The following is a 54,752-nucleotide window of genomic DNA, read 5'->3' as shown; positions in this document are numbered from 1 at the left end:
AGGTGCTCGGGTTCGGCGACTGCAAGGTGGACGATCCGCGCTGCCAGCCCGGTCCATGACACTGCGGCGACGTGGGCCGCGGCGGCGTTGCGGCGTCGCTGCGGCAAACGAAAACCGGCGCATTTCGTAGACACCGATTCGCGCCCGAGAAAATCATCGAGTTAATCGTTATTTTCCGGTCAATTCATCATGTCAGCGCGATAACAAGCGGGATATTTCAGACTGCGCATCACAGGTAAAGAAACGTTCCGACGAATGTCGCCGCATTATCATCTGCCCAGCGCAACCTTTCTCTGCGCCAGTCGATGGCGCCAGCACGCTACAGGTAAAGAATTCCCCCGGATCCATTCCGTCGTTTTCTCACCAAGGAGAGAGGCAAGTGCTCAATCTTCATTTCCCCCGTATCAGCGCGATCGCCGTTGCGATCGCGACCCTGTCCACCGGTTCGGCCATGGCGGCCGAGAACCTGTACGGCGGCGGCGCCACCTTCCCGGCGCAGCCGTATGTCGGCAACACCTACACCGGCGTGACCCCGAACGCGCGCCTGTCGACCAATGCCGGCAACACCGCGGGCAGCGGCTTCACCACCGCGACCCTGGGCACCGGCTCGGTGTTCCTGACCTACAGCAACGGCAGCACCAACAAGGTGTCGTATTGCCAGACCGGCAGCGGCTTCGGCAAGAACACCGTGGCCGGCAGCACCGCCGCCAACCAGGCCTGCCAGGACTTCAGCGTCTCGCCGCTGGGCCTGAGCGGCGCCGCTGCCGCTCCGGACTTCATCGGCACCGACGCGCCGTACAGCACCGCCGACTACAACGCGTTCCTGAGTGGCGGCAACGCCGCCAGCCGCGTCGGCATCGTCCAGGTCCCGACCCTGGCCGGCGCGATCGCGCTGCCGCAGAGCACCCCGACCACCAGCTTCAACCTGAGCGCCGCCCAGGTCTGCCAGATCTACTCGGGCCTGGTCAGCGACTGGAGCAGCGTGTCCGGCAGCGGCACCACCGGTCCGATCAAGATCGTCTACCGCACCGACGGCAGCGGCACCACCTTCGCCTTCACCAGCTACCTGGCGCGCACCTGCAACGGCACCAGCAACGTGCCGTCGGGCTTCGTGTTCAGCCCGAACCAGACCTTCAACTCGGCCCTGCCGGGCGGCACCAGCGGCGTGTACGGCTCGCGCGCGATCGGCGCCAGCGGCAACAACGGCGTGGTGACCTCGGTGCGCGTCACCAACAGCAACGCGCTGGGCTATGCCGACGTCGGCGAAGTGCTGCTGCAGTCGGCCCGCTACGTGACCGTGGCCGGCTTCGATCCGAAGAACTTCGGCAAGGATTCCAGCGGCAATCCGGCGCCGGTGACCCTGGCGGCGTCGGCGCTGCTGAGCGGCCGCGTGCTCGACGGCGCGACCGTCAACACCGTGCCGGGCAGCGGCACCACGGCGGTGAAGAACTGCGTGCGCCTGGTGAACCCGACCACCGCCATCACCAACGCCTACCCGATCGCGGCGATCACCTACCTGGCCGGCTTCACCAGCGGCAACGGCAGCGCCGCGCACATCCAGGCGGTCAAGGATCTGTTCAACATCTTCTACAACACCAGCACCCGCCCGGCGCTGCCGGATGGCTTCGCCTACCTGGGCGGCGTCACCGCCTCGGCGCAGAACACGGTCAACACCTGCGTGCAGTAACCGCAACGCTTCACGCCAGGATGGCGTTCGACCGGCGGGCAGCGATGCCCGCCGGTTTTCTGTTGCCTGGGCGTTGCATGCGACGCAGCGATCGCGATGGCGCGATGCGCTCCGCATCGCCGGATCCCATGGCGGACGCAGGCACGCGACCGTCGCCGCAGGCCTCGCCGGGCGAGATCGGCGGCGCCGGGAAGCAACGCGACCGCGCCGAGGGTCGCTACGCCGAAGCCTGCGGTTCCTGCCGATCGCCTAGAAGCTCCTCCAGCACCTGGATCGCGCCATCGATCCGCATCAGCGTCTGCTGCAGCTCGCTCCTGCGCGCATCCAGCTGCTGCAGCTGCGCATCGCCGGCGCGGCGACTGTCCTTCAACTCTTGCAATCGTTGCGCGACCGAATCGCGATCCATGGCGTGGCACCTGCGTGGAGTGGATGGCTACAGTAAAACAGGGTGCCCGGCCGCTGCGCAGCAGCCGCGACGGCGCAGGATCGCATCACGTGATCCGGATCGCCCCGGCGTGGGTCCCGGCCGCTGGCGCGCGACGGTATCGCTCAGGCTCAGGCATACAGCACGCCCGGCCGCCCCGCCTCGACGATCGCATGCGGCACGAAGCGCGCGCTGTCGCGGGTGATCGGGCCGTCGTCCTCGCGGATGCCGATGCCGCACGCGGCATCGCCGACGATCCAGCTGCCGACCATCGGATAGCGGCCGTCGAACGCCGGCAGCGGATGCGCCTGCTGCAGGATGCATGGCCCCTGGTAGGGACCGTCGCTCTGCAGCATGCGGCCGTCGGCCAGGTGCAGCGCGATGTTGGCGCCTTCGCGCGAATGCAGCGGCTTGCGCACCCAGCCCGGCGGCAGGGCGGCGCCGTCGTCGAACGCGGCCGGCAACAGGTTGGGATGGCCGCGGTGGCGCTCCCACAGCAGCGGCAGGATGCCCTTGTTGCTCAGCACCGCCTTCCACGGCGGCTCCAGCAGGCGCAGGCCCGAGCCCGGCAAGGCCTGGCCGAAGCGCTCGGCGAACAGGTCTTCCAGCGGATACAGCTTGAACAGCGCGCCGATCACCCCGTCGTCCAGGTCGGTGTAGCGGCCGTCCTCGGACAGGCCGATGTCCTCGATCGCGATCGCCTCGCCGTACAGCCCGGCCTGCGCCGCGCAGTCGCGCAGGTAGGCGACCGTGCCCTGGTCCTCTTCCGACTCGCGCACCGCGGCGAAATACAGCGGCGGCGGCAGCTGCGCCGCCAGCTCGGCGAAGCGCTCCACCAGCGTCTCGTGGATCGAGTTGAACTGGTCGGCATCCTGCGCCAGGCGGCCCTGCGCACGCTGGTCTTCCAGCCACTGCCATTGGAAGAACGCCGACTCGAACAGCGAGGTCGGCGTGTCGTAGTTCAGCTCGTACAGCTTGGCCGGGCCGTTGCCGTCGTAGGCCAGGTCCAGCCGCCCGTACAGATGCGGATCGCGGCGGCGCCAACTCTCGGCGATCCAGTCGCGGAACGCCGGCGGAATCGCCAGCCGCTGCATCAACGCCTCGCTGGCGACGATCTCCCCGACCAACCCCATCGCCATCTGGTGCAGCTCGGCGCTGGGATCCTCCAGGTCGCGCTCGATCTGGCGCAGGCTGAACGCGTAATAGGCGCGTTCGTCCCAATAGCGTTCGCCGCCGATGGTGTGGAAGCGGAAGCCGCACTCGGCGGCCTGCGCGCGCCAGTCGCCGCGTTCGACGATCGCGATGCGTTGCATGTGCTTGCCTTGGTTGCCGAGGCGCGGGACGCGGCGGTCAGCCGCCGACGCTGCCGCGCGCGCCGCTGGAGCTGCCGAAGCCGCCGCGGCTGACGGTGACCGCGCGGTTGGGCGTGGCGCCGATGTGGGTCATGGTCTGGTTGCCGCGCAGGCCCGTCGCCGCGCCCGCGCCGGCACCGGTGGCCGGACGCTGCCACTGGCTCTGCCGGTCCTGGTAGGCGGGCGCGGCGTTGAAGCCGGCCATGCGGTTGCCGTTGAGCATCTGCGACAGGAAGAACCCGGTCATCAGCGGGCCGATGAACGAATGCCCCTGGCTGTCGCGCTGCTCCACGCAGCGCTCGGCGGAATACTCCTGCGCGCACTGTTCGCGGCTGACGTACTTGGGCCCCTGGTCGGCCGACCGCTGCTGCGCCTGCTTGAACGCCTCGCGGCAGGTGGTGATGTCGTGGGTCTGCGCCGCGCAGGCTTCCACCGAGGTGTACAGCCCTTCCTGGGTCTTGGCCTCGCGCTCGCAGGCGGTGAACAGCAGCGGCGCGGTGCCCATCAGCAACAGCGCAGCCTTCTTGGATCGCTTCATCGGTTCCCTCCCGGACGACAGAACGGGATGATGCCTGGTTCCGGCCGGGGACGGAAATCGCCGGCAGCGCGCAGGCCCATTCATCCGCGACGCCACGGCGCCAGCCAGGCGTCGCAGCGACATGCGGCAAGCGCCGGTTCATCGCCGGCCAGGGCAGCCGAACGGGCCGCGTGATAACGTGGCGGATGGCCACGTGCGCGGCGCAAACGGTTGCGGATGCAACCCTTCGCGGCCGGCCGGGCCGACCGCTTCCGCCAGCACTCCGCCCGCCTTCCGACCGTACGACGCCCCCCCATGCCCGACTATCGCTCCAAGACCTCCACCCACGGCCGCAACATGGCCGGCGCGCGCGCGCTGTGGCGCGCCACCGGCATGCAGGACGCCGACTTCCACAAGCCGATCATCGCCATCGCCAACTCCTTCACCCAGTTCGTGCCCGGCCACGTGCACCTGAAGGACCTCGGCCAGCTGGTGGCGCGCGAGATCGAGCGGGTCGGCGGCGTGGCCAAGGAATTCGACACCATCGCCGTAGACGACGGCATCGCCATGGGCCACGACGGCATGCTGTACTCGCTGCCCAGCCGCGAGATCATCGCCGACTCGGTGGAGTACATGGTCAACGCGCACTGCGCCGACGCGCTGGTGTGCATCTCCAACTGCGACAAGATCACCCCCGGCATGCTGATGGCCGCATTGCGCCTCAACATCCCGACCGTGTTCGTGTCCGGCGGGCCGATGGAAGCGGGCAAGACCAAGCTCGCCGAGCACAACCTGGACCTGATCGACGCGATGGTGATCGCCGCCGACCCGACCGTCTCCGACGAAAAGGTCGCCGCGTTCGAACGCAGCGCCTGCCCCACCTGCGGCTCGTGCTCGGGCATGTTCACCGCCAACTCGATGAACTGCCTGACCGAGGCGCTGGGCCTGGCCCTGCCCGGCAACGGCACCGTGGTCGCCACCCACGCCGACCGCGAGCAACTGTTCCTCAAGGCCGGGCGTACCGCGGTGGAACTGTGCCACCGCTGGTACGGCGCCGAAGATCCGACCGCGCTGCCGCGCGGCATCGCCACCTTCGCAGCGTTCGAGAACGCGATGACCCTGGACATCGCGATGGGCGGCTCCACCAACACCATCCTGCACCTGCTCGCCGCCGCGCAGGAAGGCGAAGTGCCGTTCACCCTGCGCGACATCGACCGCCTGTCGCGGCATGTGCCGCAGCTGTGCAAGGTCGCGCCGAACATCCAGAAGTACCACATCGAGGACGTGCACCGTGCCGGCGGCATCGTCGCCATCCTCGGCGAACTGGCGCGCGGCGGCCTGCTGCACACCGACCAGGCCACCGTGCACGGCCGCACCCTCGCCGACGCCATCGCGCAATGGGACATCACCCAGACCGACGACGAGGCCGTGCACACGTTCTACAAGGCCGGCCCGGCCGGCATCCCGACCCAGATCGCCTTCAGCCAGGCCACGCGCTGGCCGACGCTGGACGCCGACCGCGAAGCCGGCTGCATCCGCGACGTCGCCCACGCCTACTCGCAGGAAGGCGGACTGGCGGTGCTGTACGGCAACATCGCCCTCGATGGCTGCGTGGTCAAGACCGCCGGCGTGGACGAATCGATCCACGTGTTCGAAGGCAACGCCAAGGTGTTCGAGAGCCAGGATTCGGCGGTCAAGGGCATCCTCGCCGACGAAGTGAAGGCCGGCGACGTGGTGGTGATCCGCTACGAAGGCCCCAAGGGCGGCCCCGGCATGCAGGAGATGCTGTACCCCACCTCGTACCTGAAGTCCAAGGGCCTGGGCAAGCAATGCGCGCTGCTCACCGACGGCCGCTTCTCCGGCGGCACCTCCGGCCTGTCGATCGGCCACGCTTCCCCGGAAGCGGCGGCCGGCGGCGCCATCGGCCTGGTCCGCGACGGCGACCGGATCCTGATCGACATCCCCAATCGCAGCATCAACCTGCTGGTCGACGACGCCGAACTGGCCGCCCGCCGCGCCGCGCAGGACGCGCAAGGCTGGAAGCCGGTCGAAGTACGCCCACGCAAGGTGACCACCGCGCTGAAGGCGTACGCACTGCTGGCGACCAGCGCGGACAAGGGCGCGGTGCGCGACAAGGCGATGTTGGACGGTTGAGACGTTGCCATGAAGACCGCAGATTTCCGCGCTCTCCATGGCGTCCCGGCACTGCACTGGGGGAGGAACTCTGGGTGGCCTCGGGCCAGCAATCCCGCCGCGTGACCACAAACGCCCACAGCCGGGTTGCTTTTCCTGACGCTAGCGTCGCTCGCCGCCGACGCCCAGCCCATCCAACGGACTGCGCACCGCAGACGCCCCCCGCCCCAGCACATGCGTATAGATCTGCCTGGTGGCCACATCCTTGTGGCCCAGCAGCTCCTGCACGGTGCGGATATCGTGGCCGGCCTCCAGCAGGTGGGTGGCGAAGGAATGGCGCAGCGTGTGACAGGTCGCAGGCTTGACGATGCCAGCCCGGCGCCGTGCCGCCCGCACTGCGCGCTGCAGGACTTCCTCGGACACGTGATGCCGGCCGACCCGACCACTGCGTGGATCCACCGACCGATGCGCGGCCGGGAACAGGTATTGCCAGCCCGACTCGACCTCGGCATTGGGGTACTTGCGTGCCAGCGCGTGCGGCAGATACGCCCGCCCCGCACCTTCGGCCAGATCCGCCGCGTGCAGCAGCAGCGCCCTGTCGCGTTGCCGCAGCAGCGCCTCGCGCAGGCGCGTTGGCAACGGCACACGTCGATCCTTGCCGCCCTTGCCGTCACGCACCACGATCTCACCGCGCCCCGGATCCATATCCTTGATCCGCAACCGCAGGCATTCCAGCAGCCGCATGCCGCTGCCGTAAAGCAGCCCGGCCATCATCCAGCAAGGCCCCTCCAGCGCGACCAACAAGCGCGCGACCTCCTCGGCCGAGAGCACCACCGGAATTCGCCGCGGCCGCTTGGCGCGCACCAGATTCTCCATCCAGGGCAACTCCACGCTCAGAACGTCGCGATAGAGAAACAGCAGCGCCGCCAGCGCCTGATTCTGCGTTCCGGCCGAGACCTGCCCCCGGGTCGCCAGATTGGTCAGGAACGCTTCGACCTCGGCCTGCCCCATCCGCACTGGATGCTGCTTGCCGTTGGCCAGGATGAAGCGCCGTATCCAGCCGACATACGTCTGCTCGGTGCGCAGGCTGTAGTGGCGAAGCCGCAGCCGACCACGGACCTGATCCAGCAGCTTGGGCGCCAGGCACGTCGTTACGCCTGCATCGTCACGGGTGTAACTCATACGCCTGCTCAACCGTCGGATAACGCAACCAGCATCGACGCCAAGACCATCGGTTGCCATCCGGCAAGTCATTGTTACGAAGTAGGAATTCCCCCTTCCCAGACTTCTGGCGTTAGCCGATACTTGGCGCAACACCGCTTTTAGGCGGTCCAATAGTAGTTAGGGCTCATGAAGATTGTACTCGTGGTTTTCTTCCTTACAGTACAAAGCAGCTACCTCAATGACTCTGAGGCAGAGGGGACTAAGGATGTTTTTGACACGGTTCAGTTCCTGGCCACTGACAAGGGCGCATGGCGCATCAAGACCTACGCCACGGACCAAGACGTACATGTTTGGTCTATCGGCGCTTCCACCAACGATCTCGTTAGCCTCGCCCATCAAAACACAGAGAAGCATTACGGTGAGGTGCTCTCCGAGGGATACATCATCCAAACATCCGAGGGCATTGATGGACTGTGCCGAGAACTGCGAGAGCGTGGGTTATCGGACACGTTGGAGATTTCCAATTCGGGCTTCCTGTTCTGGGTTCCTGCTGACACCGACTATCGGTCACTGTCAACTCCCCGGCATGAGCCCTAACAGTTCATTCAAGCCGACCCCGCTTCGCGGGTCGGCTTAATTCAGGCGTTAGGTGTCCGTGGAAGCATCTCTACTATTCGGAAAAGCTGTCCGTAACATCTGGATCTTCCGATCAGATGGAGTCCATCCGGCCTGGGTGGGCGAGCTCACGCTGCCCATCGTTGGATTCGATGCCTTCTTAGAGTTAGCCGACGGCGATCTCATCCAGATCAGCCCATGCGAGGTGGACCTGGGACCGGATCGATATCCTGGCCTTGGCCTCACCCTCCAGCCCTGTGCGTCCGAGGCACTGCATTTCGTTGCACCTAGTGGCCACACTGTGGAGGCAGTACCACTGGTCGAGGCAACTCCCTTCTTGCCTTTCTCCATTGTCGAGATTGAGGAGTCCGATCCGCTAGGAGAAGACACTGTCAGTCAGTATTCTCTGGCTACTGACAATGGCTGGCAGGTAACCTTTCGCCACATGTTTCCGCCAATGACGTTGGGGATGCACGTAGAGATCATGGGCGGCACACCTAACAATTCATTCAAACCGAACCCGCTTCGCGGGTCGGCTTAATTCAGGCGTTAGGCCTCATGCCAACCATCGCACAACCCTCCGTCCAGTCGCTTCTCATACAGATGCAGTTCAATGGACAGCCACTGTCCACCGGAACTGCCTTTGTCGTTCAAGCTGCGAATGGTCCTTATCTTGTAACTAATCGGCACAACGTCACTGGCAGGCACCAGGACACTGGTGCGCCGCTTTCCAATACTGGCGGCATACCCAATGAGATTGCGGTTGTCCACAATCGCAACGGTCATCTAGGCCAGTGGGTGCCAAGAGTTGAGCCTCTTTATGCCGATGACACTCCCAGGTGGCGTGAACACCCCGTACTTGGCGCAAAGGCTGATTTCGTCGCCCTCCCTTTGACTCAGCTCGATGATGTCGTTCTTTACCCTTACGACACCGCAAACGTTGGTCCAGCCATATCAGTCGGTCCGGCCGATACAGTGAGTGTCATTGGTTTCCCGTTCGGCATTACCGCCGGTGGTGCCTTCGGTGTATGGGCCACGGGATTCATGGCATCGGAGGCAGACATTGACTTCAATGATCTGCCCGTATTGCTAATTGATTGCCGTAGTCGTCAAGGCCAGTCTGGCTCACCGGTCATTGCATATCGGAGTGCAGGTGGCGTACCCATGGCTGACGGGAGCCAAGCAATGTTTGGCGGCCCCGTCTGGAAGTTCATTGGCATATACAGCGGCCGCATAAATGCGGAGTCGGATTTGGGCATTGTATGGAAAGCATCAGCGCTTAATGAGCTGGTGCAGTCCCTATGAGGCCTAACAATTCATTCAAGCCGAAGCCGCTTCGCGGCTCGGCTTAATTCAGGTGTTAGGCCCCATGACAAGCAATGAAGCTGCCGCGCGTAAGGCTTTCCTTGTCAGCTTGCTGGCGGCACGCTCGCGGTCCGGCACTTTCTTCGGCTCGCTCTGGGCAAGTCGCTGGCCGCTGCTCCAATGGATCGCCGTTCTTGTAGTCTTCGCAGCGCTCTTCGCCTACACGTTCGGCGCCACATACGTGCCTAATGTCGTAGCGGCTGGCATCGGGCTTGTTCTTGGGCTCCTCGTCAGCGCACGCCAGGGTCACCGCATCTGGCCATGGCTCTCGAGCGTCATAGACTGGGGAAAGGTCGAAAGCGACGTCGCGCGGGCTCCAGAAGATGGGGCCTAACAATTCGTCCAAGCCGACGCCGCTTCGCGGCGCGGCTTAACTCAAGCGTTAGGTGGCATGGAGCAGACTCCGCGACAACTGATTGAGAGCAGGGCCGCCGGATGTGTCTTGTTCGGTATTGACACTCCCTGCGAGATCACCTACGGCGACCCGACGGATAATTCCGCCGTGCGCTTCGACTTCGACTTCCCCCACGCCATTGCCAGATTTACTTGGTGGAGTGACACTTCATACTTTAGTGAGTCGCTCGCCATGGATGGCCGGCAGATTGTGAGCTGTCATGGCTTTTCTGCTAACGCGTCCTTGGCAGCAAAAGCGGTCAACAAACTTTTGGTGGCTACTATGCAGGCGCATGCCACCTAACAATTCATTCAAGTCGACGCCGCTTCGCGGCGCGGCTTAACTCAGGCGTTAGGCCGCTATGGAAGCTCATCGTGTAACTCTCAGAGACGGCACCGATGCAACTTTGTACCGTTCGGAGTCTGGGAGTTGGGCTTGCCCAGTGTGCGGCAGCGTCGAGCTCGCCGAGCAGCCCTACTACAGCGACGGTAGCGCCTCATTTGCTATGTGTAGCTGCGGTTTCGAGTTCGGCTTTGACGACGACCCTGGTGCTTCCGCAAAGGCAGATCCTTCAGTCGCTGCAAACTGGACTAAGTGGCGCACTCGTTTTCTGCGTAAGCTCCAACCTCACCCGCAGGCGTTGACGCAGGTTGCTGACCGGTTGAGGGCAATTGGGGTGGTCGCGTGATCAGTCGGGCGCGGCCTAACAAATCATTCAAGCCGAGCCCGCTTGGCGGGTCGGCTTAATTCTGGTGTTAGGTGCCAATGGTTACCCCCAGCGATCTTCAAGGAGTTGATGCTGCGTGGCTCGCCATTGATGCCATTGGACAAGTGGCAATCTTTACAACCGGCGGCGAGGGGCCGATTCCGACCACAGCGCTCGTCTCCGCAGATGCCGCCGAGGAGCTTGTCCTATCACTGCCGGAAACATCCAGCATGGATCTGCTCGTGACTCTTTCTCGGCCAGACGACTTTGTTGCCTTTTCCAAGCGGGGTCTCTTTGCCTATGATTGGTCGGACGTCCATCGCACAACCCGGCAGGGCTTGGGTGGGTATGAGCTGCAGAGTCGCCCGAAGACCCCACTAGGCCTGTCCGATCTTCCCGGTCCGCTGCAGGCCCTGGCTGCAGCAACCCAGGTCTCCTGGTGTAATGTTTGGCGCGTCCATCGTGGTGCCGGGCAATCTGGTTGGCACCTAACAATTCATTCAAGCCGAACCCGCTTCGCGGGTCGGCTTAATTCAGGCGTTAGGCCCCATGCCAAAGATCATCATCGGTGTCTGGATTTACCTCTGCGGGCTTTTCGGCGCTGCCATCACGGGCGGCTTCCTATTTCAAGTTATGTCGGTCTTTCCTGAGACCCAGTTGGAGGCGTACGGGCTGCGCGTACCAATGGTCGCGCGGGCCTGGTCCGCTTGGCTTCCCAGCACTCCAGCCATCCTTTGGATTGGCGCGGTGACTTCTGCAGTGGCCGGTCTGTACCTGTGGCGTTCGAGCCGTCCTGTTGAGGTGCGGCTGTTTGCGGCCGCCGTTATCGCCGCGCTCAACCTATTCCTGGCTATGTTCTTCGCTACTGCCCTACTAGGGGCGTACTTCTACCTGCCAAAGGTCGCAAATGGGCCCTAACAATTCATTCAAGCCGAAGCCGCTTCGCGGCTCGGCTTAATTCAGGTGTTAGGTGGAAATGCTAGATATGGGCGAGCGGATAAAAGGACGATCATTCTTGTGGTTGTTCGCGCTATGCGGCGGCTTGGCTTTGCTTCCCGTTGCTAGCAGTGGCCTATTCGCGCTCGACAAGAGTGTTGGCCGCCTGATGTTCGCCTCAAGCATGGCCATACCATTCATTTTGCAATTATTTTCTGGATATGCGCTCGATCAGTGGTGGATCGCACGCTATAGTCGTATTGAGCACCCGCGCCAGTATTGGTCATGGCTCGCGGTATGGGGGATCGGAGCGCTAATCTTTGTGACGTATGCGCTCCTTAATCCGCATGGTGGCCTGGTTGCGGCCTAACAATTCATTCAAGCCGAACCCGCTTGGCGGGTCGGCTTAATTCTGGTGTTAGGCCTCATGAAGAAGATCCTCGCAAACCTAGTAATAGTGCTCGGCGCGCTAGTTGCGCTGACCGGGCTACTCGGCACGCCGCTACTCCTGGATCAGCTTCCGATCTCCTTGATGCTACCAAGCGATGGACAGGCTTCCCAACGGTTCTTTCGGATGGTCCCTACTGAGCTACCCTGGCCGGGCTATCTGCCTTACCTTTTTCTCCTTTTGGGGGTCGCCATGCTTATCGCTGGCATAATTTCGCGCCGAAAACTCCGTGGCACTGCGGCGTAACCATTCATTCAAGCAGACGCCGCTCCGCAGCTCGGCTTAACTCAAGTGTTAGGCGGCAAGTTAGAATGCACTTCCACGTTCGGCTGATGCGACGACGCTCCGAAGGGACCCACATAGATACGGATGTCCGCGATTTGCGTGAGCTCATCGGAACTGCGCCCGGGGTGCAACGTATCCAATCTATCGAACGGCATCCTAAGGGCGGGCACTCAATTACACTCGACTTTTCCTACGAGGCGTTCGACTCGTTCTTCAAGCACGTAGAGGCGCAGGACTGGATGGCTGTTCTATGAGCCACATCGCCGCTGCGCCTAACCACTCGTTCAAGGCGGACGTGCTAACGCGTGCCGCTTAACTCCAGCGTTAGACCTGCCATGAGAGAAATCTACAACTTGATAGTTTTTTCTCTCGGCATCGCGCTGTGCGCGTGCGCTGCAGCTGCGCCGCCCCCGCGCTGCTCGTTCGGGCTTGCCCCTACAGCTACAGTTGCACCAAGGCTGCCACCCCGGCTACACAATGAGTTTTCTGGCAAAGCCCAAGTCGCTTTTGTCATTGGGCCTACCGGGCATGTGCAGTCCCCGGTCATTGTCTCGGCGGAGTGGCACCCCATCGGCCGCAGTCGCGGCCAACCAGTTGGCTACAACGACGCCATCCTTTCCGCTGTAGCACAGTGGCGCTATCCGTCGCGAGAGCAAGCCTGCCACCACCAGATTCCGGTAGAGTTTCACTTTGAGGGCTCCAGCCCCGCGGTTGGCAGGTCTAACAATTCATTCAAGCCGAACCCGCTTCGTGGGTCGGCTTAATTCAGGCGTTAGACCACTTTCAATCCATGTCGCATCTTGAACAGCTAATCGTCGAATACCTAGACTGGCAAGGCTATCTGGTACGCAGAAATGTCAAAGTCGGTCTGCTAAAACATGGAGGATGGGAAATGGAGCTTGACGTCCTCGCATACAACCCCAAGACGCAGGACCTTGTCCACTACGAGCCCTCTCTTGACGCACACACTTGGGACATGCGCGAGGCAAGATTTGCCAAGAAGTTCTCCGCCGCAAAGAAGTATGTCTTCTCAGAAGTGTTTGGCTGGCTTCCGCCAGAAACCCCAGTACGCCATATCGCAGTGCTACCGTCTCACCCGAAAGGCCGCGACACGCTAGGTGAAGCAGCACTTCTTTCAATTGACGAGCTTTTAGCTGAGATTCGCTCTGCTGTTGCAAAGTGCGGCCCGGCTCGCAGTAATGCAATTTCTGAGATATACCCTCTCCTGCGCACAATACAACTCGCATTCAATGGCTATTACAAAGTGACCTAACAATTCATCCAAGCCGACGCCGCTTCGCGGCGCGGCTTAATTCAGGCGTTATACGGTGCAAGCATGCTGGCAATGATACTCACATGGCTCTCCGTCATTACTAGCCTCATGTCCGCTGGAGCCTGGCTCTATGCTAGCAACGTAAAGGTGACTAGGGAGGCCGCACTTAAGAAGCGTCGCAAACGTGCCGAGAAGACTGGTGAAAAGCCAAACCTTGGCGGCATTGAACTCTTCGGTGCTGAGTTGAAGGAAACCATGGAGGCGCAGGTGCGCTGGAACTCAGCAGGTGCCGTCCTAGCAGCCATTGCCGTTGCGTCGCAGGCATTTGCTCAGTTGCTGCGCGAGGTATAACAATTCATTCAAGCCGATGCCACTTCGCGCGGCTCAATTCAGGCGTTGGGCCGCAGGGAAGTTCGTCGCCACATCTGGCGTTTCATCCGACGCTCTGGCTGGTTCGTCGCACGCCAGTCGTCGCATCGCCCTATGATCTGCAATCCTTCCGGTTCCGTTCACGAGCCAAAAGAGTCGTGTCATGAAAGCGCTAATTGCGATCGTTGCCTGGTGCCTTCTCTTCGTTCTGTGCTGGCCGCTAGCCTTGCTGGCCTTGGTCCTGTGGCCAATCGCCTGGTTGTTCACCCTGCCGTTCCGCCTTGTCGGGATCACGTTCTCTGCCATGTTCGCGCTTCTGCGGGCGATCCTGTTCCTGCCTGCCCGCCTCCTTGGTTGGCGGCCGGGACACGCCGTGGCTACCTGATGCTTCATCCAGCGGACGCCGTTTTGCGGCCCTGCCTGATCCAGGCATAGCCACTCGAAGATACTTCCAAAGGCATCGCATATGACCCGACTCTTGTTGCTCGCATCGCTGGTCGTATCCTTCAGTGCAAGCGCAATCGTCATTCGGGATGACGTCGATGACTCGAAGTATCGGGTTCCGGCCTCCGAGTTTCCTGCCCTGGTCGACATGCCTGGCGAGGGACACGGCGTGCTGATCGCACCGCAATGGGTCGTGACCGCCGCCCATGCGGTCACGTGGCAATCGGAAATCAAGCAGGTCACCATCAATGGGATATCCAGGGACGTTGAACGCCTCGTGGTACACCCCGGATACAAGAAGCCGCCACAAGCGCTGCTTGACCAGGCGCTAGCCACTTGGGATTGGACGCTTTTCCGGGTGGTGCTCTCCTCCTCGGACGACATCGCGCTTCTCAAACTGGCACAACCCGTTACCGATGTCTCTCCAGCCGCACTCAACAAGCGCGATGACGAGTTCGGCAAGACCATCAAGATCATGGGAAAAGGCGCTACGGGTAACGGAGTCACCGGCTACGAATTCAGCAGCTCCCACCGCACGGAGCTTCGCCGTGCGTACAACAAGGTGACCAGCGCCGATGGCCGCTGGCTCTGCTATATGTTCGACAAGCCGTCGGACGCCCTCCCCCTTGAGGGCGGCTCAGGAAGTGGCGACAGTGGCGGGCCCGTCCTTATCCAGGCTGACAAGGGTTGGCTGGTGGCCGGCCTGACGTCATGGTCGGATCCTCAAAGCGCTGCCAGGACGCCCGGGAAGTATGGTCAAATCACCTGCAATGTCCGCTTGAGCCATTACACCGATTGGATTGAGAGCGTTGTATCTACTCAGCCATAGGCGGACGCTAACAATCATTCAAGCTGAAGCCCTCCTCGCGGCTCGGTTCAATTCAGGTATTAGGTCGCACCCATGCCGCGCTACGACTTCGAACTGTACGCCGATTACAACCAGTTCTACCTGCAGGACGAGCCCGTTGACGGCAGCCTCGGCGACGCCTGGACCGAAGACGCCTCGAATCGCCTTCTCGCGGTTGCTCCTGGCGTCATCGGCATAGGCACCGTCCGTAACATGGACGTGCCGGTGACCATAGAGATCCTGGACAGAGAGCCTCCGTTGGATCAGGACGGATTCGACCAGATAGTTGAATGCTCCCTTTCAATTCAGAGCGGACGTATCGTTGTTGCTGGATGCACCGACTACTTCCCTGATGCAGCGCGTATTGATGTCCCGGCCGGCACTTATCGTGTTCGTGTCAGCTATGCGAATCTGAGCTCGCTTTCTGCTGATGGATTGGCCGGCAATGACAGCTACCACCTCGAACTTTGGCTAGCGCCATCGGCGGAAGTTTCAGTTCTCAAGCGCTATGCTGTATAGCAATTCATTAAAGCTGAGTCCGCTTCGCGAATCGGGTTAGATTCAGGCGCCAGGTACCAATGACAGCTCCATCGCATCCAGTTGTAGATCCAGCGCTCGTTGGCACGTATCCAGCGAGCGCAAAGGCTGGTGGCGGCTACGTATGGGACGCCGTTCTAGAGTATCGGGTCTGGTGTCACCCGGAGCGCGGCGCACCGGACCTCGCTGATGGGAGTGACTACTACTATCCCTTCGAAACGTATGAGGAGGCGCTGGCGTTCTCGCAAGACACGCAGGGCTCGGAAGAGCCTCTGGCCCTGATCCTGCAGGACGAGTACATAGACGAGCCTGAGCCTGGGCGGTACGTACATGTCAAGCAACGTCGGGTGGCAGAGTGGCCGGTGCAATTCCTCTCCCGCCCCAGGCGAACGCCACGCACCATCCCGGACTTCATGGCAACGGATGCCCCGCCCAACAAGCTGGATATACTGCGCGGCCTGTCGTAGTCCATTGATCGTGCCAATAGGGTTGGCGCCCAAAAATTCCTGGCGGTCAGCCTGACCGGCAATGACTGAGCCGATCGCCGTACGGAGATGCAGAAGCAGCCTCAGCGTCTGCGATGATTGACGTCGGCCAACGACTCGACGAGGATCGTGCCAGGCCGCGCATCCACGGTCCAATGGGATTTTCCGCGCATCAGGGGGCTGTGTGCGATCTTTCATTTCAACGCTTATGGCACTCGTTTCCTTGGCCATCACCGGAAACGCGTGGGCGCATGGCGGCGGCCTCAACAAGGACGGCTGCCACACCAATCGCAAAACGGGTGACTATCACTGCCACCGGGGCGGAAGCACTCCACTCCCTCCACGCAGCTCCTATGCGCCTGCCAGTAGCTTCTCCCCCTCAGGATCTACGTCGGGCAGTCGCGCATTTGCCAACTGTACGGAGGCCCGTGCCGCGGGGGCGGCTCCGGTCCATCGCGGCGATCCAGGCTACGGGCCTCACCTGGACCGTGACAACGACGGTGTGGGGTGCGAGCCTTCCCGTGGGCGTCGATAGACTATGCGCTGGCAATTCATTCAGACCGAGCCCACTTCCGGGTCGGCCCAATTCGGACGTCAGGCTGCGTAGGAGCTGCCATGGGGTGGTACGCGATAAGGACGGTGTATGCCTTCGGAACCAAAGACGATGGAACCAACGTCTTTGAGGAGCGCATCGTCGCCTTCGAGGCAAACGACCAGGATGAGGCCTTCGCCAAAGCCGACAAGGAATCCGTTGCCTATGCGGCCGACCTGAACCTTGAGGCGCATCCCGATCAAGTCGGCTACGAACAGGATGGCAACGCTCTCACCGACGGCTATGAACTTTGGTCCGAGCTCTTTGAGTCACGTCTCGAACTCAATGAATTCTATGAAAGCCGTTACGTCTCCTACGAGTACCATCCCGATCCTCGGCCTAGCGGTTAGCCCAAGCAGGACACACCCACCATGCACTCCGAATAGACTTAACTTAGACGTTGTTCCGCATAACTGGTCCTTGCATGGAAATGAAAATTCCCAATGCTTCATCTGCTCGCTTTGTTGCATTCGTTGCAGCGGCATTCATTTCTTCCGCAGTCCTAGCGTACATCGCCCTTTGCCTGATTGTGCTTTACAGGCACGACTGGCTACCAGAAAATTCCATCCTTTATGCATCCCTCATTGGCCCGCCACACTGGCTCGCTTGGAGTTCTGGCACAAGGCCCATGTTTTGGGGCTGCACATTGGCAATGATGGTCGTTGCCATCGTTGGTGCAAGCATTCGTCCGCTGTTGTTGCCTAGCGTTGGGCTTTTGTTTCTCATCTGGATTGGCTCGGGATTTCTGTCCGTCGTTATGTCCGTCTAGGCAGGCAGGACCCAACGACGCTACCCGGCAACTCGGCCTGATCCATGCACAAGGCAGTGCAAATGGCATCTCAGCGAGTCGTCCATGGAGATCGGGAGTACTCGACACTCGCGCGGGGCGGAGATGATCGTGTCATCGTGCACGGTTGCTGGAGGGAAGCACCACACAGCAGCCTACTCAAGCAGAGTTCCACTTGGCGGCTCGGCATAGTTCACGTTCGGAGATCAAATGAAGTTACGTCCACTCAACAAGCGCCAGGAGAAACACGCGCTAGCATGGATGCTGGCAAGTCTGAACGAGCCGATAGACAACAGCTGGCGATCGATGCTCAAGCGAGAAGTTGTCGGACTATTGGTTCCATTCCTCGTTGTCGCGATCGTCCTTGGCGTCCTGCGCTCTCAGTCGTTACTGGCGTTGCTCACGACGGTTGGCGCACTTATCGTCGGCCTGGCTACCGGCATTGGCATACGGCATATTGCCGCGGCACGGCATTGGCCCGTGGTTGCTCGCTGCTTGGACCGGGACAAGATCGAGCAGAGGCTTCGCGAGCTCGACACCTAACGATCCACTCAAACCGATGCCACCTCGCGCGTCAGCTCAGTTCAAACGTTGGAGCCCACATGACCCCTCTCGATCGCATCACCGAACGCGTCAGCCGTCTTGGGCATCCCGACGAGCCCGGTACACCGTGCCCACTGCTGAGCATCGAGGAGTTCTTCGAGGGGAACATCGAGGTCGGGAGCATCGGCTGCAACCTCGACGGCGCTCCGGCACCCGACGCGTTCTACAATCTCTTCCGCAGTATCGCGCAGCGTCCGGATGTCGAAGACATCCGTGTTCAGATCACCGCGTTCGACGTTCCAGAGTGGCCGTTTTCGGATACCGTCTACATCATGACCTCTGCCACGCCCGAAGAAGTGGCGACATGGTTCCCCAAGCACTTGAAGCCCGACGAGACCTGGGCGGGATTCGCCGATCGATCATGCGAGCCTTATCAAGTTCCCAGCGGGACACGCCCCATTGCCTGTTGGTGGGACTGATGGGCTCTGGCGATCTGTTCGAGCGGACGCTGCTTCGCGATGCAGCAGCCGGCGATGCATTCAAGCTGAGCCCGCCGCACAATGGCGACTGCGTGCCCAGCTTGGGCCGTGTTCGTGTTTCCGGCCCGGTGCCGCCACACATTCAGGCATGCAGACAGTCATGAGCATGAAGCCCGCCGGCTACTCCGGAACGCCTCTCGCCCAAAAGCTGGGGATCGCGCCGAACAGCAGAGTGGTTGCGCGATCGGCGCCCGACAACTACCGCACATTGCTCGAGCCGGTTCCCGCTGGGGCCGCATTCGAATCGGCCGTCTCTCCCGCCACCGACATCGTGCATCTCTTCGTCGAGCGCAAGAGTGTCCTGGAAGCCGAACTCGCAGTGCTGCGAAGCGCGATCCGGCCCAATGGCGTTGTCTGGGTCTCCTGGCCCAAGAAGGCATCGAAGCTACCGACCGACATCAGCGAAGACACCATCCGCGAGTTGGCGCTGCCGCTCGGCTTCGTCGACGTGAAGGTGTGCGCGGTAGACGCGATCTGGTCGGGCTTGAAGTTGGTCATTCGCAAGGAACTCAGATAGACATGCGGCCCACGCCCCGTGCTGGCCGTTTCGCCTGTCGCGGTCTTGGCGTCCGTCGACGCCCGTGCGGCCATTGTTCAATTGCTGCGCCAGCACGGACCGAGATGCAACAGCGGCTTTCGCCAGGCAGCGCGCTTATTGCGCTACTTGCGTTCTCCTTGCCCGCATGCGCGACCAGCCAGTGCCCGCCCGAATTCGGCCCCAAGGACCCGATCGTCAACCTGCTGGGCTGGCTCGTCGTCGCCGTGGGCGTCGTCGTTGGCAGCCTGCTGTTCGCCTATCTGGTCCGACGCTCGCGCGGCATGCGCTGGCTTTCCCGCGGTGCCGTCATCGGCCTTGGGTTTTGCGGGATGATCGCCGTGTGGATAGGCGGCCTGGCGTTGGCGTTCGTGTACTTCTTCTTCCAATGCTAGGAATGCGCCCACGCGGGTCATGCGCGCCGTACCCGCACGATGAACGCGGGTGGTTCCGGCGACGGCGGCGCCTCGCGCTCTTCGCTCGCCTTGCACTTCGCTGACCGTATCGTCCGCACACTGCCGTTCTGCCGGGATGTGCCACATGCTTGCCTCCGCCCCAAGTTCTCCGTCCCCGCTGCGGCCCTTCGCCGCGCGCGTGCTGGTCGTCATGGCGCTGGGCGGCCTGGCGCTGCTGGCCTGGCAGCTCTCCGAACTGCTGCTGGTGGTGTTCGGGGCGGTGGTGGTGGGCGTGCTGCTGCATGGGCTGGCGTCGGCGCTGCGCAGGTGGCTGCCGGTCCCGGAAGGGGCGGCGCTCGGCCTGGTGATCGTGCTGCTGGTGCTGCTGTTGTCGTCGATCGTGGTGCTGTTCGGGACCGAGGTCGCCGCCCAGATCGACGCCTTCCGTACCACCCTGCCGGCGGCGTGGAACAAGTTCCATGCCTGGCTGCAGTCCGGCCCGCTCGGGCCGCAGATCGAGAACATCCCCGACCAGCTGCGCGACGGCGCCTCGACCCTGGCCACGCATGCCGGCGCGATCGTGATGTCGGCCGGCGGCGGCATCACCGATGCGGTGCTGATGCTCGTCGGCGGCGTCTACCTGGCCGCGCAGCCCAAGCTGTATCGGCGCGGGTTGCTGCGGCTGTTGCCGCGCGACCGGCGCGATGTCGCCGACGAGGCATTGACCGCCAGCGGCCAGGTACTGCGCGCCTGGCTGGGCGGCCAGTTCCTGGCGATGCTGGTGGTCGGCAGCCTGACCGCGCTGGGCTTGTGGCTGCTGGGCGTTCCGGTGGCGCTGGGCATCGGCCTGTTGACCGCGCTGCTGGACTTCATCCCGATCGTCGGCCCGATCGTGGCAGCGATCCCGGCGGTGCTGCTGGGCTTCACCGTCAGCCCGCAGGTGGCGCTGGGCGCGCTGCTGGTGTTCGTGGTCCTGCAGCAGATCGAGGGCCATGTGCTGCAACCGCTGATCCAGGCGCGGGCGGTGAACCTGCCGCCGGCCCTGCTGCTGTTCTCGCTGTTCGGCATCGGCGTGCTGTTCGGGCCGATGGGGGTGGTGTTGGCGGCGCCGCTGACCGTGGTGCTGTACGTGCTGGTCAAGCATCTGTACGTGCACCATGCGTTGGGCGATAGCGACGTCGGCGTGCCGACGGATTGATCCGCGTTGGCGGCGTGCCTGCGACGCAGGCCGCGTACCATTGCACGTCGCCAGCTCGCGCACGGGCGGTGTCGATCCACTTGCCCAGGAACTCCACGCCATGCTCCATCACGTTTCCCTCGGTGTCGCAGACATCGAGCGCGCCGCACGTTTCTACGACGCGGTGCTGGGCGCACTCGGCTATGCCCGGGTGTGGGAAGACCTGTGCCCCGGGGACGACGACCAGGCCGTCGGCTATGGCGTGGCCGGTGGCGGCGACCTGCTGGCGATCAAGCTGCGCGGCGCCGATGCCCGCGCGCCCGGTCCCGGCTTCCATCTCGCCTTCGCGGCGCCCAACCGGGACGCGGTCGCCGCGTTCCACGAGGCGGCGCTGCACCATGGCGGCCGCAGCAACGGCGGCGCCGGCCTGCGTCCGGACTATGGCCCCGGTTACTACGCCGCGTTCGTGGTGGACCCGGATGGCCACCACCTCGAGGCGGTCATCAACCAGGCGCCGTGACTCGGCGTCGGGCGATGTTTCCCGGTAACGCGGAGCCAGACCGCCCATGCTTGCCGATGCGCTTGGCGACTCGCCCAGGATGCGGCGGTCGCGACCAGCCGCCCCGCGTGGCGCAGGATCACGCATCCTCCAATCGGTAACGGCCCGGCCCGGTCCAGGCGATGCGCAGGAACGGTCCGCTCAGCAGCCCCTTGTCGCGCAGGTAAGCGAAGACGTCCGCCGGGCACCACTCCCTTCCGGCGGCAAAGGCCAGGCCGAGGTCGCGCAGCGCGTGGAATGCCTTGGCCTTTTCCGCATCGTCGCGCACGGCCATGGAATAGACGCCAACCTGGCCGGTGCATGCGAAACCGAGCGCGCGCACCGCCATCTCGTGTTCGCCACGGAGCGTCCTGACCAGGATCGCCGCGGCGTCGGCCTTTTCCACGTAGGCCGCTGGTTCCCGATGAAGCGATGCAGGCATGTGGCGCTCGCGATGCGGTGAAAGGGGTGTTTCGCTCGGAACGGCACGCGGCCTTGCGAGCGTGAGGGTTAGGCTAGCACTCCGTCCCGTTGCGAAGCCTTGCCGATGTCTTCCGCCCAGCCCCTGCGAATCGGCCTGATCTCCGACACCCACGGCCTGCTGCGGCCGCAGGCGCTGGCGGCGATGCGCGATTGCGTGGCCATCGTGCATGCCGGCGACATCGGCAAGCCGGAGATCCTCGACGCGCTGCGCGCGCTCGCGCCGCTGCATGCGATTCGCGGCAACATCGATACCGCGCCATGGGCGCAGGCCTTGCCCGACACGCTGGACGTCGAGATCGCGGGCATCCGCCTGCACGTGCTGCACGACCTGAAGACGCTGGCGCGCAATGCCACGTCCGCGGACGTGGTGATCAGCGGGCATTCGCACAAGCCGGCGCTGCAAAGCCGCGACGGCGTGCTGTACATCAATCCCGGCAGCGCCGGGCCGCGGCGCTTCAGCCTGCCGATCGGCGTGGGCTATCTGTACCTGGACGCTGGCGGCGTCCGCGGCGCGTTGTGCGCACTGGCGTGAGGCGAAGCTGGCCGGCGCCGGCAGCTGTCGTGGCCGATCGCCAACGACCACTCGCAACCCCGTGTACCCGCGGCACTCCGAACGGCGCTGGATAGCGCAGGACGATCGCTGTCTCTAACGCGGCGCTGGCGGCTTGCCCGCGCGCTTGGCCGCCTTGGCCGCCTTGGCCGCCTTGGCCGCCTTGGCCGGTTTGGCCGGTTTGGCCGGTTTGGCAGCAGGCAGCGCCTGCGCCGTGGCGCGCAGCAGGCGCTGCAACAGGGCGCGGTCCTCCAGGCCTTCGTCGATCAGGTAGTGCGGCTTGCCGCCCGGATACGGCGCCTGTTCGACCACCTCGTGGAGCAGCGCGCGGCCGGCGGCGGTCGGCTTGACGAAGACCTGGTTGTCGCAGACGAACGCCACCACCTTGCCGTCCAGGTACAGCGCGTATTCGCCGAACATCTTCTTGCTGGTCAGCGCGGCGCCGAGCGCCGCCTGTTCCATGACGTAATCCACGTAGCCGGCATCGGAGGCCATGGGGTCGCTCTGCGCTTGGGGTAACGGCGGATTCTGCATTGCCGCCGGCAAAGCGCAAGCGCCAGCTCGGCCGCGCGCCGGCACGATGGCCGCATGCGGTTCGCCACGCCGACGCGTACGCCTCCGTGGCGCGCGCAAGGCGTAGCCGCCGGCGCCACCGGCGAGCGACACTGAACCGCCCCGCCCGTCCACGACGCAGCACTGGCGCGGGAGGCATCCGCCACTGGAATGCGGACATGTTATAGAGTAACAACCTCTCCCCTTCCCACCGATCTCCCGGAGCACGCATGCGCCGCCTCGTCCTGGCCTCCAGTCTCGCCCTCGCCGTCTCCGCCTGCTCGCAGCAGGCCGCCGCTCCCGCCGCCAAGGACGCGCCGGCCGCGCAGACGCCGGCAGCGGCCGCCGCGGCACCGCCGTTGATCCCGCGCGACGTGCTGTTCGGCAACCCCGAGCGCAGCAGCGTGCAGTTGAGCCCCGACGGCAAGACCCTGAGCTGGCTGGCGCCGGTGGACGGCGTGCTCAACGTCTGGGTCGCGCCGGCCGACGCGCCCGACAAGGCGCGCGCCGTCACCCACGACAGCGGCCGCGGCATCCGCTCCTATTTCTGGTCGTTCCTGCCCGACACCTTGCTGTACATGCGCGACAGCGGCGGCGACGAGGATTTCCACCTGTTCGCGCTCGACGTCGCCAAGGGCGGCAACGGCCGCGACCTCAGCGACTTCCCCAGGACCCGCGCGCGGGTGGTGGCGGTCAGCCGCACGCATCCGGAATCGATCCTGGTCGGCATGAACGACCGCGACGCGCAGTGGCACGACCTGTACCGGGTCGACCTGGTCGGCGGCAAGCGCACCCTGCTGCAGAAGAACACCGATCAGATCGGCGAGTACCTGGCCGACGACGACTACCAGGTGCGGCTGGCGACGCGTTCGCGCGAGGACGGCGGCGAGGACCTGTTGCAGCCCGACGGCAAGGGCGGCTGGCAGAAGCGCGAGGAGATCCCGTTCGAGGATTCGCTGACCACCGCGCCGTCCGGCTTCACCGCCGACGGCAAGACGCTGTACTTCGTCGATTCGCGCCAGCGCGACACCTCGGCGCTGTACGCGGTGGACGTGGCCAGCGGCACGCGCAAGCTGCTGTTCGAGGATGCGCGCGCCGACGTGGGCGGCACCCTGACCGATCCGCGCAGCGGCGAGGTGCAGGCGGTGGAATCGAATTACCTGCGCCCGGAATGGAAGGTGCTGGACCCGGCCATCGCCGCGGACATCAAGCAGCTGCAGGCGATCGGCCCGGGCGAGATCTCGGTGCTGACCCGCACCCAGGACGACCGCACCTGGATCGTGGCCTACTCCGCCGCCGATGCGCCGGCCACGTTCTACCGCTACGACCGCGTGCCGTCCGCTGCCGGCAAGCTGACCAAGCTGTTCGCCGCGCGCCCGGCGCTGGAAGGGCAGCCGCTGGTGCCGCAGTGGCCGCAGGAGATCCGCTCGCGCGACGGGCTGACCCTGGTCAGCTACCTCACCCTGCCGCGCGAGGCCGATGCCAACGCCGACGGCAAGGCCGACAAGCCGGTGCCGCTGGTGCTGTTCGTGCACGGCGGGCCGTGGGCGCGCGACGACTACGGCTACAGCGGCTACAACCAGTGGCTGGCCAACCGCGGCTATGCGGTGCTGCAGGTCAACTACCGCGGCTCCACCGGCTTCGGTAAGCGCTTCACCAACGCCGGCGACGGCGAGTGGGCCGGCAAGATGCACGACGACCTGCTCGATGCGGTGCAGTGGGCGGTGCAGCAGGGCGTCACCCGCAAAGACCAGGTCGCGATCATGGGCGGCAGCTACGGCGGTTACGCCACGCTGGTCGGGCTGAGCTTCACGCCGGACACGTTCAAGTGCGGCGTGGACATCGTCGGTCCGTCCAACTTGAACACCTTGCTCAGCACCATCCCGCCGTACTGGAAATCCGGTTTCGAGCAGATGGCGAGGCGCATCGGCGATCCGCGCACCGAGGCCGGCAAGAAACTGCTGGAAGAACGCTCGCCGCTGAGCCGCGCCGATCGCATCGCCAGGCCGCTGCTGATCGGCCAGGGCGCCAACGACCCGCGGGTCAAGCAGGCCGAGGCCGACCAGATCGTCAACGCGCTGAAGGCCAAGCAGATCCCGGTGACCTACGTGCTGTTTCCCGACGAGGGCCACGGCTTCGCGCGGCCGGAGAACAGCAAGGCCTTCAACGCGGTCAGCGAAGCGTTCCTGGGCAAATGCCTGGGCGGACGCACCCAGCCGTTCGAGCAGGACCTGGTCGGTTCCAGCCTCAGCGTGCCGGACGGCGCGGCGCAGGTGCCGGGCCTGGAGGACGCGCTGAAGTCGCACACGCAGAGCGTGCGCAAGTAGGCGTGCGGAGGCGTCACGACGTGTCTGCGTCGTGCACGCCGCGACGGCGCCGGACGCACTGACCGGCGGCGTGCGCGCACCACGCGCCGCCCTGGATCCAGAGTCGCGGCATCGTGCCATCCGGCAATCTCGGCATGCGCGGGAACCCGACGCCCTGCGCTCGTCCCCGACAGCGCGGACGCGGCGCCCTGGCCGGACCTGCGCGCCGCCCCGCTGCCACGGCCGCGATTGTTGCTAGAGTTGGCCGCAGGGAGGCCCTCCGCCGAGCGAACGGCAGGAGCGCCGGGGATGCAGCCAAGGGAAAGGGGGAGCGTCTGTGCGAAACAGAGTGGTCGGTGCGCTGGGCAAGTTCGGCCTGGGGAGGATGTCCGCTGGCGAATACCAGGCGAATCTGAGCGGGATCAACACTTTCTTCGGCGCCGTGCTGGGCCTGGTCCTCACCGGCACGGAACGGCTCGACGGCTGGCGCTTCGGCGTGGTGCTGGCCATCCTCGCCAGCTCGGTCATCTCCATCCTGTTCATTTCCAGCAGCCGGCACCGGGTCGCGTACGCGATCTACACGCTGCTGCTGGCGCTGACGATGCCGCAGATGATCGACATCATGCTCAAAGGCCACGACCTGCTGCCCGACAAGGTGCAACCCACGCTGATCGTGTGGACCTTGATGACCATCATGGTGGAATTCTGGGGCCGCGAACGCGACCAGGGCGACTCCTCGGCCGGCTCGGCCCCATCCGGTTGATGGCGAACATGGGCATCCTCAAGCGGATCGTCCAATCCTTGTGGTGGCTTGCGCTCGCCTATGTTCCGCTGGCGCTCTCCGACAGGATCGAGCGCCTGTACGCCGAGCTGGGCTGTCCGCCCCATGGGGATTGCTACGTAGCCGGCACGATGACGGCGTTCGATCTCGGACTGTCGACGCTCGCCATTGCCTTGCTGGTATGGCCGGCCTGCCTGTGGTTCCTCGGTCTGCGCTGGCTGGTCGGCCGGCTTGGCCTGGGTTCCTGGCTTGCGACCCGCTTCAAGGCCAGGCGGCTGCGCCGGCAGGGCTGACGCGCGCATGGGTGCCAGCGCGCTCCGGCGAGGAGGCACCACGCCGCCTCACCAGTCCGTCGGCGCGTAGTCCTTCAGGAACTGCCCCCACACGTGCTCGCCGGTGTTGAAGCCGTGGATGATCGGGTCGACGATGCGCGCGGCGCCGTCGACGATGTCCAGCGGCGGATGGAAGCGCTCTTCCTGCACCTTGCGCGCGGCGATCTCGGCCGGATCCTCGTCGGTGACCCAGCCGGTGTCCACGCTGTTCATGTGGATGCCGTCGTTCTGGTAATCGGCGGCCGAGGTCCGCGTCATCATGTTCAACGCGGCCTTGGCCATGTTGGTGTGCGGATGCCGGGTGGTCTTGAAGTTGCGGTAGAACTGCCCCTCCATCGCCGACACGTTGACGATGTGCTTGTCGCGCTCGGGCGTGCGCAGCATCAACGGCTTGAGCCGCGCGTTGATGATGAACGGCGCGATGGCGTTGACCAGCTGCGTCTCCAGCAACTCCACCGACGGCACTTCGGCCATCAGCAGGCGCCAGGAGTTGCGCCCGCGCAGGTCCACCTGCTGCAGGTCCTGGTCCAGCCGCCCTTCCGGGAACAGGTGCTGCTGGCCGAGCAGTTCGTCGGCCAGCAGCGGCACCTGCGACAGCTCGGCGGCGCGGGTCAGGCCGTCGGCGCCGCTGAGGCCGTGGCCCTGGCCCGCCGCCAGCGTGGTCGCCGACGCCGCCGGCAGCAGCTCCGGGCTGCGCAGGCCTTCGTAGTGGCCGACCAGGCGGCGCACGTGCTCGGGTAGTTCGTGCAGCGCGGCGGTCTCGCCGGCCATCATGTGCGCGTAGAACTGCGGCGGCCGGCGCACGGTCTGGCAGGCGTTGTTGACGATGAAGTCCAGGCGCGCGCGCGTGGCCAGCAACTGGCTGCAGAACGCCTCCACGCTGGGCGTGTGGCGCAGGTCCAGGCCGAACACCTGCAGGCGGTGCCCCCACTCGGCGAAATCCGGTTCCTGCGCGTAGCGCGCGGCCGAATCGCGCGGGAAGCGCGTGGTCACGATCAGCTCGGCGCCGGCGCGCAGCAGCTTCAGCCCGGCCTGGTAGCCGATCTTGACCCGGCCGCCGGTCAGCAGCGCCACCCGGCCGCGCAGATCGGCGGTCTCGGTGCGCTTGAAGTAGTTCAGCTCGGCGCAGGCCGGGCACATCTGGTCGTAGAAATGGTGCAGCCTGGTGAACTTCTGCTTGCACACGTAGCAGTGGCGCAGTTCGGGCGAATGCGCCACCTCGGGCGCTTCGACCGCGGCATTGCTGGCATCGTGCAGGCCGGCGGCATGCGGCGGGAAATAGTTCGGCGTGCTGAACACCGGCTTGCGCCGCAGCGCGCGGATGCCGGTCTGCTCGAGCAGCGCCTCGGCCTTGCGCACCTTTTCCTGGTGGCGTTCACGCGCCTGCTGCTTGAGCAGTTGCCGGCGCGCCTTGGGCTCGGGATGGTAGACCTTGGCGACGACCTGGTGCAGGCGCACGCGGTCGGCCTCGGGCAAGGCATCGAGCACGCTGCGGTCGGCATCGATGGCTTCGAGCAGGTCCAGGGCGACGCGCAGGCGCTCGGTCAGGGGCAGGTCGTCGGTGGCAGGGGGCGAGGCGGTGGTGTTCAAGGCAGATCCGGGATGGGCGGCGGCGAGGCCTGACGCACGCGCGGCAGGAAGCCGACGCAAAACGGCGGTGAGCGAAGCTGCGGCGCGCCCGGCGCTTGCGGCGAACGGACAACGGCAGCGCAAGAGGCGTTGCAGGGGGCCGGGATGGACCGGCCGAGCGGCATTTTCGCCGATCCTGGGGTGCCGGCGCCATGTCGGCCGCGCCTCATGGCGCAATCCCGCCTGGCGGCCCGACGCGGACGGCGACCGCGGCGCACGGCACCGGCGCCGCGCTCATGCGCCATCGGCAGGCGCGTCGACCTTGCGCAGCACCGTCTGCCGCGGCTTGAGCGCGCGCCCGGCGCCGTCGCGCGGCAACATCGCCGGCACCGGCTTGCCGGTGCGCCGATCGAGCAGGCGCGAATGCGCCTCGCCCGGCACGAACAGATGGCGCTCGCCCCATTGCCGCAACGCCAGCAGCAGCGGGAACAGCTGCTCGCCCTTCTCGGTGAGCGCGTACTCCTGGTAGGCGCTGCCGTCGGCGGCCGGCCGCAGCGCCAGGATCCGCGCCTCGACCAGCAGGCGCAGGCGATCGGCCAGGATGTTGCGCGCCATGCCCAGGCTGCGCTGGAAATCGCCGAACCGGCAGACGCCGTCGAAGGCGTCGCGCACGATCAGCAACGCCCAGCGCTCGCCGATCAGGTCCACCGAACGCGCCACCGGGCACGGCTGGGGGTGTTCCTTGCTGCGTCTGGCCATATGCGCTCGCAACCGCCGAATGCGGAATCCGGTTGCATTTTAAAACCAAACACGACAGTCTGTTACTGGTTTTTAATTGAAACCAGTTTCGATGCGGACACCCAGACAGAACTTGCCCGAGCGCCAGCCCGAGCCACCCGCGCTGCGCCGCGCGCAGGTGGCGCTGCTCGCCTGCGCCAGCGGCGCCAGCGTCGCCAACGTCTACTTCGCGCAGCCGCTGCTGGACGCCTTGGCGGCGGAATTCGGCATCGGCCAGGGCGCTGCCGGCGGCGTGATCGCCGCGACCCAGGCCGGATGCGCGCTGGCGCTGTTGCTGGTGGTGCCGCTGGGCGACCGCCATGCGCGGCGCCCGCTGATGCTGTGGCAAGCCGGCGCGTTGCTGGCCGCGCTGCTGGCGGTGGCCGCGGCACCGACGCTGCCGGCATTGCTGGCCGGCATGCTCGCCGTGGGCCTGCTGGGCACCGCGATGACCCAGGGCCTGATCGCCTACGCCGCGGCCAGCGCCGCCCCGGCCGAACGCGGCCGGGTGGTCGGCGCGGCCCAGGCCGGCGTGGTGATCGGCCTGTTGCTGGCACGGGTGCTGGCTGGCGCCATCGCCGACCTGGCCGGCTGGCGCGGCGTCTATGCGCTGTCCGCGGCGCTGACCCTGGCGTTGCTGCTGTGGTTGCGGCGCGCGCTGCCGGCCCTGCCCGCGCCGCAGCGACCGCCCGCCTACGCCGCGCTGCTGCGCTCGATGCTGCAGATGCTGGCGCACGAGCGCGTGCTGCAGATCCGCGGTGGCATCGCACTGCCGATGTTCGCCAGTTTCTCGGTGTTCTGGACCGCGCTGGTGCTGCCGCTGAGCGCGCAGCCGCATGCGTACTCGCACACCACGATCGGCGCGTTCGGCCTGGTCGGGGCGATCGGCGCCCTGGCCGCGGCGCGCGCCGGGCGCTGGGCGGACCGTGGCTGGGCGCAGCGCGGCAGCGGGCTGATGCTGGCGTTGCTGCTGGCCTCGTGGTTGCCGCTGGCGCTGGGCATGCGCTGGCTGTCGGCGCTGATCCTCGGCATCGTCGTGCTGGACATGGCGGGCCAGGCCATCCACGTCCTCAACCAGAGCCTGATCTTCCGCGGCGACGCGCAGGCGCACAGCCGGCGCGTGGCCGGCTACATGCTGTTCTACGCGCTGGGCAGCGGCCTGGGCGCGATCGCCGCCACCGCCACCTATGCGCATGCCGGATGGACGGGCGTGTGCATGCTGGGAGCGGCGACCAGCGCGGCGGCGCTGCTGTTCTGGGCGGCGACGCTGCGCTGGATGCCGGCGGAACCCGCTCGCTAGCCATCGTCGTCGCGTGTAACCGCCGTTGGCGACGCATTTGGAAACGACACCGGGTGGCCTCGGCCATTCCTTGCCATGAGCGCCGCCGGTAGCGTCTGTGGCCACTGAAGCTCCCGAGCGTCTGTTGCAGCCTCTCCAGTAATCGCACGCTTGCACGGCCGAGCACCCGCACAGTAGCCTGCGCTACGCGCACCAGCGCATCCACATCGAGCGAGCGAGATCGGCCCATGTCCCTGACCTCGCGTCTCTCGTGGAAGTTCAGCAGCGCGCGCGGGTTGCCTGTTGCCGTGGCATTGGCGCTGGTCTTCGCCGCCATGCGTGCGGCAGGCACGCTGGCGCCGGCGCACTGGCGCTGGCTGCTGCCGCTCGGCTTCGTGTGCATGGCAGCGAGTCCGTGGCTGCTGCTCTCCCGCGCAGGGCGCCAGCAGATCGGATTGGTGCGGCCGATACGGCCCGCCTGGTTCGCGCCGTCGATCGCGTTGGGGACGCTGGCCGCCCTTGCATGCTTCGCGCTCGGCGCCATCGCCTTCGGCAGCGGCGAGGACAACTGGTTCGTCAGCATCGCGCGCAACTACCGCGACACGATTCCCCACCAGGGTTTCACCACGCTGCAGCTGTTTCTGGTGGCCACCGTGCCCGCGCTGCTGTTCAGCCCGATCGGCGAGGAGATCTTCTTCCGCGGCCTGCTGCAACGCGCGCTGGAAGAGCGGTTTTCGCTACGTGCCAGCACCTGTATCGAAGCGCTGTTGTTCGGCCTGGTGCATCTTTGCCATCACGGACTGCTGGCGACCGCGGCCGGCATCCGCCTGCTGCCGCTGTCCGCTGCGCTGTGGGTCGGGCTGATGTTCTGCACGGCGCTGCTGTTCGCGTGGCTGCGGCACCGCAGCGGTTCGTTGTTCCCGGCGATGGCCGCGCATGCCAGCTTCAACCTGGCGATGAACGCGTGCATCTTCGCGGCGCTGTGGCCGCCGCATTGAACGAGCCCGCATGGCGGCACGGTCGGCTGCGCGCGCGGAGCACGGCCATGCCTGCGCGTACCGCTGGTTTCCGCATGCGCTTCAGTGCAGCGGCGCCTGTGCGAACTCGCCGCGCTGCAGCTTGGCCACGTCGTTGCCCTGCGCATCCTTCGCCTGCAGATCGGCGCCCTTGGCGGCAAGCTCCTTCAGCACCTCGGTGCGCTGGAACAGCGCCGCGTACATCGCCGCGGTCTGCCCGGCGTTGTTGCGCTGGTCGGGCGCGCAATCGGCCTGCATCAGCCGCTTGGCGATGGCCAGCTCGCCCTTGAAGATCGCGCCCATCAGCGCGGTGTTGCCGCGCTTGTCCTGCGCGCACGGATCGGCGCCTGCGCGCAGCAATTGCTCCACCGCCGGCTGCTGGCCATGGTAGGCGGCCAGGATCAACGCGGTATAGCCCTTGTCGTCGCGGGTGTTGAGGTCGTAGTGGGCATGGATGAACTCGGCCAGCATGTCCTGGCGACCTTCGCGCGCGGCATCGAAGAAATAGTCGCGCAGTTGCGCCTGGACCTTGGCCGGGTCGGCCGGAACGGCTGCGGGCGCGGCGATGGCGGCCGGGGCGGCCATCAGGCTCAGCGCGAGAAGAAGCAAACGACGCATGTTCGGTCTCCGGGAAGGAAGGCGCAGCGCGGCGTGGGGGAGGCGCCGCCGCGCTGCGCAGTGACGGTCAGTCCCGCAACTGCGCGGCCAGCTGCTTGACCCGCGCCAGGTCGCCCTTGGCGACGCGGGCGACGCCGCTGCCGTAGGCCGGATCGGCCTTGTACAGGAACGACAGCATGATGTGCTTGCTGGCGTCGTCGGTGCCGGCCAGCGATTCGCCGAAGCTCTGGATCAGGTCCTGCTGCTCCTTCTTGCTGTAGCTGCGGAACAGTTCGCCGGCCTGCTTGAAGTTCTGCTCGCGGGCGATCTTGGCCTGCTGGGTGGTGCCCGACAGCGGCAGCTGGCTGTAGCGCGCGTTCGGATCCTGCGGGCGCGGATTGAGCCGGCTCGGCTCGTAGTTGACGCCGCTGGTGGTGGCGCCGTAGTTCATCGCCCCGTCCTGGTTGCCGTTGTTCACCGTCACCCGCGGCCGGTTCACCGGCAGGCTCAGGCCGTTGGTGCCGACGCGGTACAGCTGGGTATCGGCATAGGAGAAGATGCGCCCCTGCAGCAGGCGGTCTTCCGACGGCTCGATGCCCGGCACCAGGTTGGCCGGCGCCATCGCCACCTGCTCGGTCTCCTGGAAGAAGTTGTCCACGTTCCTGTTCAACACCATCTGCCCGATCTTGCGCTCGGGCACGTCCGGCCAGATCTTGGTCGCATCCAGCGGATCGAAGTCGAACTTGGCCAGGTCTTCCGGCTTGAGCACCTGGATGTACAGGTCCCACTTCGGATAGTCGCCCTGCTTGATCGCGCCGACCAGGTCGTTGGTCAGGTGGCTGTAGTCCTTGCCCTGCACCTGCGCCACCTGCTTCGGATCCAGGTTCTTCAGGCCTTGCAGCGACTTCCAGTGGAACTTGACGTAGTGCACCTCGCCCTGCGCGTTGACCAGCTTGTAGGCGTGCACGCCGTTGCCGTCCATGAAGCGGTAGCCGGCCGGCGTGCCTTCGTTGGAGTACAGCAAGGTCAGCGTGCGGGTGGCTTCGGGCACGTGCGAGAAGAAGTCGAAGCGGCGCGAATCGTCGTCCAGGTTGGTGCGCGGATCCGGCTTGAACGCATGCACCATGTCCGGGAACTTGATCGCATCGCGGATGAAGAAGGTGGGGAAGTTGTTGCCGACCAGGTCCCAGTTGCCTTCGCTGGTATAGAACTTGGTGGCGAAGCCGTGCGGGTCGCGCAGCGTCTCCGGCGAGTGGTTGCCATGCACCACCGAGGAGAAGCGCACGAACACCGGGGTCTTCTCGCCGACGGTGAACACCTTGGCCTTGGTCAGGTCGGAGATGTCGGCGCTGGCGGTGAATTCGCCGTGCACGCCGGTGCCGCGCGCATGCACCACGCGCTCGGGAATGCGCTCGCGGTCGAAGCGCTGCAGCTTCTGGATCAGCTGCACGTCCTGCAGCAGGGTCGGGCCGGTGGCGCCGGCGGTCTGCGAGTTCTGGTTGTCGCCGACCGGCGCACCGTTGTCGCGGGTGAGCGTGGACTGTGCGAACCCCGCGGGGACGATCAGGGTCTGCGACAGCAGGGCGAGCACCAACAGTGTTCCAGGGCGCATGGCGTCAGCTCGTGTTGAGGGAGCTGAATGATGGCGGTAGCGCCGTGCGCGGAGAATTCGTTAGTTGCTATGGAAGCGATAGGCACCGCAGATGCGGCGCCGGCGATGTGATTGCGGTCTCCGATGGCGTGGGCGATGCATTGCAAGTTCGACGACACACAGCGCATGCGCAAGCCGGCAACGGAAAACCGACATCAAAATGTAGACGCTGCCGGCGAAGCTGCCGTGCCGTTCGCGCCGAGCGCAGCTGCACTGCGCGCATCGCGCGCCGCCGCCAACCCAGGAGAGATCCGATGCATGACCCCACGACCGTGCCTGCAGAAACGCGCCGCTCGGGCGCACGCGGCGCGCTGCGCTGGATCGCGCTGTTGCTGCTGTGCATGGCCGCCTTCCTCGCCGAGGCGGCCACGGCGACGCGCAGCTTCGCGCATCCCGGCTTGCTGCACAGCGCACAGGATCTGGCCCGGATCCAGGAAAGACTCAGCGTCTCCGCCGCACCTTGGCAGGCGGGATGGGAACGGCTGACCGCCAACCCGCATGCCTCGCTGGACTGGAAGCCGCGCCCTGCGGAGATCGTCTACCGCGGCTACGACGGCCAGCACCCGGAGAACTACGCGCAGCTGTACCGGGATGCCGCGGCCACCTATGCATTGGCGCTGCGCTGGAAGCTCGGCGGCGACAGCCGCTATGCCGACAAGGCGGTGGAGATCATGAACGCCTGGTCGGGCAAGCTCACCGCGATCCGCGGAACCAGCGACGCAGCGCTGGCCGCCGGCATCTACGGCTACCAATTCGCCAATGCCGGCGAGCTGATGCGCGACTACACCGGCTGGAACAGGGACGACTTCAATCGCTTCAAGCAGATGATGCTGGACGTGTTCTATCCGATCAATCACGACTTCCTGGTCCGCCACAACAATGCGCAGATCGACCACTACTGGGCGAACTGGGATCTGGCGCAACTCAATGCCATCCTCGCCATCGGCGTGCTCACCGACCGCGCGGATCTGTACGACGAGGCGATCGACTACTTCGAGCACGGCGCCGGCAACGGCAGCCTGGCCAAGGCGATCTGGAAGCTGTATCCGGCGCAGGGCATGGGCCAGGTGCAGGAGAGTGGGCGCGACCAGGGCCATGCCACGCTGGTGATCGCCCTGCTCGGTTCGCTGTGCCAGATGGCCTGGAGCCAGGGCGACGACCTGTTCGGCTACGACGACAACCGCGTGCTCAAGGGCGCCGAGTACGTGGCCGCCTACAACGTCTGCGACACCGATGGCGATCGCTGCGACGACACCCTGGTGCTGCCGTACACCACCTACAGCAACAGCGATGTCACGCAGACGACGCTCTCGCCGAACGGGCGCGGCACGCTGCGCCCGGAGTGGGAACTGCTGTACAACCACTACGTGGTGCTGAAAGGCATGAAAGCGCCGTACCTGACCAGATTCGCCGCCAAGGTCCGCGCCGAAGGCGGCGGCGGCGACTACGGCCCCAACAGCGGCGGCTACGACCAGCTCGGCTACGGCACCTTGCTGTACAGCCTGCAGCAGACGCCATAGCGCCGGCCGGCGCGATCGCTAGCCGATCACCCGCTTGAACGGCGGCAGCGCATCGATGATGCGCTTGCCGTAGCGCTTGGTCAGCAGGCGCGAGTCGAGAATGATGACCCGGCCGTGGTCGCTGGAACTGCGGATCAGGCGCCCGGCGAACTGGGTCAGCGTGCGCAGCGCGTGCGGCACCGCGATCAGGTTGAAGGCGTTGAGGCCGCGGCTTTCGAACCACTCGCCGAGGGTGGCGGTCTGCGGGTCGGTCGGCACCGCGAACGGCACCTGGGTGATGACCACGGTGGTGCAGGCCTCGCCTGGCAGGTCCAGGCCTTCGCCGAAGGAATTCAGGCCGAACAGCACCGAGCCTTCGCCGGCGCCGATGCGGCGCATGTGCTCGCCGATCATCTGCGACTTGGAGCCCTCGCCCTGCACCAGCACCCGGTTGCGCTGCGCGATCGGCAACAGGTCGGCGACCTTGAGCATCTTCCAGCGCGAGGTGAACAGCACGATCGAGCCCTTGCCCCAGTCCAGCTCCTTGACCAGGTAGCGCGCGACCTCGCGCGGATGGCCCTCGCGGTCGTCCGGCGCCACCGGGAATTTCGGCACGATCAGTTCGGCCTGGTTGGGCAGGTCGAACGGCGAGGACAGCGACACCATCTCGGCATGCGCGGGCAGGCCGTTGTCGATCGCCAGCGCCTGGAAGTCGCCGCCGCCGGTCAGCGTGGCCGAGGTCAGCACCGCCGAGTCCACTTCGCTCCACAGCAGCGCGCGCAGCACCTGCGCGGCCGACACCGGCGAGCAATGGCAGACCAGGTCGGCATCGCGCGAGGCGGTGATCCAGCGCGCCATCGGCGCCTGCCCGTCCTGGTCCTCGCGGCGCCAGCCCAGCCACAGCGCGTACTGTTGTTCGACCATCTCCAGGGCCATGCCCAGGCTGCGCTGCAGGCGCTCCTTGGCCGCATCCTCCTGCTTGGACTTGGCCACCAGTTGATGCGCGGCCTGCACCCAGTTGAGCAGCGCGGCGGTGTCCTGCGCCTGCGCATCGATGAGCGGCTTCCAGTCCTCGGGCAGGCGCCCGTTGGGCGCGCGCCACATCGGCTCCTCCTGGCCCGGGTCCGGCACCCAGGCGCGCTCGATCTCGGCGCGGAACGCCTTCAGCCCCTTGCTGACCCGCGTCGCCAGCTCGACCGCCTCGTTCGGCAGCTGGTTGCCGATGGTGTCCTTGTCGGCCAGCCGGTAGGCGGCGCCGACCAGCGCCTGCAGCCGCCCGGTGCGCCGCGCCATGTCGTCCAGCGCCAGGTTGGCCGCGCCCTGGTCGATGGCGACGCCGGCGATGTGGTGGCCTTCGTCGAGCACCAGCAGCATGTCCGCCGGCGGTGCGATCAGCGGCTGGCCGTTGTCGCTGTCGCCCAGCGCCAGCGCCGACAGCAGCAGCGCGTGGTTGGTGACCACGATCTGCGCCTCGCGCACGTCGCTGCGCGCCTTCAGCACCGGGCATTGCACCGCGAACGAGCAGCGGCGCCCGGCGCAGCCGGCGGCGTTGGTGGTGATGCGCGCGCGCAGCGACGCCGGGATCGGCTCCGGCGCGGTATCCAGGTCGCCGTTCCAGGTCTTGTCGGCGTAGGCCTTGGCCAGCGCGCGCGCCTGCTCGGCCTCGGCAGGGCTCAGCGGGCGGTCGTACAGCGGCGCCTCGTCCTCGAACATGCTGTTCTGCGCGGCTTCGCCATGCAGCTCGGCGACGTTGCGCGCGCACAGGTAGCGGGTGCGGCCCTTGGCCAGCGCCACCGTCGCCTCGATGCCGGTGGCCTTGAGGAAGGCGGGGATGTCGCGCTCCACCAGCTGCGACTGCAGCGCCACGGTGCCGGTGCTGATGACCAGCTTCTTCTTGCTGGCCAGCGCGATCGGCACGCCGGCGGTGAGATAGCCCAGGCTCTTGCCGACCCCGGTCGGCGCCTCGGCCACGCCGACCCCGCCGGAGGTGCCCAGCGCGCGCGACACCACCCCGATCATCTGGCTCTGCGCGCGGCGCACGCGGAAACCGGGGGTGTTGGCCTGCAGCTTGGTGTAGGCGTCGCGGATCGCCAGTTTCAGCGGCTCGGTCAGCTCGCGCTGGGGCTTGTCGGCGGCGCGGGCCGCGGCCGCTGTGGCGTCATCGTTCATGCCGGCATTTTCTCACGTCTGGTCGCAGCCATCGCGACCCGGCGTGCATCTGCCGCTCGGTCAGTCCGGCGCCGCCGCGCGCTTGCGCGGCAAGGTCAGCCACAAGGCCTGCAGCAGCAGCGCCACGCCGATCGCGAACAGCACGTCCTGCAGCAGCTTGATCGCCGTGTCCGCCCACATGTCGCCGGAGAAACCGGTGATCAGCCGCACCAGGGCCACCACTGCCACCAGAAACAGCGGCAGCAGCACGTTGGCCAGCAGCACCACCAATCCCCATTGCAACAGGGTACGCGGGCGACCGGGTGCGCAGCGCAACAGCAGCAGGAACCCGAGCAGCAGGATGCCGAACTTCACGGCCAGGCCGACGCTGCCGGCCAGCAGCGCAAAATCCACGAAATGGTCAAGGCGCATCGGGATCGTTCCGGCTACGGTAGGCGCCGACGGATGGTAACAGCGCCAACCGCTGCAGCGTCCAATGCCGACGACGCGCCTAGCGCGGCAAGGCGAGCCGCAACGCCAGCACCACCAGCAGCATCGCCACCGCATGCAGCAGGGTGAACACCGCCTGCAGGATGCCGTACCAGACCGCGTAGCTGGAGAAGCTGCCGCCCTGCGCGATGACCCACATCGGCAGCAGCGAGGTCACCGTGCCGCACAGCCCGCCGAGCAGCAGCAGGCTCAATCCCCACAGGCCCAGCGTGCGCGCGCGGCCGGGACGGCGCGTGGCCAGCAGCACCAGGCCGGTGCCGAGCACGATCAGGATCGGCAGCTGGAAGCCCACCGTGGTCAACAGCTGCATCACGAATCCATCGTCCATGGCAATCTCCATCGAGCTACGAAAGGAAGCGCCGCGGCGCCGGGGTCAGTCGGCGCTGACCAGCACTGCGTCGCGCGCGCGCAGCGCGGCGTAGACCGGATCGGTGTCCGGGCGCACGCCATGCCAGCGCTCGAAGCTCTCCGCCGCCTGCTCGACCAGCATGCCCAGGCCGTCCACGGTGTCGCGGCAATGCGCCGCGCGCGCCCAGGCCAGGAACGGGATCGCGACTTCGCCGTAGTTCAGGTCCACCGCCAGGGTCATGCTGTTGACCAGCGACAGCGGCAGCGAGAAGCCCGCGCTGTCGTCGCGACCGGCGGCGGTGGCGTTGACGATCAGTTCGAAGTCGCCCTGCTCGCGCAGGTCCTCCCAGTAGCGGGAGATGGCGCGCGCCGGATCGCCCAGCGCGTCCACCAGCGCGTCGGCGCGCTCGGGCGAACGGTTGACGATCAGCAACTGCTGCACGCCGGCCTCCAGCAGCGCCGGCGCCACGCCGCGCGCGGCGCCGCCGGCGCCGAGCAGCAACGCGCGGCGGCCGCGCAGGTCCAGGCCGTTGCGCCCGGTCAGGTCGCGCACCAGGCCGGCGCCGTCGGTGTTGTCGCCGTGCCACTGCCCGTCGCGGAAGCTGAGCGTATTGACCGCCCCGGCGCGCTGCGCGCGCTCGCTGTGGATCACGCTGAGCGCATACGCGGCTTCCTTCAACGGCAGGGTCACGTTGGCGCCGACGCCGCCCGCGGCGGCAAACGCCGCCAGCGCTGCCGCGAAGCCGTCCGGCAGCGCGTCGATCGCGTCGTACTGCAGGGCGATGCCGGTCTGCTTGGCGAAGTCGGCATGGATGCGCGGCGACAGCGAGTGGGTGACGGGATGGCCGAACACGGCATAGCGGGATGTGGGCATGGAACGCTCGTTGGTTGTTTTAGACTGGTCGCGACATCCGAAGGAATCCGACATGCGGACCCCCGCCCTGCCGCTCGCGCTGGCCGCGAGTTTACTCTGCGCGCCGTCGGCGTTCGCGCTTTCCGAGTTCGGCATCGAGGGCATGGGCGTGGTCTCGACCAAGGCCGACGAGACCCGCGCCAGCGTTTCCGCGGACGGCCAGCGCATCGTCTGGGCCAGCCCCGACCGCGCCGGCGGGCCCGGCGGCGGCGACCTGTGGCAGGCCACGCTGCGCGATGGCCGCTGGGCCGACCCGCAACCGTTGCCGGCGCCGCTGAACTCGGCCAGCGCCGACACCGACCCGTTCTTCAGCGCCGACGGGCACTGGCTGTACTTCGCCTCCGACCGGCCCGGCGGCCACGGCGGCAGCGACCTGTACCGCGCCGCGCTGCTGGCCGACGGCCGCTACGGCCCGCCGCAGAACCTGGGCGCGGCGGTGAATTCGCGCGGCGACGAGCGCGCGCCGGCGCTGTCGCTGGACGGCACCCGGCTACTGTTCGCCAGCGACGGCCACGGCGGCGCCGGCGGCCTGGACCTGTTCGTGGCACAACTGCAAGGCCAGGCCTTCGCCCAGCCGCAGGCGCTGGAAGGGATTAACAGCGCCGACGACGAGACCGATGCGGCCTGGCTGGGCGACGGCCGCGCGCTGCTGTTCGCGCGGGCGCGCAAGGCGCAAGGCACGCAGCTGTTGCTGGCGCAGTGCGGCGGCGGGCACTACCTGCAGCCGCAGCCGCTGGCGCTGTCGTTCAACAGCGCCGACGGCGATACGCGCGGTGCGGTGCTGGACGTGTCCAAGCCGACAGAACTGCTGGTCGCCGGCAGCGCGCGCGCACCGAAGGCCGGCCAGCGCGACCTGTACCGGATGAAGGCGCCGGTGGCGAGCGGCAGCGGCGATTGTGCGGGTGTGCGCTGATTGGCGATGGCGTCGCTGCCGAAAAGTGCGGTCGCCGCATCTGCGTATCCAACGCTGCCGGAACGGTCGCTGCGATGATCGCCGATGCAGTTGGTCGCGGCTGAAGCCGCTCCTACAAAAAGCAGCAGATGCGCGCCGCTCTCTGCAGGAGCGGCTTCAGCCGCAACGGGCGTAGCGATGGACACAACGCGACCGGATTCGGTCCAGGCCAAGAAACCAGCCTGAACCGTTGCAGCCGCGCCGGCACACCTCAGTACACATCGCGCCGATACCGCCCTTCGGCGCTGAGCGCATCCAGCGCCTCCTCGCCCAGGATCTCGCGCAAGGCCGCGTCCACGCCGCGGGCCATGCTGTCCAGGCTGCCGCAGACGTGCAGCGTGGCGCCGCGCGCGAGCCAGGCGCGCACTTCGTCGGCGGCATCGCGCAGGCGGTCCTGCACGTAGACCTTGCCTGGCTGGTCGCGCGAGAACGCCAGGTCCAGGCGCTGCAGGTGGCCGCTGTCCCGCCATGCCTGCAGCTCCGCGCCGAACAGCGCGTCGTGCGCCGCGTTGCGCTCGCCGAACAGCAGCCAGTGGCCATGCACGCCGGCGTGCTCGGCTTCGCGCAGCAGGCTGCGCAGGCCGGCGATGCCGGTGCCGTTGCCGATCAACAGCAGCGGCGCATCGCCATGGCGGCGGAACCCGGGGTTGGCGCGCACCCGCGCCTGCACCACGGCGCCCGGCGGCGCATGCAGGCACAGCCAGCCCGAGCCCAGGCCGGCGCTGCCGTCGCTGCGCCGGGTCAGCCGCACCACCAGTTGCAGCAGGCCGTCGGCCGGCACCGAGGCGATCGAGTATTCGCGCAGCGGCAGCTGCGGCAGCGTGTCCAGCCAGGCCTGCGGATCGTGCGGGTGCGCGGATGGCACCGGCAGTTCGCGATCGGCCAGCGCCGCCGGCAGCGGCAGCGCCACGCCGTCCGCGCGCACCGGCGTGTCGGCGGCCACCCCATGCGCGGCGAGCCAGGCGCGCACGACGTCATCGGCGTGGCGGGGCTGCACCTCCAGGATGTCGCCCGCCTGCCAGTGCGCCTGCGCCGGCGGCAGCAGATCGATGCGCCACACCGGCGCACCGGCGCTGCCGGGATTGAGCAGCGCGCGGCCGGCCAGGCGCCATTCCAGCGACGGCGGCGCCTGCAGTTCCGGCGCCGCGGCGGTCACGCCGGTGACCGCGGACAACTGCCGCTGCCACTGCGCCAGCGCCTGCGGATCGGCATTGTCCACTTCCACCGCCGGAAACAGCGCCTGCGCGCCCTGCGCGGCCAGCCACTGCTCCAGCCGCCGCGAGAACCCGCAGAAGCGCGCGTACTGGCGATCGCCCAGCGCCAGCAGCGCATAGCCCAGCTCGGGCAGCGCCTGCGCCTGGCGCAGCACCTTCTTTTCGAAGGCGCGGGCCGGGTCCGGCGCCTCGCCGTCGCCGAAGGTGCTGACCACGAACAGCGCACGCCGCGCACCGCGCAGCTGCGCGGCGTCCAGCTGCGCCAGCGACTGCACCTGCACCGGCAGCCCGGCCGCCTGCAATTGGCCGGCGGCCTGCCAGGCCAGGCGCTCGGCGAAGCCGCTCTGGCTGGCGAAGCCCACCAGCCACGGCTCGGCGGCGGCGGCCGGCGCGGGCGACGCCAGGCCGCGCCGCGCATCGTGCAGCGCGCGCTTCTTGCGCCGCCGGTCCAGGTACAACAGCCAGCCGGTGACGAAGAACAGCGACATGCACAGGCTCGCCAGCATCACCACCACGCGCCCGGCCAGGCCGAAGAAGCTGCCGGTATGCAGGGCGAACACGCTGCTCAGCAACTGCCGGCCCAGCGGCTGCTGCCGGTAGTCCAGGCGACGCAGGATGCGGCCGCTGCGCGGATCGATCTCCAGGCCGTCGAACGCCCGGCTGTGCACCGGATCCGGCGCCAGGTAACGCGCGATCAGCGGCTGCCCGGCACGGCCGGGCAGGCGCAGGTCCAGGTAGGCGCGGCGCACGCCCGGCACCGCGTCGAGCGCGGCCTGCAGCCGCGCGTAGTCCAGCGCCGGCGGCTTGCCGCCGCGGCCGCCGCCGGCCTCGTCGGCGCGTTCGCCGCCGAGCACCGCCACCAGCCCTTGCCGGTACCAGTCGTAGGACCAGTACAGCCCGGTCAGCGCGATCAGCAGGTAGATCGCCAGGCACCAGGTGCCGATCACCGAATGCAAGCTCCACAGGAAGCTCCTTCCCTGCCGCTTCCATTCCACCGCCCACCACGCGCGCCAGCTCCACCACTGCCGCGGCCAGCGCAGGTAAAGCCCGGACAGGCAGAAGAAGATCAGCGCGATCGCGCAGGCGCCGGTGACGGCCTTGCCGCGTTCGCCGGCGGCCAGGCGCCGATGCAGGTCCTCGACGAATTCGAACAGCCCGGTCAGCCGCGGCTCCGGCACGGCCTGCCCGGTGTAGGGATCGAAGTAGAGGCGGCCGGCGTCGCGGCCGGCCAGGCGCAGGTTGGACGGACGCGTGCCGGTGGGGTCGATCAGCAGGCGGGTGCTGCGGTGCGCGCCGCCCAGGTCCAGGCGCCGCGCCAGTTCGGCCAGCGGCAGCGGCGACTCGCCGGCGGCGTGGCGCGCGGCCACCTCGGCCAGCGGCGGGTTGGCCCAGCGCACGATCTCGTCCTCGAACGCCAGCGTGGCCCCGCTCAGGCCCATCACCGACAGCACCAGCCCGGCACTGATGCCGAGCAGCCAGTGCAGCTGGAACAACAGCGTCTTGGTCACGGGCAGGACACGGTCGGAAGGCGGCCGGGCATTGTAAATGAGAATGCTTATCGGATCCGCACTGCGCCGATCTTTCCGCGTCTACCGGCAAGCGTGACCAGCGCCGCAGTTGCCATGCGCGCCACATCCAACCGTCACCGCAGCGACATCCGCCCTCGCCAGTTTCTTCACTCCCCTGGCTAGCGAGGTATCCCCCGATGTCCTTCTCCCTGCGCGGTTGTCTGGTTCTGCTCGGTCTGTTCGCGGCACAAACGGCGATGGCCGCCACCAGTTGCGCCACGCTGTACGCGGGCGGCAAGCCGCCGAGCGTGGACGCCTCGCTGAGCGCGCGCACCACCGAGGTCTGCCACACCGAGTACGTGATCCTGGCCTCGGGCGTGACCAAGGGCCCGCTGTACTCGGCCGAACACCTGACCGACCAGCAGGTCGCCGGCGCCGAGGCGATCGGCCGGGTCGGCTCGTTCCACGAGGAAACCGCCATTCCCGCCGCCGACCGCTCCAAGAGCTCGGACTACACCAACACCGGGTTCGACCGCGGCCACATGACCCCGGCCGGCGACGCCTCCACCGAGAGCTCGGAGAAGGAGACGTTCTCGATGGCCAACGTGGTCCCGCAGGACCACAAGCTCAACACCGGCGAGTGGGCGCGCATCGAGGAGCAGGTGCGGCAGCTGGCCAAGCAGCGCGGCGAGATCTACGTGGTGACCGGCCCGGCCTTCGACGACAACGTAACGACCATCGGCACCGACAAGGTGGAAGTGGCGGACTACGTCTGGAAGGCGGTGTACGAGCCGGGCGTGGGCGCGGCCGCGTACCTGTGCGTGAACGACGACAGCATCAACTGCGACGTGGTGTCGATCGACGACGTGATCACCATGGCCAGCATCGATCCGTTCCCGTCGATCTCCGCGGCGATGAAGTCCACGCCGATCGCGTTGACGATGCCTTGAAAGCCGGGATTCGGGATTCGGGATCTGGGATTCGTAGCCGCGTCGCCTGCTGAGGCTGTGTCGAGACCGTAGGGGCATGTGGAACTGCGAAAGCGGTCTGCAGATGCATTCGCACGCGCAGACCGCATTTCCGCAGACAGGCGGCTCGCCCATCGAATCACCAGCGAATCGCCGCGCACGTGGCTCAGCCCACGTGCGCGGTCATCGCCTCCGCCAGCGCCGCGAACACGGCGCTGCAGGCCGCGCTGCCGCGCAGGTCCTGGTGCATGGTGATCCAGGTGTCCAGGCCCACCCGCACCTGCTGCGGCAGCACCGGCAGCAGGCCCGGCGCGCGCCGCGCCAGCGCCGTCTGGCAGAAGCCGATGCCGCAGCCGGCGCGGATCAGGGCCAACTGCGCCAGGTCGCTGTCGGCACGCAGCGCGAACGCCTCGCGGCGCCACAGCGGCAGCCCCGCGCGCGCGGCACGCAGGAATGGCGTGTCCGCATCGAAACCGACCAGCGCATGCTGCGTCAGCTCGTCCAGACGCTGCGGCGTGCCGTGCCGGGCCAGGTAATCCGGATGGGCGTACAGGCCGAGCGCGATCTCGCCGATGCGGCGGGCGACCAGCAGATCCTGCTCGGGCCGGGTCATGCGTACCGCCACGTCGGCCTCGCGGTGCAGCAGGTCCTGCACGCGATTGCTCAGCACCAGCTCCAGCCGCAGCTGCGGATGCGCGCGGCGCAACCCGGCCAGGACCGGCGGCAGCACTTCGGCGCCGATCACCTCGCTGGCGGAGATCCGCACCGTGCCCTGCACCGCCTGGCCATGGCGGCCGGCCGCGCGCTGCAGCGAGGCGGCGATGCTGCCCATGGCCTGGGCATGGCCGCGCAACGCCAGCGCCGCGTCGGTCGGCAGCAGCCCGCTCTGCGAGCGCACGAACAGCGGCACCGCCAGCGCCTGCTCCAGCGCCGCCACATGCCGGCCGACGGTGGGCTGGGTCAGCGCCAGCGCACGCGCCGCCGCGGACAGCGAGCCCTCCTCCAGCACGGCGAGGAAGGACCGGTACAGCTCCCAACCGATGGCGTTGTCCATACATAAATGTATAGCCGATCGTCGATGTTCGCCAATTCCTTCGCAACGTGGCCGCGGCGACACTGGCCGCCTCCCCCGCAACGGAGCATCCACATGGCAACGACCTCCACCACCGCCCTGGTCCTGGGCGCCACTGGCGGCATCGGCGGCGAGCTGGCGCGCCAGCTGCGCGACGCCGGCTGGCAGGTGCGCGCACTGCAGCGCGGCCTGGCCAGCGCCAACGAAACCCGCGACGGCATCGCCTGGCAGCGCGGCGACGCCATGTGCCGCGAGGACGTGCTGCAGGCCGCGCGCGGCTGCGCGGTGATCGTGCACGCGGTGAATCCGCCCGGTTACCGGCGCTGGTCGGAACTGGTGCTGCCGATGCTCGACAACAGCATCGCCGCGGCCTGCGCCGAACGCGCGACCGTCGTGTTGCCGGGCACGGTCTACAACTACGGCCTGGATGCCTACCCGGCGCCGGACGAAGACGCGGCGCAGGCCCCGGCCACGCGCAAGGGCGCGATCCGGGTCGAGATGGAGCGGCGCCTGCAGGCCGCGACCGCGCACGGGGCGCGGGTCATCGTGGTGCGCGCCGGCGACTTCTTCGGCCCGCGCGTGGGCAACAGCTGGTTCGCGCAAGGCCTGGTGACAGCGGGGCGCCCGATCGCCACGGTGACGCTGCCGGGCGATCCCGGCGTCGGCCACCAGTGGGCGTACGTTCCGGACGTGGCGCGGACCATGCTGCGGCTGCTGCAGCAGCGCGTGGCGCTTCCGGCCTTCGCGCGCCTGCACATGGACGGACACTGGGATGCCGACGGCACGCAGATGGCCGCGGCGATCGCCCGCGTGCTGCAACGCCACGGCATGGCGCCGCCGAAGACCCGCCGCTTCCCGTGGTGGCTGCTGACCCTGGCCGTTGCGTTCCTGCCGCTGGCGCGCGAACTGCGCGAGATGCGCCCGCTGTGGCGGCATCCGCTGCGCATGCGCAACGCGCGCCTGCTGCGCACGCTCGGCGAAGAGCCGCACACGCCGCTGGACGACGCGGTGGAGGCGACGCTGATCGGTCTGGGCTGCCTGCCGGCAGCCGCCTCGATGCCGCTGGCGCAGCCGTCCGCGTAGATGCCGCGCCCGCGCGTTTGCTCTGCGCGCTTCCTGCCTTTGTAGGAGCGGCTTCAGCCGCGACAGATCCTGTCGGAAAGCGTCCGTCGCGGCTGAAGCCGCTCCTACGACACGCGGCACCGTCCGACCCGCCGGCAGCCGCCTCGCTGCCGCTGGCACAGCCATCCGCGCAGGCACCCGCAAGCGGCGGCAGGTTTTCCCCTCACTTCGCCACGCATTTTGGGAGCGACTTCAGTCGCGACGGGCTCTACCGAGAGTGCCCGACGTCGCGACTGAAGTCGCTCCCGCAAAAGACGGCATCGTCCGGATCGAAATGCTCCGACAGGCCCTACGTGTCCGCCTCAGCGCGCCTCGCGCAGCCAGCGCGCCACCTGCGGCGCGAAGTAGGTCAGCACGCCGTCGGCGCCGGCACGCTTGAACGCCATCAGCGATTCCAGCACGCACTTGCGTTCGTCCAGCCAGCCGTTGGCGAAGGCGGCCTTGAGCATCGCGTACTCGCCGCTGACCTGGTAGGCGAAGGTGGGCACGCGGAATTCGTCCTTCACCCGCCGCACCACGTCCAGGTACGGCATGCCGGGCTTGACCATCACCATGTCGGCGCCTTCCTCCAGATCCAGCGCGATCTCGCGCAAGGCCTCGTCGCCGTTGGCCGGGTCCATCTGGTAGGTGCTCTTGTCGGCCTTGCCGAGGTTGCCGGCGCTGCCGACCGCGTCGCGGAACGGGCCGTAGAACGCCGAGGCGTACTTGGCCGAGTAGGCCATGATGCGCACGTGCAGGTGCTGGTCGGCATCCAGCGCGCGGCGGATCGCGCCGATGCGCCCGTCCATCATGTCCGAGGGCGAGACGATGTCCACGCCGGCCTGCGCATGCGACAGCGACTGCTTGACCAGCGCCTCGACGGTGATGTCGTTGAGCACGTAGCCGTGCGCGTCGATGATGCCGTCCTGGCCATGGGTGGTGTACGGATCCAGCGCCACGTCGGTCATCACCCCCAGTTCGGGGAAGCGCGCCTTCAGCGCGCGCACCGCGCGCTGCGCCAGGCCGTCCTCGTTCCAGGCTTCGGCCGCGTCCAGGCTCTTGCCGGACGGGTCGATCACCGGGAACAGGTCGATCACCGGGATGCCCAGTTCCAGCGCGGTCTCGGCCTCCTTCAGCAATTCGTCGATCGACAGCCGCGCCACCCCGGGCATCGAGGCGATCGGCGCGCGCCCGGGCAGCTCGTGCACGAACACCGGCCAGATCAGGTCGTCGGCGGTCAGGGTGTGCTCGCGCATCAGCCGGCGCGAGAAGTCGTCGCGGCGCATGCGCCGGGGGCGGTAATGGGGATGGGCCACGTGCAGGCTCCTGCTGGGACGGATCGGGCGTCGCACGGGACGGCAGCGGCAGCCGGGCGCCCCGGACCGCGCCGCACGCACCGGCGCGAACGGGAGCGGCCGCCACGCGGCGGCCGTCAGCGCGGAATGTTACGCCTGCCGGCCGCAATCGGACGCCGGCCGCTGCAACACAGCATGCCGCCGTGCCCGGCGGCCACGCGCGGGCCAGCGCTCAGATCAGGCCGCCACCCAGGCTCAGCCGGATCACCCCGACCACGATCACCAGGCCGTTGAGGATCAGCCCGGTCTTGGCGCGGCCGCGATTGGGCGCCGAGGTGAACAGCAGGCCGATCGCGGCGATGATCGCGCCGACCGCGGCAAACGGGATCACGAACCAGTTGCCCCAGCCCAGCAGCGGGATGAAGGCCAGGATCATCCACAGCAACGCCACGATGCCCCACAACAGACTGATCAAGCCCATGCCGCCGCCCTTCGCTCAATGCCAGTGCGCACCATAGCGCGCGGCCCTGCCGGCGCAAGCCAACTCTTGGCACGGGGCTCACGACGGGCGTGCCACGGTGGCGCGGCGATGGCGGGTGCGTCGCGGTTCACCGATCGCGCCTATCATCGCCTCGTATCCGATCCGCGGGGGGTAATGCCATGAACGTCCGACCGCTGTTGCCGCTGGCGCTGCTGTTCGCGCTGGCCGGCTGCGCCAGTTCCTCCAAGGTCATGGTCGGCGCGCCGCGTCCGCCGATCGACCCGGCCCTGGTCCAGATCTATTCGACCCCGCCGCTGGGCGCGGTCGACATCGCCCAGCTCGAGTCGTCCAGCGCCGCCGGCTTCGGCACCCAGGGCCAGACCGATGCGGCGATGGCGCGGCTCAAGCGCGAGGCGGCCAAGCTCGGCGCCAACGGCGTGGTGCTGATGGGCGTGGCCTCGCAGCGCTCGGGCGGCGGCGTCTCGGTCGGCGCCGGCAGCTACGGCGGCCACGTCGGCGGCGGCCTGGGCATCGGCATCCCGACCACGCAGAAACGCGCCGCCGGCATGGCGATCTGGGTCCCGCCGGGGGCGCAGGCGCCGGCAGCGCCGCAGCCCCAGCAGCCGGTGCCGCCGCAGGAACGCTGAGTCTTTCGGGGGCAGTGCACCTGGCCGCTTCCGCTGTCGGAGCGCCGGGCTCCTCCGACAATCGGCCAGGGACGGCTCTGCGGCCGGCCAACGCCGGTCCGGCTCCGGCACCCGGCCGTACCGCCCCCTGGGCTGGCGCAGCGGCCCTGGCACAGGCGACCGTCGCCCGGAACCCTTGGTAAGCTATTGGCCGGGTTATAGTATTCCCCGACCCTCGGGTATATTCAGTGGCCGCGTCCGGCCTCGCGTCCGGACCCGCAAGGGTCATGACACCTCGATAGTCTGAGCACCCGGGATGGACCGTCTTTGACAGAAGGACTCGTTATGAAGCGCTGGATATGGATATTGGTCGCATTCTTCGGGCTGCAGGTGACGGCCGAAGCAGCGGGTTTCTACGTTCCCCTGGCCTGCCGCGACGATGATCCCTTCGTGTTCTGCACGCAGGGATGCAAGGACCAGGACAAGAACTGGATTCCGATCAGTCCGATCAGCGGGACCTGGATCGCCGCACCGGGATACTGTCCCTACCCGACCACCGGCACATGCTGTTTCGGCTATGTCTGCTTCCTCCCATGGACGCAGACGGCAGTGACCGCCGTCGGGCAGTACATGAGCGTGTGCCCCGTCGCCCGCAAAGAAGGCAACTGGAAGAACACGGACGGGCGCCGCCCCGAGAGCGTTCCCTACGATCATTGACCCGGCTGCGGAGCCTGCGCGCCGGCGGCGATCGTCACGCTGGAGCAGTTGAGGTCCATCCGCCCGGCCGCCAGCAAGGAGGGCGAGCGGAGCGGGAAGACGGGCGCCGCCGGAAATCGTGCCGGACGCGCACCGAGCCGCCTGCCAGGCTGCCGCTGCGCCGGCGGCGCAGCGGCAGGCCGGTTCACTTGCGCTGCGCGGGCACGAACACCTCGTCCACCGCGGTGGCCAGCTGGTCCGGCGGCAGCAGGCCCTGGTCGAGCAGGAAGTTGTTGAACTTCAGCCGGTCGAACTTCGCGCCCAGCGCCAGTTCGGTGCGCATGCGCAGTTCCATGATCCGGCTGTAGCCGTAGAAGTAGCTGCCGGCCTGGCCGGGCGCACGCATCATGTAGCGGTCCAGTTCCTGCCGCGCCATCGCCGGCGACAGGCCGACGTCGTTCTCCAGCACCAGCCGCGCGCGCTCGCGGTCGGTCAGGCCCAGGTTGAGCATCGGGTCGAGCATGGCGCGCGCGGCGCGCAGCAGGCGGAACTGCAGCGCGATCAGCTGCCCGTCCAGCGGCTCGTACGGCACCAGTTCGGCCTCGGCGTACAGCGCCCAGCCCTCGACGTTGACCGAGTTGAACGCGAACATGCTGCGCGCCAGCGACACGCCGCGCTCGACCATCGCGGTGAACTGCAGCTCGTGGCCGGGCCGGCCCTCGTGCGCGCTCAATGTCCATGCCGCCGAGCCGAAGTTGAAGTCGTCGTAGTGCTCGCCCTTGCCGGCGGCGTCGGGATTGCCCAGCGGCAGCACGAAGGTGCCCTGCTCGCCGGTGTTGCCGACCAGCGGCGCCGGACGGAAATGCGGCGCCGGCTGCGCCGCGCTCTCGGCCGCCGAGCCCAGCCGCATCTGCATCGGCCGCTGCGGCACGTCGACGATGCGCTGCTGGCGGATGATCGGGTCGATCTGTTCGATGACGCCGCGGTAGTGGGTCTCCAGCTTGTCGTTGGCGATGGTGTCGCGCTTGAGCGCGCGGATCACCGCGCGGTAGTCGCCGGGATCGTCGACCTTCAGGCCCTTGGCCTTGGCCACCAGCGGCGCCAGCTGCTGCATCGCCGCGCGGGTCTCCATGAATTCCAGCTGCGCGCGCTGCATCAGCAGCTGCGGCGCGATGTCGATGCCGACCTGCTTGAGCTGGAAGGCGTACAGCTCCGGCGGCAGGCGCGCGTCCTCGCGCGCCTTCGGCAGCACCACCTTGCGCGTCCATGCGGCGTAATCCTTGAACTGTTTGTCCATCGCCGCCAGCGCCGGTTCGGCGCCGTCGACCTTGTAGGTCGCGAACAGTTCGCGAATGCCCTTGGCATAGGTGTCCACGTTGCTCAGGGCCTGCTCGACCTCGCGCCGGGTCGGCGGCAGCAGCGCGCCGTCGGCGAGTTTTTCCTCGTAGCGCTGGCGCGCCAGCAGCAAGCTGGAGGTGCTGCCGGGCGCCAGGCCGACGTAGCGCTGCAATCGGTCCAGCGCCTTGCTCCTGCGTGCCGCCGGCACCTGTTCGGACAGCAGGTTGTTGATCCCGCCGAACACCATCTGCGGCGCATCGCGCCATGGCAGCATCAGCCGCTCGTTCAGCGCGCTGCCTTCGATCGCCTGGTCGGCGGCGTGGACCATGATCGCCAGGTCCTGGCGCACGTCGGGGTCGCGCTCGACCTGCAGCTTCTCCTGCAGCGCGCGCCTGGCGGCGGCGATCGCGTCGCGATAGCGGCGGCCGTTGTCGGGACCCAGGTCGGTGACCTTGTCGTCGTAACCGGGCACGCCGAAGAAGCTGACTTCCTCGGGCTGGAACGGCGCCTGCGCCTGCAACAGGATCTGCGCGAATTCGTTGCTGCGCGTCACCCATGCCGGGCTGGCGGCCTGGGCCGTAGCCTTCGCCGGAGCGGTCTGCGCCAGCAAGGGCAGCGGTGCGGCCAGGGCCAGCGCGATGGCGAGGACGAGTGGCTTCATCGGTGGATCTCCAGCGGGACGATGCGGCGACCGTACGCGGCGCGCGCAGTGCCGGCAACCTGCCGTAGGTCATGGCCGCGCATGGGCGGACGCCGCCACGCCCGCCAGATGCAAGCGCCAGGTGCAGCGACCGGCCGCGCGCGACGGCCGCCGCGCGGCCGCGAACCGCACACCCGCGCCGCCTGCGGCGTGCACGGCTGCGACAGCACGCGGCGCCGCAACCATTCCGTGCGCGCGCAACATGTCTACCTGGCGCTACGGTCGGCCGGCCTGGGGTCTGCCGTCGCCTGCACCGCCAACCACCCGCGTGCGCCTAGTGCGCGCTGCCGGCCTCGACCGGCTCGGCCGGATCCGCCCCGGTCTGCGCTTCGTTGGCGGCATCCACGTCGGGATCGGACTCGGCATCGGTTTCGCCGGCGTCGTCCAGCCCGGACTCGTCGCTGTCGAGCAGCGGGATCGCCTCGCCGGCATCGGGCAGCACCTGCAGCGTCGTGTAATGCCATTCGCCGGCATGGCGCTCGGCCTCGATGTACAAGGTGCCGTTGCCGCGCGCGCCATGCAGCGACACGCTGAGGTTGGCGCTGCCGCTGCCGTTGCTGGTGGAAATGCTGCCGCTGGGCACGATCCCGTCCTTGATCGGCGCGCCCAGCGCGTCGATCACCCGTTGGTCCTGCTGTGCGGCGGTCACCCCGACGCGGTACGGCTCGGACGACTTGGTGACGCGCGCGATGCCCATCACGAACACCGCGATCGAGGACAGCAGCAGCGCGCCGAGCAGCAACGCCAGCAGCGGCACCGCCCATTTCCAGTGGCGCGCCCACCAGCCCTTCCGCACCGCTGCCGGCGGCGCGGCGGCAGTGTCAGGCAAGGGCGACCCGGGCAGCGGTGGCGGGGTGGACATGCGGAACTCCTTTTCGGCGAGTGGGGGTGCGCGTGGCGATCAAGGCTTCAGGCAGCGCGCCAGGAACGCTTCGGTGGTGCGGTAGCGGTGCAGCGCGTTGCTGCCGGACAGGCCGTGCTTGGCGCCAGGATAGGTCATCAGCTCGAACAGCTTGCCGCGCTTCTGCAGCTCGCTCATCAGCGAGGTGGAGTTGGTGAACAGCACGTTGTCGTCGGCCATGCCGTGGATCAGCAGCAGCGGCGAGTTCAGGCCGTCCAGATGCGCGGCCACGCGGCCGTCGCGGTAGCCGTCGGGATTGGCCGCGGGCAGGTTCATGTAGCGCTCGGTGTAGTGGCTGTCGTACAGCGCCCAATCGGTCACCGGCGCGCCGGCCACGCCGCAGGCATAGGCCTCGCTGTGCTTGGCCAGCAGCATCAGGGTCATGTAGCCGCCGTTGGACCAGCCGTACACGCCGATGCGCGCGGCATCCACCCACGGTTGCGCCTTCAGCCAGGCGACGCCGCGCAGCTGGTCGTCCACTTCCACCGTGCCCTGGCGCTGGTACAGCGCGCCGCCGAAGTCGCGGCCGCGGCGCGGGGTGCCGCGGTTGTCGACCGAGAACACCACGTAGCCGTGCTGCGCCAGGTACTGGTCGAACAGCGCGTCGCCGCGTGCCGGCCAGCCGTCGAGCACGGTCTGCGCGGCCGGGCCGCCGTAGACGTAGACCACCACCGGATAGCGCTTGCTTGGGTCGAAGCCGGCGGGCTTGGTCAGCCGGTAGTGCAGCGGCGTCTTGCCGTCGGCCGCGGTCAGGCTGCCGAACTCGAGCGGACGCTGCGCATCGCGGTACTTCGCATAGGGATGCTGCGGGTCGGCCAGGTCGTTGACCAGCAGCGTGGCGATCTTTTCGCCACTGGCGCGGAACAGCTCGATCTGCGGCGGCGTGGTGGTGTTGGACCAGCTGTCGACGTAGACGCTGGCGTTCTTGGCGAAGCTGGCCGCATGCGTGCCGTTGGGCTTGGACAGCTGCTCGATCGCGCCGCCGGCAAGCGGCACCGCGTAGATCTGGGTCTGGGTCGGCGACGCCTTGGTCGCGGCGAAGTAGACCTTGCCGGCGCCCTCGTCCACCGCCAGCAGTTCGTCCACGATCCAGTCGCCGTGGGTCAGCGGAAGCAATTTGCGGCCGTCTTCCGACGCCAGGTACAGGTGCTCGTAGCCGCTGCGCTCCGAGCCCCAGACGAAACGCCCGTCCTTGAGGAAATGCAGGTCGTGGTTGAGCGGCACCCAGGTCTTGCTGGTCTCGGTGACCAGCACGCGCTGCTTGCCGTTGGCCAGGGTCGCCTCGATCAGCTCGAGCCGCTTCTGGTCGCGCGACTGGCGCTGGAAGGTCAGCCGCTGCGGATCGCGCCAGTCCACCCGCGCCAGGTAGATATCCGGATTCTTGCCCAGGTCGATCCACTGCGGCTGCGCGTCGGCGCGCGGCGCGATCGTGCCCAGCTGGATCCTGACGTTGGGCTGCCCGGCCTGCGGATAGCGCTGCTCGATCACCTCGGTGTGGTCGGCATACACCTCCGGGCGCTTCTGCACCGGCACGGCGGATTCGTCGATGCGCGCGAAGGCGATCGCCGAATCGTCCGGCGCCCACCAGTAGCCGGTGTGGCGGTCCATCTCCTCGTCGGCGACGAACTCGGCCACGCCGTTGCCGATGGTGTCGCTGCCGTCGCGGGTCAACTGGTGCTGCTGGCCGCTGGCCAGGTCGATCACCCACAGGTTGCGCGCGCGCACGAAGCTGACGTAGCCGCCCTTCGGCGAGATCTTCGGATCGGTGGCGAAGCCCTCGCCATGGGTCAGCTTGCGCACCGCGGCGCTGCCGGTCTTGCCCAGGTCGTACAGGTACAGCTCGCCGCCGAGGGGGAACAGCAGCGCATGCGCATCCGGCGCCCATTGGTAGTCGACGATGCCGGCATAGGCGGAAATGCGCTGGCGCTCGCGCCGCGCCTTTTCCTCGTCGCTCAGCGTCTCGGTGCCGGGCAGCACCACCTTCGAGTCCACCAGCAGCCGGGTCTGGCCGCTGGCGATGTCGTATTCCCACAGGTCCAGCTGGTTGCGGTCGCTGTCCTTGCCGCGCAGGAAGGTCACCCGCGAGCCGTCGGGCGCGACCTGCGGCTTCATCAGGGTCGGCCCGGACAGCGGCTTGCTGCCGGTGATGGCCTCCAGGGTCAGTTTCTCGGCGTGCGCGGGAACGATGGGGGTGGCGAGCATGAGGGCGAGAGCGGCGAACAGAGAGCGCATGAAGGTTCCTGGCGGAGCGCCGGGCGCAGCGATGATGCGCGTGCGCCCGGGGGTTGGGAAGCGTGGCGCCGGCCGGCTCAGCGCTGGCCGAACAGGTGCTTGCGTTCGGCGTCGCTGAGCGGCTTGCCGGCGTCCGGGTTGACCTGCTGTTTCAGCGCGTAGGCGCGCTGCGTGGCCGGGCGCGCGCCGATCGCGTCGTGCCAGCGCTTGAGGTGCGGGAACGCGGCGTAGTCGGGGGTGAGCCCGTTGTACACCTCGATCCACGGATAGCTGGCCATGTCGGCGATGCCGTACTCGGCGCCGGCCAGGTACTCGCTGTGCGCCAGGCGCTTGTCGAGCACGCCGTGCAGGCGCCGCACCTCGGCGTTGTAGCGGTCGATCGCGTAGCCGATCTTCTCCGGCGCATAGACGTTGAAATGGCCCATCTGCCCGCTCATCGGGCCGAGCCCGGCCATCTGCCAGAACAGCCACTCCAGCGCGACGATGCGCCCGCGCGGGTCGGCCGGCAGGAAGCGCCCGGTCTTCTCGGCCAGGTACAGCAGGATCGCGCCGGACTCGAACACGCTCTGCGGCGCGCCGCCGTCCGCCGGCGCATGGTCCACGATCGCCGGCATCTTGTTGTTCGGCGAGATCGCCAGGAACTCCGGCGCGAACTGCGCGCCGGCGCCGATGTTGACCGGCTTGATGGCGTAGTCCAGCCCGGCTTCCTCGAGCAGCAGGGTGACCTTGTGGCCGTTGGGCGTGGGCCAGTAGTACAGATCGATCATGGCGGCGGTCCGGGAACGGGGGCGCCCAGTGTAGCCGCGCCCCGCGCTTGGCAGCATCCCGGCGGGCCGGTACCCTGCGCCCTTCCTGCAACGCAGCATTCCGACACGCCATGAGCCCTCCGCGCCCGCCGCAGCCCCGCCTGAATCCGCTGTCCAGCCTGATCTTCGCCTCGCGCTGGCTGCAGCTGCCGCTGTACCTGGGACTGATCGTCGCCCAGGGCGTCTACGTGTTCCTGTTCGGCAAGGAACTGTGGCACCTGATCCACGAGGCGCCGAGCCTGGGCGAGCAGCAGATCATGCTGATCGTGCTCGGCCTGATCGACGTGGTGATGATCTCCAACCTGCTGGTGATGGTCATCGTCGGCGGCTACGAGACCTTCGTGTCGCGGCTGGGCCTGGAAGGCCATCCGGACCAGCCGGAGTGGCTGAGCCACGTCAACGCCAGCGTGCTGAAGGTGAAGCTGGCGCTGTCGATCATCGGCATCTCCTCGATCCACCTGCTC

The 54,752-nt window shown here is 67.3% G+C and carries 59 protein-coding genes (2 of these 59 only partly in view); 37 read left to right on the top strand and 22 right to left on the bottom strand.

Translation table 11 applies throughout. The annotated features are described in order from the left end of the window. Both AB3X10_RS02085 and AB3X10_RS02080 read left to right on the top strand, forming a co-directional pair. Positions 1-59 carry the end of a filamentous haemagglutinin family protein gene (locus tag AB3X10_RS02085; RefSeq protein ID WP_369978650.1) on the top strand. 11,986 nt of this gene lie to the left of the window's left edge, so the window shows 59 of its 12,045 coding nt (coding positions 11,987-12,045); its start codon lies off the left edge, out of view; it ends in the stop codon at positions 57-59. 320 nt (positions 60-379) lie between these two features. Then, a complete protein-coding gene (locus tag AB3X10_RS02080; RefSeq protein ID WP_369978647.1) occupies positions 380-1,687 on the top strand; it encodes a PstS family phosphate ABC transporter substrate-binding protein in 1,308 nt (435 codons plus the stop codon). A 217-nt stretch (positions 1,688-1,904) separates the two neighbouring features. Here the strand turns inward: AB3X10_RS02080 and AB3X10_RS02075 are convergent, their stop codons facing one another. From AB3X10_RS02075 to AB3X10_RS02065, 3 genes are all read right to left on the bottom strand, one after another. Beyond that, positions 1,905-2,093, bottom strand: coding sequence for a hypothetical protein (locus tag AB3X10_RS02075; RefSeq protein WP_369978645.1), 189 nt, complete (start codon positions 2,091-2,093; stop codon positions 1,905-1,907). A gap of 149 nt (positions 2,094-2,242) precedes the next feature. Beyond that, positions 2,243-3,424, bottom strand: coding sequence for a glutathionylspermidine synthase family protein (locus tag AB3X10_RS02070; protein ID WP_369978643.1), 1,182 nt, complete (start codon positions 3,422-3,424; stop codon positions 2,243-2,245). A gap of 37 nt (positions 3,425-3,461) precedes the next feature. Continuing rightward, positions 3,462-4,001, bottom strand: a complete 540-nt coding sequence (locus AB3X10_RS02065) for a DUF1190 domain-containing protein (protein WP_369978641.1) — start codon at positions 3,999-4,001, stop codon at positions 3,462-3,464. Between the two features lie 294 nt (positions 4,002-4,295). Here AB3X10_RS02065 and ilvD point away from each other — a divergent pair, with 294 nt between their 5' ends. Next, positions 4,296-6,134, top strand: a complete 1,839-nt coding sequence (gene ilvD / locus AB3X10_RS02060) for a dihydroxy-acid dehydratase (protein ID WP_369978639.1) — start codon at positions 4,296-4,298, stop codon at positions 6,132-6,134. Between the two features lie 141 nt (positions 6,135-6,275). On the opposite strand, the gene AB3X10_RS02055 is transcribed toward ilvD, so the two are convergent. Next, a complete protein-coding gene (locus AB3X10_RS02055) occupies positions 6,276-7,295 on the bottom strand; it encodes an integron integrase (RefSeq protein ID WP_369978637.1) in 1,020 nt (339 codons plus the stop codon). Between the two features lie 168 nt (positions 7,296-7,463). On the opposite strand from AB3X10_RS02055, the gene AB3X10_RS02050 reads away from it, so the two are divergent. The 21 genes from AB3X10_RS02050 (at position 7,464) to AB3X10_RS01950 (ending at position 21,069) form a co-directional block, all read left to right on the top strand. Continuing rightward, positions 7,464-7,874, top strand: coding sequence for a hypothetical protein (locus AB3X10_RS02050; protein ID WP_369978635.1), 411 nt, complete (start codon positions 7,464-7,466; stop codon positions 7,872-7,874). Between the two features lie 576 nt (positions 7,875-8,450). Continuing rightward, positions 8,451-9,197: a trypsin-like peptidase domain-containing protein gene (locus AB3X10_RS02045; RefSeq protein WP_369978633.1), complete on the top strand. Its 747-nt coding sequence runs from the start codon at positions 8,451-8,453 to the stop codon at positions 9,195-9,197. A 64-nt stretch (positions 9,198-9,261) separates the two neighbouring features. Further along, a complete protein-coding gene (locus AB3X10_RS02040; RefSeq protein ID WP_369978631.1) occupies positions 9,262-9,591 on the top strand; it encodes a hypothetical protein in 330 nt (109 codons plus the stop codon). Between the two features lie 108 nt (positions 9,592-9,699). Further along, a complete protein-coding gene (locus AB3X10_RS02035; protein WP_369978629.1) occupies positions 9,700-9,954 on the top strand; it encodes a hypothetical protein in 255 nt (84 codons plus the stop codon). A 952-nt stretch (positions 9,955-10,906) separates the two neighbouring features. Then, entirely contained in the window at positions 10,907-11,275 is a 369-nt protein-coding gene (locus AB3X10_RS02030) for a hypothetical protein (RefSeq protein ID WP_369978627.1), read from the top strand. 52 nt (positions 11,276-11,327) lie between these two features. Next, positions 11,328-11,663 carry a hypothetical protein gene (locus tag AB3X10_RS02025; RefSeq protein WP_369978625.1) on the top strand — a complete coding sequence of 112 codons (336 nt, stop codon included), beginning with the start codon at positions 11,328-11,330 and terminating at the stop codon, positions 11,661-11,663. Positions 11,664-12,918: 1,255 nt separating this feature from the next. Next, on the top strand, positions 12,919-13,299 hold the full coding sequence (locus AB3X10_RS02020) for a hypothetical protein (RefSeq protein ID WP_369978623.1): 381 nt from the start codon (positions 12,919-12,921) through the stop codon (positions 13,297-13,299). A gap of 63 nt (positions 13,300-13,362) precedes the next feature. Then, positions 13,363-13,650: a hypothetical protein gene (locus AB3X10_RS02015; RefSeq protein ID WP_369978621.1), complete on the top strand. Its 288-nt coding sequence runs from the start codon at positions 13,363-13,365 to the stop codon at positions 13,648-13,650. Between the two features lie 181 nt (positions 13,651-13,831). Continuing rightward, on the top strand, positions 13,832-14,053 hold the full coding sequence (locus tag AB3X10_RS02010; protein ID WP_369978619.1) for a hypothetical protein: 222 nt from the start codon (positions 13,832-13,834) through the stop codon (positions 14,051-14,053). Positions 14,054-14,134: 81 nt separating this feature from the next. Then, on the top strand, positions 14,135-14,941 hold the full coding sequence (locus AB3X10_RS02005; RefSeq protein WP_369978617.1) for a S1 family peptidase: 807 nt from the start codon (positions 14,135-14,137) through the stop codon (positions 14,939-14,941). Positions 14,942-15,013: 72 nt separating this feature from the next. After that, complete coding sequence (locus AB3X10_RS02000) at positions 15,014-15,478, top strand: hypothetical protein (protein WP_369978615.1); 465 nt, start codon at positions 15,014-15,016, stop codon at positions 15,476-15,478. 59 nt (positions 15,479-15,537) lie between these two features. After that, positions 15,538-15,963, top strand: coding sequence for a hypothetical protein (locus AB3X10_RS01995; RefSeq protein ID WP_369978613.1), 426 nt, complete (start codon positions 15,538-15,540; stop codon positions 15,961-15,963). A gap of 226 nt (positions 15,964-16,189) precedes the next feature. Then, a complete protein-coding gene (locus tag AB3X10_RS01990) occupies positions 16,190-16,516 on the top strand; it encodes an excalibur calcium-binding domain-containing protein (RefSeq protein ID WP_369978611.1) in 327 nt (108 codons plus the stop codon). 80 nt (positions 16,517-16,596) lie between these two features. Then, on the top strand, positions 16,597-16,923 hold the full coding sequence (locus tag AB3X10_RS01985) for a DUF4288 domain-containing protein (RefSeq protein WP_369978609.1): 327 nt from the start codon (positions 16,597-16,599) through the stop codon (positions 16,921-16,923). A gap of 80 nt (positions 16,924-17,003) precedes the next feature. Further along, positions 17,004-17,342, top strand: coding sequence for a hypothetical protein (locus AB3X10_RS01980; RefSeq protein ID WP_369978607.1), 339 nt, complete (start codon positions 17,004-17,006; stop codon positions 17,340-17,342). A gap of 228 nt (positions 17,343-17,570) precedes the next feature. Further along, entirely contained in the window at positions 17,571-17,903 is a 333-nt protein-coding gene (locus AB3X10_RS01975) for a hypothetical protein (protein ID WP_369978605.1), read from the top strand. 59 nt (positions 17,904-17,962) lie between these two features. Then, positions 17,963-18,382, top strand: coding sequence for a hypothetical protein (locus AB3X10_RS01970; RefSeq protein ID WP_369978603.1), 420 nt, complete (start codon positions 17,963-17,965; stop codon positions 18,380-18,382). A gap of 160 nt (positions 18,383-18,542) precedes the next feature. Next, positions 18,543-18,959: a DUF3052 domain-containing protein gene (locus AB3X10_RS01965; protein WP_369978601.1), complete on the top strand. Its 417-nt coding sequence runs from the start codon at positions 18,543-18,545 to the stop codon at positions 18,957-18,959. A 104-nt stretch (positions 18,960-19,063) separates the two neighbouring features. Further along, complete coding sequence (locus AB3X10_RS01960; protein WP_369978599.1) at positions 19,064-19,372, top strand: hypothetical protein; 309 nt, start codon at positions 19,064-19,066, stop codon at positions 19,370-19,372. Positions 19,373-19,583: 211 nt separating this feature from the next. Further along, a complete protein-coding gene (locus AB3X10_RS01955) occupies positions 19,584-20,570 on the top strand; it encodes an AI-2E family transporter (RefSeq protein ID WP_369981602.1) in 987 nt (328 codons plus the stop codon). Positions 20,571-20,670: 100 nt separating this feature from the next. Further along, entirely contained in the window at positions 20,671-21,069 is a 399-nt protein-coding gene (locus tag AB3X10_RS01950; protein ID WP_369978597.1) for a VOC family protein, read from the top strand. A gap of 118 nt (positions 21,070-21,187) precedes the next feature. On the opposite strand, the gene AB3X10_RS01945 is transcribed toward AB3X10_RS01950, so the two are convergent. Continuing rightward, on the bottom strand, positions 21,188-21,493 hold the full coding sequence (locus tag AB3X10_RS01945; protein ID WP_369978595.1) for a hypothetical protein: 306 nt from the start codon (positions 21,491-21,493) through the stop codon (positions 21,188-21,190). A gap of 141 nt (positions 21,494-21,634) precedes the next feature. Here AB3X10_RS01945 and AB3X10_RS01940 point away from each other — a divergent pair, with 141 nt between their 5' ends. Next, complete coding sequence (locus tag AB3X10_RS01940) at positions 21,635-22,102, top strand: metallophosphoesterase family protein (protein WP_369978593.1); 468 nt, start codon at positions 21,635-21,637, stop codon at positions 22,100-22,102. 114 nt (positions 22,103-22,216) lie between these two features. Here the strand turns inward: AB3X10_RS01940 and AB3X10_RS01935 are convergent, their stop codons facing one another. Then, positions 22,217-22,615 carry a TfoX/Sxy family protein gene (locus AB3X10_RS01935; RefSeq protein ID WP_369978591.1) on the bottom strand — a complete coding sequence of 133 codons (399 nt, stop codon included), beginning with the start codon at positions 22,613-22,615 and terminating at the stop codon, positions 22,217-22,219. A gap of 287 nt (positions 22,616-22,902) precedes the next feature. Here AB3X10_RS01935 and AB3X10_RS01930 point away from each other — a divergent pair, with 287 nt between their 5' ends. The 3 genes from AB3X10_RS01930 (at position 22,903) to AB3X10_RS01920 (ending at position 26,052) form a co-directional block, all read left to right on the top strand. Then, positions 22,903-24,999, top strand: coding sequence for an alpha/beta fold hydrolase (locus AB3X10_RS01930; protein ID WP_369978589.1), 2,097 nt, complete (start codon positions 22,903-22,905; stop codon positions 24,997-24,999). Positions 25,000-25,327: 328 nt separating this feature from the next. Further along, complete coding sequence (locus AB3X10_RS01925; RefSeq protein ID WP_369978587.1) at positions 25,328-25,741, top strand: hypothetical protein; 414 nt, start codon at positions 25,328-25,330, stop codon at positions 25,739-25,741. 8 nt (positions 25,742-25,749) lie between these two features. Next, on the top strand, positions 25,750-26,052 hold the full coding sequence (locus AB3X10_RS01920) for a hypothetical protein (protein ID WP_369978585.1): 303 nt from the start codon (positions 25,750-25,752) through the stop codon (positions 26,050-26,052). 48 nt (positions 26,053-26,100) lie between these two features. Here the strand turns inward: AB3X10_RS01920 and AB3X10_RS01915 are convergent, their stop codons facing one another. Together AB3X10_RS01915 and AB3X10_RS01910 are read right to left on the bottom strand one after the other, a co-directional pair. Further along, positions 26,101-27,681: an SDR family NAD(P)-dependent oxidoreductase gene (locus tag AB3X10_RS01915; protein ID WP_369978583.1), complete on the bottom strand. Its 1,581-nt coding sequence runs from the start codon at positions 27,679-27,681 to the stop codon at positions 26,101-26,103. Between the two features lie 273 nt (positions 27,682-27,954). Beyond that, positions 27,955-28,419 (bottom strand): winged helix-turn-helix transcriptional regulator, encoded by a 465-nt coding sequence (locus AB3X10_RS01910; protein WP_369978581.1) that lies wholly within the window; start codon positions 28,417-28,419, stop codon positions 27,955-27,957. A gap of 91 nt (positions 28,420-28,510) precedes the next feature. On the opposite strand from AB3X10_RS01910, the gene AB3X10_RS01905 reads away from it, so the two are divergent. Both AB3X10_RS01905 and AB3X10_RS01900 read left to right on the top strand, forming a co-directional pair. Further along, positions 28,511-29,737, top strand: coding sequence for an MFS transporter (locus AB3X10_RS01905; protein WP_369978579.1), 1,227 nt, complete (start codon positions 28,511-28,513; stop codon positions 29,735-29,737). Positions 29,738-29,964: 227 nt separating this feature from the next. Next, complete coding sequence (locus AB3X10_RS01900; protein WP_369978577.1) at positions 29,965-30,714, top strand: CPBP family intramembrane glutamic endopeptidase; 750 nt, start codon at positions 29,965-29,967, stop codon at positions 30,712-30,714. A gap of 81 nt (positions 30,715-30,795) precedes the next feature. On the opposite strand, the gene AB3X10_RS01895 is transcribed toward AB3X10_RS01900, so the two are convergent. After that, entirely contained in the window at positions 30,796-31,350 is a 555-nt protein-coding gene (locus AB3X10_RS01895; RefSeq protein WP_369978575.1) for an ankyrin repeat domain-containing protein, read from the bottom strand. 67 nt (positions 31,351-31,417) lie between these two features. Further along, positions 31,418-32,941, bottom strand: coding sequence for a catalase KatB (gene katB, locus AB3X10_RS01890; protein WP_369978573.1), 1,524 nt, complete (start codon positions 32,939-32,941; stop codon positions 31,418-31,420). Between the two features lie 293 nt (positions 32,942-33,234). Here katB and AB3X10_RS01885 point away from each other — a divergent pair, with 293 nt between their 5' ends. Beyond that, on the top strand, positions 33,235-34,500 hold the full coding sequence (locus AB3X10_RS01885; RefSeq protein WP_369978571.1) for an alginate lyase family protein: 1,266 nt from the start codon (positions 33,235-33,237) through the stop codon (positions 34,498-34,500). Positions 34,501-34,518: 18 nt separating this feature from the next. Here AB3X10_RS01885 and dinG read toward each other — a convergent pair whose 3' ends face one another. The 4 genes from dinG to aroE form a co-directional block, all read right to left on the bottom strand. Then, entirely contained in the window at positions 34,519-36,648 is a 2,130-nt protein-coding gene (dinG, locus tag AB3X10_RS01880; RefSeq protein WP_369978569.1) for an ATP-dependent DNA helicase DinG, read from the bottom strand. A gap of 60 nt (positions 36,649-36,708) precedes the next feature. Next, positions 36,709-37,059, bottom strand: coding sequence for a hypothetical protein (locus AB3X10_RS01875; protein WP_369978567.1), 351 nt, complete (start codon positions 37,057-37,059; stop codon positions 36,709-36,711). 79 nt (positions 37,060-37,138) lie between these two features. Continuing rightward, positions 37,139-37,465 (bottom strand): hypothetical protein, encoded by a 327-nt coding sequence (locus AB3X10_RS01870; RefSeq protein ID WP_369978565.1) that lies wholly within the window; start codon positions 37,463-37,465, stop codon positions 37,139-37,141. Between the two features lie 45 nt (positions 37,466-37,510). Beyond that, positions 37,511-38,359: a shikimate dehydrogenase gene (gene aroE / locus AB3X10_RS01865; RefSeq protein ID WP_369978563.1), complete on the bottom strand. Its 849-nt coding sequence runs from the start codon at positions 38,357-38,359 to the stop codon at positions 37,511-37,513. Between the two features lie 52 nt (positions 38,360-38,411). Between aroE and AB3X10_RS01860 the strand changes: the two genes are divergently transcribed. Beyond that, entirely contained in the window at positions 38,412-39,311 is a 900-nt protein-coding gene (locus AB3X10_RS01860; protein WP_369978561.1) for a TolB family protein, read from the top strand. A 250-nt stretch (positions 39,312-39,561) separates the two neighbouring features. On the opposite strand, the gene AB3X10_RS01855 is transcribed toward AB3X10_RS01860, so the two are convergent. After that, on the bottom strand, positions 39,562-42,072 hold the full coding sequence (locus AB3X10_RS01855; protein WP_369978559.1) for a PepSY domain-containing protein: 2,511 nt from the start codon (positions 42,070-42,072) through the stop codon (positions 39,562-39,564). A gap of 197 nt (positions 42,073-42,269) precedes the next feature. Here AB3X10_RS01855 and AB3X10_RS01850 point away from each other — a divergent pair, with 197 nt between their 5' ends. Then, entirely contained in the window at positions 42,270-43,022 is a 753-nt protein-coding gene (locus tag AB3X10_RS01850; protein ID WP_369978557.1) for a DNA/RNA non-specific endonuclease, read from the top strand. 184 nt (positions 43,023-43,206) lie between these two features. On the opposite strand, the gene AB3X10_RS01845 is transcribed toward AB3X10_RS01850, so the two are convergent. Next, on the bottom strand, positions 43,207-44,094 hold the full coding sequence (locus tag AB3X10_RS01845; RefSeq protein ID WP_369978555.1) for a LysR substrate-binding domain-containing protein: 888 nt from the start codon (positions 44,092-44,094) through the stop codon (positions 43,207-43,209). A gap of 93 nt (positions 44,095-44,187) precedes the next feature. On the opposite strand from AB3X10_RS01845, the gene AB3X10_RS01840 reads away from it, so the two are divergent. Then, positions 44,188-45,195, top strand: a complete 1,008-nt coding sequence (locus AB3X10_RS01840) for an NAD-dependent epimerase/dehydratase family protein (protein WP_369978553.1) — start codon at positions 44,188-44,190, stop codon at positions 45,193-45,195. Between the two features lie 341 nt (positions 45,196-45,536). On the opposite strand, the gene hemB is transcribed toward AB3X10_RS01840, so the two are convergent. Both hemB and AB3X10_RS01830 read right to left on the bottom strand, forming a co-directional pair. Further along, positions 45,537-46,529: a porphobilinogen synthase gene (hemB, locus tag AB3X10_RS01835; RefSeq protein ID WP_369978551.1), complete on the bottom strand. Its 993-nt coding sequence runs from the start codon at positions 46,527-46,529 to the stop codon at positions 45,537-45,539. Positions 46,530-46,740: 211 nt separating this feature from the next. Continuing rightward, the gene (locus AB3X10_RS01830) at positions 46,741-46,989 is read right to left on the bottom strand and encodes a hypothetical protein (RefSeq protein ID WP_369935863.1); all 249 of its coding nucleotides are present in this window, start codon (positions 46,987-46,989) and stop codon (positions 46,741-46,743) included. Positions 46,990-47,168: 179 nt separating this feature from the next. On the opposite strand from AB3X10_RS01830, the gene AB3X10_RS01825 reads away from it, so the two are divergent. Both AB3X10_RS01825 and AB3X10_RS01820 read left to right on the top strand, forming a co-directional pair. Continuing rightward, positions 47,169-47,636 (top strand): hypothetical protein, encoded by a 468-nt coding sequence (locus AB3X10_RS01825; RefSeq protein WP_369978549.1) that lies wholly within the window; start codon positions 47,169-47,171, stop codon positions 47,634-47,636. 324 nt (positions 47,637-47,960) lie between these two features. Further along, a complete protein-coding gene (locus tag AB3X10_RS01820) occupies positions 47,961-48,332 on the top strand; it encodes a hypothetical protein (RefSeq protein WP_369978547.1) in 372 nt (123 codons plus the stop codon). 184 nt (positions 48,333-48,516) lie between these two features. On the opposite strand, the gene AB3X10_RS01815 is transcribed toward AB3X10_RS01820, so the two are convergent. The 4 genes from AB3X10_RS01815 to AB3X10_RS01800 all read right to left on the bottom strand — a co-directional run bounded on the left by AB3X10_RS01815 (position 48,517) and on the right by AB3X10_RS01800 (position 54,249). Next, positions 48,517-50,310, bottom strand: coding sequence for a DUF885 domain-containing protein (locus AB3X10_RS01815; protein WP_369978545.1), 1,794 nt, complete (start codon positions 50,308-50,310; stop codon positions 48,517-48,519). A gap of 313 nt (positions 50,311-50,623) precedes the next feature. After that, entirely contained in the window at positions 50,624-51,211 is a 588-nt protein-coding gene (locus AB3X10_RS01810) for a cytochrome c oxidase assembly factor Coa1 family protein (RefSeq protein WP_369978543.1), read from the bottom strand. A gap of 39 nt (positions 51,212-51,250) precedes the next feature. Then, positions 51,251-53,482 (bottom strand): S9 family peptidase, encoded by a 2,232-nt coding sequence (locus AB3X10_RS01805; protein WP_369978541.1) that lies wholly within the window; start codon positions 53,480-53,482, stop codon positions 51,251-51,253. A 77-nt stretch (positions 53,483-53,559) separates the two neighbouring features. Next, on the bottom strand, positions 53,560-54,249 hold the full coding sequence (locus AB3X10_RS01800) for a glutathione binding-like protein (protein ID WP_369978539.1): 690 nt from the start codon (positions 54,247-54,249) through the stop codon (positions 53,560-53,562). A gap of 110 nt (positions 54,250-54,359) precedes the next feature. On the opposite strand from AB3X10_RS01800, the gene AB3X10_RS01795 reads away from it, so the two are divergent. Then, positions 54,360-54,752, top strand: the 5' portion of a protein-coding gene (locus tag AB3X10_RS01795) for a TIGR00645 family protein (protein WP_369978537.1). 222 nt of this gene lie beyond the right edge of the window; the window shows 393 of its 615 coding nt (coding positions 1-393); its start codon is at positions 54,360-54,362; its stop codon lies off the right edge, out of view.

This window comes from Xanthomonas sp. DAR 80977 (assembly GCF_041240605.1).
GTDB classification, from domain to species: domain Bacteria; phylum Pseudomonadota; class Gammaproteobacteria; order Xanthomonadales; family Xanthomonadaceae; genus Xanthomonas_A; species Xanthomonas_A bundabergensis.
Note: the sequence above shows the minus strand (reverse complement) of the source record. Positions and strands in the feature narration are given on the sequence as shown.

What these genes read in the sequence shown, in the direction of transcription:
- AB3X10_RS01935 (WP_369978591.1), bottom strand. Translation starts at nt 22,615, where the DNA reads ATGGCCTCCGATGCCGGCTACGTGGATTACGTCATGGAACAGGCGGCG.
- AB3X10_RS01930 (WP_369978589.1), top strand. Translation starts at nt 22,903, where the DNA reads ATGCGCCGCCTCGTCCTGGCCTCCAGTCTCGCCCTCGCCGTCTCCGCC.
- AB3X10_RS02010 (WP_369978619.1), top strand. Translation starts at nt 13,832, where the DNA reads ATGAAAGCGCTAATTGCGATCGTTGCCTGGTGCCTTCTCTTCGTTCTG.
- AB3X10_RS01845 (WP_369978555.1), bottom strand. Translation starts at nt 44,094, where the DNA reads ATGGACAACGCCATCGGTTGGGAGCTGTACCGGTCCTTCCTCGCCGTG.
- AB3X10_RS01955 (WP_369981602.1), top strand. Translation starts at nt 19,584, where the DNA reads ATGGCGCTGGGCGGCCTGGCGCTGCTGGCCTGGCAGCTCTCCGAACTG.
- AB3X10_RS02050 (WP_369978635.1), top strand. Translation starts at nt 7,464, where the DNA reads ATGAAGATTGTACTCGTGGTTTTCTTCCTTACAGTACAAAGCAGCTAC.
- AB3X10_RS02040 (WP_369978631.1), top strand. Translation starts at nt 9,262, where the DNA reads ATGACAAGCAATGAAGCTGCCGCGCGTAAGGCTTTCCTTGTCAGCTTG.
- AB3X10_RS02075 (WP_369978645.1), bottom strand. Translation starts at nt 2,093, where the DNA reads ATGGATCGCGATTCGGTCGCGCAACGATTGCAAGAGTTGAAGGACAGT.
- AB3X10_RS01870 (WP_369978565.1), bottom strand. Translation starts at nt 37,465, where the DNA reads ATGGACGATGGATTCGTGATGCAGCTGTTGACCACGGTGGGCTTCCAG.
- ilvD (WP_369978639.1), top strand. Translation starts at nt 4,296, where the DNA reads ATGCCCGACTATCGCTCCAAGACCTCCACCCACGGCCGCAACATGGCC.
- aroE (WP_369978563.1), bottom strand. Translation starts at nt 38,359, where the DNA reads ATGCCCACATCCCGCTATGCCGTGTTCGGCCATCCCGTCACCCACTCG.
- AB3X10_RS01950 (WP_369978597.1), top strand. Translation starts at nt 20,671, where the DNA reads ATGCTCCATCACGTTTCCCTCGGTGTCGCAGACATCGAGCGCGCCGCA.
- AB3X10_RS01875 (WP_369978567.1), bottom strand. Translation starts at nt 37,059, where the DNA reads ATGCGCCTTGACCATTTCGTGGATTTTGCGCTGCTGGCCGGCAGCGTC.
- dinG (WP_369978569.1), bottom strand. Translation starts at nt 36,648, where the DNA reads ATGAACGATGACGCCACAGCGGCCGCGGCCCGCGCCGCCGACAAGCCC.
- AB3X10_RS01820 (WP_369978547.1), top strand. Translation starts at nt 47,961, where the DNA reads ATGAAGCGCTGGATATGGATATTGGTCGCATTCTTCGGGCTGCAGGTG.
- AB3X10_RS01970 (WP_369978603.1), top strand. Translation starts at nt 17,963, where the DNA reads ATGACCCCTCTCGATCGCATCACCGAACGCGTCAGCCGTCTTGGGCAT.
- AB3X10_RS02055 (WP_369978637.1), bottom strand. Translation starts at nt 7,295, where the DNA reads ATGAGTTACACCCGTGACGATGCAGGCGTAACGACGTGCCTGGCGCCC.
- AB3X10_RS01965 (WP_369978601.1), top strand. Translation starts at nt 18,543, where the DNA reads ATGAGCATGAAGCCCGCCGGCTACTCCGGAACGCCTCTCGCCCAAAAG.
- AB3X10_RS01920 (WP_369978585.1), top strand. Translation starts at nt 25,750, where the DNA reads ATGGGCATCCTCAAGCGGATCGTCCAATCCTTGTGGTGGCTTGCGCTC.
- AB3X10_RS02065 (WP_369978641.1), bottom strand. Translation starts at nt 4,001, where the DNA reads ATGAAGCGATCCAAGAAGGCTGCGCTGTTGCTGATGGGCACCGCGCCG.
- AB3X10_RS01975 (WP_369978605.1), top strand. Translation starts at nt 17,571, where the DNA reads ATGAAGTTACGTCCACTCAACAAGCGCCAGGAGAAACACGCGCTAGCA.
- AB3X10_RS02030 (WP_369978627.1), top strand. Translation starts at nt 10,907, where the DNA reads ATGCCAAAGATCATCATCGGTGTCTGGATTTACCTCTGCGGGCTTTTC.
- AB3X10_RS02005 (WP_369978617.1), top strand. Translation starts at nt 14,135, where the DNA reads ATGACCCGACTCTTGTTGCTCGCATCGCTGGTCGTATCCTTCAGTGCA.
- AB3X10_RS01910 (WP_369978581.1), bottom strand. Translation starts at nt 28,419, where the DNA reads ATGGCCAGACGCAGCAAGGAACACCCCCAGCCGTGCCCGGTGGCGCGT.
- AB3X10_RS01940 (WP_369978593.1), top strand. Translation starts at nt 21,635, where the DNA reads ATGTCTTCCGCCCAGCCCCTGCGAATCGGCCTGATCTCCGACACCCAC.
- AB3X10_RS01825 (WP_369978549.1), top strand. Translation starts at nt 47,169, where the DNA reads ATGAACGTCCGACCGCTGTTGCCGCTGGCGCTGCTGTTCGCGCTGGCC.
- AB3X10_RS01860 (WP_369978561.1), top strand. Translation starts at nt 38,412, where the DNA reads ATGCGGACCCCCGCCCTGCCGCTCGCGCTGGCCGCGAGTTTACTCTGC.
- AB3X10_RS01810 (WP_369978543.1), bottom strand. Translation starts at nt 51,211, where the DNA reads ATGTCCACCCCGCCACCGCTGCCCGGGTCGCCCTTGCCTGACACTGCC.
- AB3X10_RS02000 (WP_369978615.1), top strand. Translation starts at nt 15,014, where the DNA reads ATGCCGCGCTACGACTTCGAACTGTACGCCGATTACAACCAGTTCTAC.
- AB3X10_RS01815 (WP_369978545.1), bottom strand. Translation starts at nt 50,310, where the DNA reads ATGAAGCCACTCGTCCTCGCCATCGCGCTGGCCCTGGCCGCACCGCTG.
- AB3X10_RS01850 (WP_369978557.1), top strand. Translation starts at nt 42,270, where the DNA reads ATGTCCTTCTCCCTGCGCGGTTGTCTGGTTCTGCTCGGTCTGTTCGCG.
- AB3X10_RS01960 (WP_369978599.1), top strand. Translation starts at nt 19,064, where the DNA reads ATGCAACAGCGGCTTTCGCCAGGCAGCGCGCTTATTGCGCTACTTGCG.
- AB3X10_RS01805 (WP_369978541.1), bottom strand. Translation starts at nt 53,482, where the DNA reads ATGCGCTCTCTGTTCGCCGCTCTCGCCCTCATGCTCGCCACCCCCATC.
- AB3X10_RS02020 (WP_369978623.1), top strand. Translation starts at nt 12,919, where the DNA reads ATGGAGCTTGACGTCCTCGCATACAACCCCAAGACGCAGGACCTTGTC.
- AB3X10_RS02070 (WP_369978643.1), bottom strand. Translation starts at nt 3,424, where the DNA reads ATGCAACGCATCGCGATCGTCGAACGCGGCGACTGGCGCGCGCAGGCC.
- AB3X10_RS01990 (WP_369978611.1), top strand. Translation starts at nt 16,190, where the DNA reads ATGGCACTCGTTTCCTTGGCCATCACCGGAAACGCGTGGGCGCATGGC.
- AB3X10_RS01900 (WP_369978577.1), top strand. Translation starts at nt 29,965, where the DNA reads ATGTCCCTGACCTCGCGTCTCTCGTGGAAGTTCAGCAGCGCGCGCGGG.
- AB3X10_RS01895 (WP_369978575.1), bottom strand. Translation starts at nt 31,350, where the DNA reads ATGCGTCGTTTGCTTCTTCTCGCGCTGAGCCTGATGGCCGCCCCGGCC.
- AB3X10_RS01985 (WP_369978609.1), top strand. Translation starts at nt 16,597, where the DNA reads ATGGGGTGGTACGCGATAAGGACGGTGTATGCCTTCGGAACCAAAGAC.
- katB (WP_369978573.1), bottom strand. Translation starts at nt 32,941, where the DNA reads ATGCGCCCTGGAACACTGTTGGTGCTCGCCCTGCTGTCGCAGACCCTG.
- AB3X10_RS01905 (WP_369978579.1), top strand. Translation starts at nt 28,511, where the DNA reads ATGCGGACACCCAGACAGAACTTGCCCGAGCGCCAGCCCGAGCCACCC.
- AB3X10_RS01885 (WP_369978571.1), top strand. Translation starts at nt 33,235, where the DNA reads ATGCATGACCCCACGACCGTGCCTGCAGAAACGCGCCGCTCGGGCGCA.
- AB3X10_RS02015 (WP_369978621.1), top strand. Translation starts at nt 13,363, where the DNA reads ATGCTGGCAATGATACTCACATGGCTCTCCGTCATTACTAGCCTCATG.
- AB3X10_RS01830 (WP_369935863.1), bottom strand. Translation starts at nt 46,989, where the DNA reads ATGGGCTTGATCAGTCTGTTGTGGGGCATCGTGGCGTTGCTGTGGATG.
- AB3X10_RS01995 (WP_369978613.1), top strand. Translation starts at nt 15,538, where the DNA reads ATGACAGCTCCATCGCATCCAGTTGTAGATCCAGCGCTCGTTGGCACG.
- AB3X10_RS01840 (WP_369978553.1), top strand. Translation starts at nt 44,188, where the DNA reads ATGGCAACGACCTCCACCACCGCCCTGGTCCTGGGCGCCACTGGCGGC.
- AB3X10_RS02045 (WP_369978633.1), top strand. Translation starts at nt 8,451, where the DNA reads ATGCCAACCATCGCACAACCCTCCGTCCAGTCGCTTCTCATACAGATG.
- AB3X10_RS01800 (WP_369978539.1), bottom strand. Translation starts at nt 54,249, where the DNA reads ATGATCGATCTGTACTACTGGCCCACGCCCAACGGCCACAAGGTCACC.
- AB3X10_RS01980 (WP_369978607.1), top strand. Translation starts at nt 17,004, where the DNA reads ATGAAAATTCCCAATGCTTCATCTGCTCGCTTTGTTGCATTCGTTGCA.